Source organism: Paraburkholderia franconis (assembly GCF_009362735.1).
Classification (GTDB): domain Bacteria; phylum Pseudomonadota; class Gammaproteobacteria; order Burkholderiales; family Burkholderiaceae; genus Paraburkholderia; species Paraburkholderia franconis.
Window position 1 is genome coordinate 56,738 of record NZ_WHNP01000012.1, and the last position, 57,671, is coordinate 114,408.

50 protein-coding genes and 3 pseudogenes (2 of these 53 running past the window's edge) are annotated in these 57,671 nt (G+C 63.4%); 24 read left to right on the top strand and 29 right to left on the bottom strand.

Annotated elements, in window-relative coordinates; translation table 11 throughout:
• Positions 1–306 carry the 3' portion of a DAK2 domain-containing protein gene (locus GCT13_RS49235; RefSeq protein WP_265335291.1) on the top strand. Its footprint begins 168 nt before the window's first position, so the window shows 306 of its 474 coding nt (coding positions 169–474); its start codon lies off the left edge, out of view; it ends in the stop codon at positions 304–306.
• Between the two features lie 249 nt (positions 307–555).
• On the opposite strand, the gene kdgD is transcribed toward GCT13_RS49235, so the two are convergent.
• From kdgD to GCT13_RS15230, 6 genes are all read right to left on the bottom strand, one after another.
• A complete protein-coding gene (gene kdgD, locus GCT13_RS15205; protein ID WP_152759413.1) occupies positions 556–1,473 on the bottom strand; it encodes a 5-dehydro-4-deoxyglucarate dehydratase in 918 nt (305 codons plus the stop codon).
• Positions 1,474–1,603: 130 nt separating this feature from the next.
• A complete protein-coding gene (gene gudD / locus GCT13_RS15210) occupies positions 1,604–2,953 on the bottom strand; it encodes a glucarate dehydratase (RefSeq protein ID WP_152759415.1) in 1,350 nt (449 codons plus the stop codon).
• Between the two features lie 32 nt (positions 2,954–2,985).
• A complete protein-coding gene (locus GCT13_RS15215; RefSeq protein ID WP_152759417.1) occupies positions 2,986–4,119 on the bottom strand; it encodes a lactonase family protein in 1,134 nt (377 codons plus the stop codon).
• Positions 4,120–4,171: 52 nt separating this feature from the next.
• Positions 4,172–5,065 carry a 2-hydroxy-3-oxopropionate reductase gene (locus tag GCT13_RS15220; RefSeq protein ID WP_152759419.1) on the bottom strand — a complete coding sequence of 298 codons (894 nt, stop codon included), beginning with the start codon at positions 5,063–5,065 and terminating at the stop codon, positions 4,172–4,174.
• A gap of 38 nt (positions 5,066–5,103) precedes the next feature.
• Entirely contained in the window at positions 5,104–5,889 is a 786-nt protein-coding gene (gene garL, locus GCT13_RS15225) for a 2-dehydro-3-deoxyglucarate aldolase (protein ID WP_152759421.1), read from the bottom strand.
• Positions 5,890–6,364: 475 nt separating this feature from the next.
• Entirely contained in the window at positions 6,365–7,123 is a 759-nt protein-coding gene (locus tag GCT13_RS15230; RefSeq protein ID WP_152759423.1) for a FadR/GntR family transcriptional regulator, read from the bottom strand.
• A gap of 458 nt (positions 7,124–7,581) precedes the next feature.
• On the opposite strand from GCT13_RS15230, the gene GCT13_RS15235 reads away from it, so the two are divergent.
• Positions 7,582–8,712, top strand: coding sequence for a GGDEF domain-containing protein (locus GCT13_RS15235; RefSeq protein WP_227746852.1), 1,131 nt, complete (start codon positions 7,582–7,584; stop codon positions 8,710–8,712).
• Positions 8,713–8,762: 50 nt separating this feature from the next.
• Here the strand turns inward: GCT13_RS15235 and GCT13_RS15240 are convergent, their stop codons facing one another.
• Positions 8,763–9,512 carry a YqcI/YcgG family protein gene (locus tag GCT13_RS15240; protein WP_152759427.1) on the bottom strand — a complete coding sequence of 250 codons (750 nt, stop codon included), beginning with the start codon at positions 9,510–9,512 and terminating at the stop codon, positions 8,763–8,765.
• Positions 9,513–10,331: 819 nt separating this feature from the next.
• Between GCT13_RS15240 and GCT13_RS15245 the strand changes: the two genes are divergently transcribed.
• On the top strand, positions 10,332–11,546 hold the full coding sequence (locus GCT13_RS15245; protein WP_152759429.1) for a GGDEF domain-containing protein: 1,215 nt from the start codon (positions 10,332–10,334) through the stop codon (positions 11,544–11,546).
• A gap of 196 nt (positions 11,547–11,742) precedes the next feature.
• Here GCT13_RS15245 and GCT13_RS15250 read toward each other — a convergent pair whose 3' ends face one another.
• The 5 genes and pseudogenes from GCT13_RS15250 to GCT13_RS50865 all read right to left on the bottom strand — a co-directional run bounded on the left by GCT13_RS15250 (position 11,743) and on the right by GCT13_RS50865 (position 15,441).
• A complete protein-coding gene (locus GCT13_RS15250) occupies positions 11,743–13,536 on the bottom strand; it encodes a hypothetical protein (protein ID WP_152759430.1) in 1,794 nt (597 codons plus the stop codon).
• Positions 13,537–14,150: 614 nt separating this feature from the next.
• Positions 14,151–14,609: a YncE family protein gene (locus tag GCT13_RS15255; RefSeq protein WP_152759432.1), complete on the bottom strand. Its 459-nt coding sequence runs from the start codon at positions 14,607–14,609 to the stop codon at positions 14,151–14,153.
• A gap of 19 nt (positions 14,610–14,628) precedes the next feature.
• Positions 14,629–14,993, bottom strand: a pseudogene (locus GCT13_RS49240) (aquaporin family protein); the annotation flags it as partial.
• Positions 14,990–15,127: pseudogene (locus GCT13_RS49245) on the bottom strand (arsenate reductase ArsC); the annotation flags it as partial. The pseudogenes GCT13_RS49240 and GCT13_RS49245, both read right to left, overlap by 4 nt.
• Positions 15,079–15,441 carry a DUF2252 family protein gene (locus tag GCT13_RS50865; RefSeq protein ID WP_321574370.1) on the bottom strand — a complete coding sequence of 121 codons (363 nt, stop codon included), beginning with the start codon at positions 15,439–15,441 and terminating at the stop codon, positions 15,079–15,081. The pseudogene GCT13_RS49245 and the gene GCT13_RS50865, both read right to left, overlap by 49 nt.
• 242 nt (positions 15,442–15,683) lie before the next feature.
• Between GCT13_RS50865 and GCT13_RS15275 the strand changes: the two genes are divergently transcribed.
• The gene (locus GCT13_RS15275; RefSeq protein ID WP_152759436.1) at positions 15,684–17,231 is read left to right on the top strand and encodes a methyl-accepting chemotaxis protein; all 1,548 of its coding nucleotides are present in this window, start codon (positions 15,684–15,686) and stop codon (positions 17,229–17,231) included.
• A gap of 208 nt (positions 17,232–17,439) precedes the next feature.
• Entirely contained in the window at positions 17,440–18,969 is a 1,530-nt protein-coding gene (locus GCT13_RS15280; protein WP_152759438.1) for a CYTH and CHAD domain-containing protein, read from the top strand.
• Positions 18,970–19,056: 87 nt separating this feature from the next.
• On the opposite strand, the gene GCT13_RS15285 is transcribed toward GCT13_RS15280, so the two are convergent.
• Positions 19,057–19,350, bottom strand: coding sequence for a hypothetical protein (locus GCT13_RS15285; RefSeq protein WP_152759440.1), 294 nt, complete (start codon positions 19,348–19,350; stop codon positions 19,057–19,059).
• 70 nt (positions 19,351–19,420) lie between these two features.
• Positions 19,421–20,119, bottom strand: coding sequence for a hypothetical protein (locus GCT13_RS51615; RefSeq protein ID WP_456093716.1), 699 nt, complete (start codon positions 20,117–20,119; stop codon positions 19,421–19,423).
• 122 nt (positions 20,120–20,241) lie between these two features.
• On the opposite strand from GCT13_RS51615, the gene GCT13_RS49250 reads away from it, so the two are divergent.
• The 3 genes and pseudogenes from GCT13_RS49250 to GCT13_RS15300 all read left to right on the top strand — a co-directional run bounded on the left by GCT13_RS49250 (position 20,242) and on the right by GCT13_RS15300 (position 22,412).
• On the top strand, positions 20,242–20,400 hold the full coding sequence (locus GCT13_RS49250) for a CHASE3 domain-containing protein (RefSeq protein WP_265335293.1): 159 nt from the start codon (positions 20,242–20,244) through the stop codon (positions 20,398–20,400).
• Between the two features lie 225 nt (positions 20,401–20,625).
• Positions 20,626–21,239: pseudogene (locus GCT13_RS49255) on the top strand (GGDEF domain-containing protein).
• Positions 21,240–21,380: 141 nt separating this feature from the next.
• Positions 21,381–22,412, top strand: a complete 1,032-nt coding sequence (locus GCT13_RS15300) for an XdhC family protein (protein WP_321574371.1) — start codon at positions 21,381–21,383, stop codon at positions 22,410–22,412.
• Positions 22,413–22,439: 27 nt separating this feature from the next.
• Here GCT13_RS15300 and GCT13_RS15305 read toward each other — a convergent pair whose 3' ends face one another.
• The 12 genes from GCT13_RS15305 to GCT13_RS15360 all read right to left on the bottom strand — a co-directional run bounded on the left by GCT13_RS15305 (position 22,440) and on the right by GCT13_RS15360 (position 34,860).
• The gene (locus tag GCT13_RS15305; protein WP_152759444.1) at positions 22,440–23,372 is read right to left on the bottom strand and encodes a LysR family transcriptional regulator; all 933 of its coding nucleotides are present in this window, start codon (positions 23,370–23,372) and stop codon (positions 22,440–22,442) included.
• 174 nt (positions 23,373–23,546) lie between these two features.
• Positions 23,547–25,112 (bottom strand): UbiD family decarboxylase, encoded by a 1,566-nt coding sequence (locus GCT13_RS15310; protein WP_152759446.1) that lies wholly within the window; start codon positions 25,110–25,112, stop codon positions 23,547–23,549.
• Positions 25,113–25,155: 43 nt separating this feature from the next.
• Entirely contained in the window at positions 25,156–25,881 is a 726-nt protein-coding gene (locus tag GCT13_RS15315; RefSeq protein WP_152759448.1) for an enoyl-CoA hydratase/isomerase family protein, read from the bottom strand.
• On the bottom strand, positions 25,871–28,222 hold the full coding sequence (locus GCT13_RS15320) for a xanthine dehydrogenase family protein molybdopterin-binding subunit (protein WP_152759450.1): 2,352 nt from the start codon (positions 28,220–28,222) through the stop codon (positions 25,871–25,873). The genes GCT13_RS15315 and GCT13_RS15320 overlap by 11 nt, the downstream gene beginning before the upstream one ends.
• Complete coding sequence (locus GCT13_RS15325) at positions 28,219–28,740, bottom strand: (2Fe-2S)-binding protein (RefSeq protein ID WP_152759452.1); 522 nt, start codon at positions 28,738–28,740, stop codon at positions 28,219–28,221. The genes GCT13_RS15320 and GCT13_RS15325 overlap by 4 nt, the downstream gene beginning before the upstream one ends.
• A gap of 41 nt (positions 28,741–28,781) precedes the next feature.
• The gene (locus tag GCT13_RS15330; protein WP_152759454.1) at positions 28,782–29,243 is read right to left on the bottom strand and encodes an SRPBCC family protein; all 462 of its coding nucleotides are present in this window, start codon (positions 29,241–29,243) and stop codon (positions 28,782–28,784) included.
• Between the two features lie 27 nt (positions 29,244–29,270).
• Entirely contained in the window at positions 29,271–30,083 is an 813-nt protein-coding gene (locus GCT13_RS15335; RefSeq protein ID WP_152759456.1) for an FAD binding domain-containing protein, read from the bottom strand.
• Positions 30,084–30,158: 75 nt separating this feature from the next.
• On the bottom strand, positions 30,159–30,923 hold the full coding sequence (locus GCT13_RS15340) for an alpha/beta fold hydrolase (protein ID WP_152759458.1): 765 nt from the start codon (positions 30,921–30,923) through the stop codon (positions 30,159–30,161).
• A 3-nt stretch (positions 30,924–30,926) separates the two neighbouring features.
• Complete coding sequence (gene fahA / locus GCT13_RS15345) at positions 30,927–32,273, bottom strand: fumarylacetoacetase (protein WP_152759460.1); 1,347 nt, start codon at positions 32,271–32,273, stop codon at positions 30,927–30,929.
• Positions 32,270–32,806: a VOC family protein gene (locus GCT13_RS15350; protein ID WP_321574384.1), complete on the bottom strand. Its 537-nt coding sequence runs from the start codon at positions 32,804–32,806 to the stop codon at positions 32,270–32,272. The genes fahA and GCT13_RS15350 overlap by 4 nt, the downstream gene beginning before the upstream one ends.
• A 62-nt stretch (positions 32,807–32,868) precedes the next feature.
• Entirely contained in the window at positions 32,869–34,056 is a 1,188-nt protein-coding gene (locus tag GCT13_RS15355) for an FAD-dependent monooxygenase (RefSeq protein ID WP_152759464.1), read from the bottom strand.
• A 225-nt stretch (positions 34,057–34,281) separates the two neighbouring features.
• Complete coding sequence (locus GCT13_RS15360; RefSeq protein WP_152759466.1) at positions 34,282–34,860, bottom strand: UbiX family flavin prenyltransferase; 579 nt, start codon at positions 34,858–34,860, stop codon at positions 34,282–34,284.
• A 314-nt stretch (positions 34,861–35,174) separates the two neighbouring features.
• On the opposite strand from GCT13_RS15360, the gene GCT13_RS15365 reads away from it, so the two are divergent.
• From GCT13_RS15365 to GCT13_RS15425, 13 genes are all read left to right on the top strand, one after another.
• A complete protein-coding gene (locus GCT13_RS15365) occupies positions 35,175–36,266 on the top strand; it encodes a porin (protein ID WP_152759468.1) in 1,092 nt (363 codons plus the stop codon).
• Between the two features lie 252 nt (positions 36,267–36,518).
• Positions 36,519–37,913, top strand: coding sequence for an MFS transporter (locus tag GCT13_RS15370; RefSeq protein WP_152759470.1), 1,395 nt, complete (start codon positions 36,519–36,521; stop codon positions 37,911–37,913).
• Positions 37,914–38,017: 104 nt separating this feature from the next.
• Complete coding sequence (locus GCT13_RS15375; protein WP_152759472.1) at positions 38,018–39,355, top strand: MFS transporter; 1,338 nt, start codon at positions 38,018–38,020, stop codon at positions 39,353–39,355.
• Positions 39,356–39,672: 317 nt separating this feature from the next.
• Positions 39,673–40,377: a GntR family transcriptional regulator gene (locus GCT13_RS15380; protein WP_087738195.1), complete on the top strand. Its 705-nt coding sequence runs from the start codon at positions 39,673–39,675 to the stop codon at positions 40,375–40,377.
• A 35-nt stretch (positions 40,378–40,412) separates the two neighbouring features.
• On the top strand, positions 40,413–41,219 hold the full coding sequence (locus GCT13_RS15385) for an SDR family oxidoreductase (RefSeq protein ID WP_152759474.1): 807 nt from the start codon (positions 40,413–40,415) through the stop codon (positions 41,217–41,219).
• A 23-nt stretch (positions 41,220–41,242) separates the two neighbouring features.
• Complete coding sequence (locus GCT13_RS15390) at positions 41,243–42,175, top strand: BKACE family enzyme (RefSeq protein ID WP_152759476.1); 933 nt, start codon at positions 41,243–41,245, stop codon at positions 42,173–42,175.
• A gap of 15 nt (positions 42,176–42,190) precedes the next feature.
• On the top strand, positions 42,191–42,976 hold the full coding sequence (locus GCT13_RS15395; RefSeq protein WP_193727675.1) for an N-acyl homoserine lactonase family protein: 786 nt from the start codon (positions 42,191–42,193) through the stop codon (positions 42,974–42,976).
• A gap of 27 nt (positions 42,977–43,003) precedes the next feature.
• Positions 43,004–44,131, top strand: a complete 1,128-nt coding sequence (locus GCT13_RS15400) for a sugar ABC transporter substrate-binding protein (RefSeq protein WP_152759478.1) — start codon at positions 43,004–43,006, stop codon at positions 44,129–44,131.
• Positions 44,132–44,156: 25 nt separating this feature from the next.
• A complete protein-coding gene (locus GCT13_RS15405) occupies positions 44,157–45,695 on the top strand; it encodes a sugar ABC transporter ATP-binding protein (protein WP_227746853.1) in 1,539 nt (512 codons plus the stop codon).
• 37 nt (positions 45,696–45,732) lie between these two features.
• Positions 45,733–47,832 (top strand): ABC transporter permease subunit, encoded by a 2,100-nt coding sequence (locus GCT13_RS15410; protein ID WP_152759480.1) that lies wholly within the window; start codon positions 45,733–45,735, stop codon positions 47,830–47,832.
• 18 nt (positions 47,833–47,850) lie between these two features.
• Complete coding sequence (locus GCT13_RS15415; protein WP_152759482.1) at positions 47,851–48,801, top strand: 3-hydroxyacyl-CoA dehydrogenase; 951 nt, start codon at positions 47,851–47,853, stop codon at positions 48,799–48,801.
• Between the two features lie 70 nt (positions 48,802–48,871).
• Positions 48,872–49,774, top strand: a complete 903-nt coding sequence (locus tag GCT13_RS15420) for an SMP-30/gluconolactonase/LRE family protein (protein ID WP_152759484.1) — start codon at positions 48,872–48,874, stop codon at positions 49,772–49,774.
• 289 nt (positions 49,775–50,063) lie between these two features.
• A complete protein-coding gene (locus GCT13_RS15425) occupies positions 50,064–50,213 on the top strand; it encodes a hypothetical protein (protein ID WP_227746854.1) in 150 nt (49 codons plus the stop codon).
• Positions 50,214–50,335: 122 nt separating this feature from the next.
• Here the strand turns inward: GCT13_RS15425 and acpA are convergent, their stop codons facing one another.
• Both acpA and GCT13_RS15435 read right to left on the bottom strand, forming a co-directional pair.
• Positions 50,336–52,081, bottom strand: coding sequence for an acid phosphatase (gene acpA, locus GCT13_RS15430; protein WP_152759488.1), 1,746 nt, complete (start codon positions 52,079–52,081; stop codon positions 50,336–50,338).
• Between the two features lie 457 nt (positions 52,082–52,538).
• Positions 52,539–52,742 (bottom strand): DUF2970 domain-containing protein, encoded by a 204-nt coding sequence (locus GCT13_RS15435; protein ID WP_152759490.1) that lies wholly within the window; start codon positions 52,740–52,742, stop codon positions 52,539–52,541.
• A gap of 326 nt (positions 52,743–53,068) precedes the next feature.
• Here GCT13_RS15435 and hcp point away from each other — a divergent pair, with 326 nt between their 5' ends.
• Entirely contained in the window at positions 53,069–54,736 is a 1,668-nt protein-coding gene (hcp, locus tag GCT13_RS15440; protein WP_321574373.1) for a hydroxylamine reductase, read from the top strand.
• 53 nt (positions 54,737–54,789) lie between these two features.
• Positions 54,790–55,827, top strand: a complete 1,038-nt coding sequence (locus GCT13_RS15445; protein ID WP_152759494.1) for a 2Fe-2S iron-sulfur cluster binding domain-containing protein — start codon at positions 54,790–54,792, stop codon at positions 55,825–55,827.
• A gap of 45 nt (positions 55,828–55,872) precedes the next feature.
• Here the strand turns inward: GCT13_RS15445 and GCT13_RS15450 are convergent, their stop codons facing one another.
• Positions 55,873–56,598: a GntR family transcriptional regulator gene (locus GCT13_RS15450; protein ID WP_152759496.1), complete on the bottom strand. Its 726-nt coding sequence runs from the start codon at positions 56,596–56,598 to the stop codon at positions 55,873–55,875.
• A gap of 237 nt (positions 56,599–56,835) precedes the next feature.
• Here GCT13_RS15450 and GCT13_RS15455 point away from each other — a divergent pair, with 237 nt between their 5' ends.
• Positions 56,836–57,671: the 5' portion of a cation:dicarboxylate symporter family transporter gene (locus tag GCT13_RS15455; protein ID WP_152759498.1), read on the top strand. 508 nt of this gene lie beyond the right edge of the window; the window shows 836 of its 1,344 coding nt (coding positions 1–836); the start codon lies at positions 56,836–56,838; the stop codon falls past the right edge of the window.

Consider the following 57,671-nt stretch of genomic DNA (forward strand, 5'->3'; position numbering starts at 1 on the left):
GCGTTCGATCTCGCCGTCGGCGCGATCGCGGAACTGGGCGGCGCGCAGCCCGGCGAGCGCACGATGCTCGATGCGCTGCGGCCCGCGGCCGACGCGTTCTCCGCCGCCGTTCGCAACGGCCGGCCGCTCTCCGATGCGTGGGCCGCCACCGTCGATGCTGCGCAGAAAGGCGCGGACGCGACAGCGTCGATGATGCCGCGCGTCGGACGCGCGAGTTATCTCGGCGAGCGTGCCGTCGGCGAACCGGATGGCGGCGCGGTGGCGGTCGTTTGCTGGTTGCGGGCGCTGACGCCGTTCGTCTGCTGATCAATCGACGCGCGATAGCACCTGATCGTCGATCGACGATGAGAGTGCCGCGCGTTCACGCACGCTGCGCGGCGCGATTCGCAACGGGCCAGGCGGCGAAGCGCTGCCGCGCGCAGTCGTCCACTCACACGCGGCCGTGCAGATGGGCGTTCGCCATCTGTGGAACGACAACGACACGAGTCCTTACACGATCGTTGTGTTGCGCGTCAGCCTTCGCGGCGGCACGCAACGCATCGCATCATGTGGACGTCACTGAGCGCCGAGCTTCTTGATCAGCGCATCGAGTTGCGCCATTTCATCTTCGGTCAGATCGGTCAGCGGCGCGCGCACCGGGCCCGCGTCGCGGCCGACCAGCTTCGCGCCCGCCTTCACGATGCTCACCGCGTACCCCTGTCGACGATTGCGGATCGCGAGATACGGCAGGAAGAACTCGTCGAGCAGCTTGCCTGTCGTCGCGTGATCGTCGGCGGCAATCGCGCGGTAGAACGCCATCGCCGTCTTCGGAATGAAGTTGAACACGGCCGACGAATAGACGGGGACGCCCAGCGCCTTGTACGCGGCTGCGTAGACTTCCGCCGTCGGCAGGCCGCCGAGGTACGAGAAGCGGTCGCCCATGCGCCGGCGAATCGTCACCATGCTTTCGATGTCGCCCACGCCGTCCTTGAAGCCGATCAGGTTCGGGCACTTGTCCGCGAGACGTTCTAGCGTGTCCGCGTTGAGCTTCGAGTTCGCGCGGTTGTAGACGATCACGCCGATGTTCTTCACCGCGTTGCACACCTGCTCGACGTGCGCGGCGATGCCTTCCTGCGGCGCTTCCGTCAGATAGTGCGGCATCAGCAGCACGCCGCTCGCGCCGAGGCGCCCGGCTTCCTGCGCGTATTCGATCGCGACGCGCGTCGGGCCGCCCGCGCCCGCGAGAATCGGCACCTTGCCCTTGCAGGTCTCCGTCGCGGTGCGGATGACGTTCGTATAGTCGGACTTCGTCAGCGAGAAGAATTCGCCCGTGCCGCCCGCCGCGAAGAGGGCCGTCGCGCCATACGGCGCGAGCCATTCGAGACGCGCCGCGTAGGTATCGGCGCGGAAGTTGCCGTTGCTGTCGAAGTCGGTGACGGGGAACGACAGAAGGCCTTCGGAAACGATCGCTTTGAGTTCTTGAGGCGTGGTCATGGTTCGCTTTGAATGTCGGTGAATGTGCTGCGGTCATGCTGGCCGCGTTGTTTCGGCGTTCCGGTTTGATTCGCTGTCAGCGCGCGATCGGCGTGCAATCAGCACGCCATCAGCGCGCGGCAAGCCGACATCAGCGCACGAGGCAAGGGCGCTTGTTGTCGAACTTCCAGTTCGGAATCAGGTACTGCATCGCGACACCGTCGTCGCGCGCGCCCAGTCCATGCTGCTGATACAGCGTGTGCGCCTGTTCGAGCGCATCCATGTCGAGCTCGATGCCGAGGCCGGGCCTGGCTGGCACCTTCACCTTGCCGCCGACGATCTGCAGCGGATCGCGCGTCAGATACTGGCCGTCCTGCCAGATCCAGTGCGTGTCGATCGCGGTGATCTTGCCCGGCGCGGCGGCCGCGACGTGCGTGAACATCGCGAGCGAGATGTCGAAGTGATTGTTCGAGTGCGAGCCCCATGTGAGGCCCCAGTCGTTGCACAACTGCGCGACGCGCACCGAGCCTTGCATCGTCCAGAAATGCGGGTCGGCGAGTGGAATGTCGACCGATTGCAACTGGATTGCGTGGCCCATCTGGCGCCAGTCGGTTGCGATCATGTTGGTGGCCGTCGGCAGGCCCGTCGCGCGGCGGAACTCGGCCATCACTTCGCGGCCCGAATAACCGTTCTCCGCGCCGCATGGGTCTTCGGCGTAGGCGAGTACATCGTGCTTGTCGCGGCACAGGCGGATCGCTTCCGCGAGCGACCATGCGCCGTTCGGATCGAGCGTCACGCGTGCATCGGGGAAGCGTTCGGCGAGCGCAGTGACCGCTTCGATTTCGGCGTCGCCGGCGAGCACGCCGCCTTTCAGCTTGAAGTCGTTGAAGCCATAGCGCGCCTGCGCCGCTTCCGCGAGACGGACGACGGCTTCGGGCGTCATCGCTTCTTCGGTGCGCAGGCGTTCCCAGTCGTCGCGGCCTTCGGCGCCGCTCGCATACGGCAGGTCCGTTTTGTTGCGGTCGCCGATATAGAACAGATAGCCGAGCATTTCGACTTCGTCGCGTTGCTGGCCTTCGCCGAGCAGCGCTGCGACGGGCACGCCGAGATGCTGGCCGAGCAGATCGAGAAACGCGGCTTCGAGCGCCGTCACTGCGTGGATCGTCGTGCGCAGGTCGAAGGTCTGCAGGCCACGGCCGCCCGCGTCGCGATCCGCGAACTGCTTGCGTACCTTGTTCAACGCTGCGTACAGATTGCCGACAGACTGGCCGACGACGAACGGACGCGCATCGTCGATGGTCTTGCGGATATTCTCGCCGCCCGGCACTTCGCCGACGCCCGTATTGCCGGCGCTGTCGCGCAGGATCACGATGTTGCGCGTGAAGAACGGGCCATGCGCGCCGCTCAGGTTCATCAGCATGCTGTCGCGGCCGGCGACGGGCACCACGCGCAATTCGGTGACGGTCGGCGCGCCTTGTGTTTGGGATGCGATCGTAGACATGAAAGTCGGTCCTGAGGTTCGGTGCTGGGAGGTCAATGAGTGGGTTCAGCAGACGTCGCGCGTTTGGCTGGCTGCGTCTGTGGAATGATTTCGACCCAGTTCGCGCCGCGTCCGCCTTCGCAGCGCGACAGCAGGGCAAGCGCGCGTGAGTCGGCGTCGATCGCATATACGGCGACCTGCGTCGATTGCTCTCCGCACGCGACGAGGAAGCGTCCGCTTGGGTCGATCCTGAAGCCGCGCGGTTGCGTTTCGGTGTCGGTGTAGCCCGCATAGTCGAGCGATCCGTCGTCCGTCACGCGATAGCCGATCAACCGGCTCGTCGTGCGCTCGGCGACGAAAACGAAACGTCCGTTGGGCGTGATCTGGATGTCGGCGGCCCAGATGAGCGTCGATGGATCGACCTGAGCGCCCGCAGTGCCCGGAGCAAGCGGACGCGCGCGGCCGTCGCGCAGATGAGCGAGCGCCGTTGCACGCGGTGCAACCGAGCGTTCCGTGAGCGTGCCCGTTTCGCCATCGCGTGCGAACACGGCGACCGTCGCGCGAAACTCGCTCGATACGTAGAGCTTGCCGCCATCCGGCGAAAAGCGCAGATGACGCGGACCGAAGCCAGGCTCGACGCGCACCTTCTGCGCGAGTTCGAGCCGCGCATCGGCAGCGCGCTCGACGATCGCGTAACACGACACCGTATCCGAGCCGAGCGACGCGACGTACGCAAAGCGGCCATCCGCGGAGGCAACGATCGAATGCGCGTGCTCGATGCCTTCGATCGCGTGAACGGGATCGACGTGCGCGTCCGCATGAACATCGGCGGCGCGATACAGGCTCACCGAATGCTCGCCGTACGATGCGCCGAGCAGCCATGCGCCCGACGGCGTCAGCGACAGATAGGCGAGGCTGGATGCAATGGACGTCGTTCGCAGCCGCGTGAGACTGCCCGTGCCCGAATCGACGGAATACGTGACGATGGTCCGCTTCGCTGCGCGTGTCGCCGCGTGGAGCATGCTGTCGTCGGCGGACAGCGCCATCGGCATGACGGCCTCGCCAGCGGGATGACGCGCGACGCGCTCGATGTGGCCCGTCGGAGCGTCGACGCGGAACACGGCAAGATCGCCGTCCGCCGCGTTCGAGACGATTACGAAGAACGATGCGGGAGTCGGGTCGCTCATGATGTGCGTGCGTTCATCCGACGATCCGGCATGCGCAGTGGACGCGTCATCGTCATTTCTGCTGCTGTCCGATCTCGTGATCGGCGAGATACTCCAGCGCGCGGACCATGCCCGAGTGATCCCATGCGTTGCCGCCATGTGCCGAGCACGCATTGAAAAGTGCCTGACAGGTGGCCGTATTCGGCAGCGAGACGCCGAGCGCCTGCGCCGTCGAAAGCGCGAGGTTCAGGTCCTTTTGATGCAGCTCGATACGGAAGCCCGGATCGAACGCGCGCTTCGTCATCCGTTCGCCGTGCACTTCGAGAATGCGCGACGAAGCGAAGCCGCCCATCAGCGCCTTGCGCACCTTCTCGGCATCGACACCTGCTTTCGATGCCAGCAGCAGCGCTTCGCCGACAGCTTCGATCGTCGCCGCGACGATGACCTGATTGGCCACCTTGCAGATCTGGCCCGCGCCCGCTTCGCCGATCAGCGAGACGTTCTTGCCCATCATGTCGAAGAACGGCTTGACGGCATCGAACGCGGCTTGCGAACCGCCCACCATGATCGTCAGCGATGCGGCCTTCGCACCGACTTCGCCACCGGAAACGGGCGCGTCGAGATAATCGGCGCCCTTCTCGCGCACGCGCGCAGCGAAGTCGCGCGTCGCGATCGGCGAGATCGAGCTCATGTCGACGACGATCTTGCCTTGACGCAGCTTGCTTGCCACGCCGTTCTCGCCGAACAGCACGCGTTCGACGTCGGGCGTGTCGGGCACCATGATGAAGATCATATCCGCTTTTTCCGCGACTTCGGCGGGGCTGCTGCACGCGAGCACGCCCGCTTGCGTCAGCTCGTCCGGCACGCCGCTGCGCGTGAAGGCGGCAAGCTCGACACCGTTCTTGCGAAGATTGGCCGCCATGGGCTTGCCCATGATGCCGAGTCCGATGAAGCCTGCTTTTTTCATTCGCTACTCCAGATAATGTGAAGTGAGGGGCGTTCCGCTCAGTCCGGCATGAAATGCTTCCGGACGCCTAGCGCGGCGTTGCGCAAAAGCCCCATGTCGGCGCACACGGAAACCAGCGTGCTGCCCATCGCGAGATAGCGTTCGGCGTCCTGCTGCACGGGCGCGAGGATGCCCGAGGCTTTGCCCGCTGCTTTCGCCCGCTCGAACACATGCGCGATGGCCTGCTGGACGTCGGCGTGCGCCGGATTGCCGAGATGGCCGTATGCGGCAGCAAGGTCCGACGGTCCGATGAAAACGCCATCGACGCCTTCGACCGCCGCGATTTCGTCGATCGCCTCGACGGCCGCGCGGCTCTCGATCTGCACGACGACGCAGATGTTTTCGTTGGCGACGTGCAGATAGTCGGCCACGGTGCCATAGCGGTTGCCGCGCTGACTGACCGACACGCCGCGAATGCCGTGCGGCGGATAGCGGGTGGCGGCTACGGCGCGACGCGCATCGTCCGCGCTGTCGACGAACGGAATCAGGAAATTGAAGAAGCCCAGGTCGAGCATGCGCTTGATGATCACGCTGTCGTTGGCGGGCGGCCGAACCACGGGCGCCGAACGGCTGTCTTTCAATGCCATCAGTTGCGGGATCAACGTGAGTTCGTCGTTGGGCGCGTGCTCGGCGTCGAGCAGGAGCCAGTCGAAACCCACGGTGCCCAGCAGTTCGGTCGTGATCGGGCTGGCAAATGACGCCCAGCAGCCGATGAGCCGGTCGCCGCCTCTGACGGCGGTACGAAAGCTGTTCGGCAGCGGTTGATATGGGGACGGCTGGGTCATCTCATTCTCCTGTCGGCCAGAGTGGGCGCATTAGCTCTTGCTCTGGTCCCATGCAAGCTGGTTGCCCGGCTGGCGAACCCCGCACGGCGAATCTCGTCCTGCGGGAACATGGTATGTCATAGGACGTCTGAACACAAGATAAGTCGTCAGTTGACCTGGAGGAAGGCTGGTAAACCCTGAATTCGTTCGCAAGACATCCCCAAGAGGCCTGCAAGGCGGCCACGCGGAAGGGCACGCACGGCTGGGTTTGCGTTAAGTTATATGATGACTGATGCCAGTTGGGCGAATGGAGAAAAAACCGCGCACCACGAGGACTTTCCGGCAGAGCCGTTGCCGCAGCCATTGTCCGGCGACAATCCGTTCAGCCAACGGCGTCGCCGCGAAGCACGATCGCCGCCGCGCGATCATCGGATGCGCTGCGCAAAAAAAAGCGGCCACATGCAGGCCGCTCCCCTGATTGCGTGCTCTCGACGGCTCACGTCGTGCGAGTCGCCGCTTCTTCCGCCTGAGCGCTTGCACGGCGCAAGCGTTCACGGCTGCTCGACAGATGCATGCGCATCGCGGCGCGCGCCCCGTCGGGGTCTTTGCGCGCGATCGCATCGAGAATGTTTTCGTGTTCGAGATTGACCCGCGCCATATACGCGCTGAGATCGCTTTGCGCGAGCCCCGGCGAATCCACGCGATGCCGTGGAATCAGCGCCGTACCCAGTTGCGTGAGGATGTCGACGAAATAGCGATTGCCCGTCGCGCTCGCAATCGAAATGTGGAATCGCAAGTCGGCGGCCGTGCTGTCGCCGCCCGCGCGGCTCGCTTCTTCGACGGCATCGAGCGCCTCGCGTATCTTCGCGATATCGCGTTCGCTCGCGCGTTGGGCCGCGAGCCCCGCGCATTCCGTTTCGAGGCTGATGCGCAATTCCAGCACCGAGAGCACGTCGTTCAGCGTGGTCGCGGGGACCATCTCCAGGCCCAGCGGCTCGCGACGCGGCTCGAGTACAAAGCTGCCGATGCCGTGGCGCGTTTCGATCACGCTATTCGCCTGCAGTCGCGAAATGGCTTCGCGTACCACGGTGCGGCTCACGCCGAGCAACGACATCAGAGTGGTTTCCGTCGGCAGTTGATCGCCGGGCTTGAGCGCGTGCGATGCAACCTGCTCGTTCACATACGCGACGACCTGATCAGCAAGACTCCCGCGTACCCGCCTTGGGGTCGAACCTGGTGCTGCAGACGCGGCCATGAAACGCTCCTCGGGGATTCAGATTTGTCTTCATTATACGTTGTCCTACAACGCGAAAGCGGGGCGTAGTTACGAATTGACCGGCCGTTTAAAGGCGAATAGGTGCTGGTTTGTATCGCTATTCGTGGCTTCATCGCGCGTCTCGTCGGACATCGCATCGGAACGGCTGCGCGACTGGTGCGCGTTTCGTTGCAGCTGCAAGCATCCACAATCCGGCTCACGTGTCCAACGTGATGCCCGCCAAAAACGTCACTTCGTACGCAAGCGCTTGTGGCACAGTCCGCGCCGGGAAAACGTCCATGCGGTCCGCGTTCGCCGTGCGGTATATTGCGAGCCTGATCTGCCAGCGCACATGAGGCGGTCAAATCCGTCGCCGCCGACGAGCCGGGATGGTTCTCATGTCGCCAGACCGCTATCGGAACCGTATGCCAGCCTTTGATCTCCGCACCGTCATTCTCATGTCGTCAGTCATGCCTGGGCTGATGTCGCTCGTGATGTTTTCGCTGGGCCGTGGTTTTCCGACGAACATTCGAGGCGTCGGGCATTGGGCGTCGGGGGCGTTGATCGTGTCGGTGTCGGCGATCATGCTCGCGCTGCGCGGCGGCATCGCCGACTGGCTTTCGTTTCTCGTCGCCAATGTCGGCATGATCCTCGGCACGGGGCTGTGGATGATCGGCAGCCAGCTGTTTCTCGGGCGCCCTCCGTCGCGGCGCTTCATTGCCTTGCTGCTGATCGTCGGCGTGATCGCGATGAGCTGGACGACGTGGGTGCAGCCGTCCGCAGCGGGCCGCACGCTGTGGATGTCGTTGATCCTGACCTTGACCTACGGAACGCATTGCGTCGTGATGCTGCGTTTCGGCCGCGGCAGCAACACCGCGCTATTCGTCGGCTCGATGCTGCTGGTCCAGGCGACCGTGACGGCTGCGCGAGTCGTGACGATGTTCATGCCGTCATGGGCGAATGCCGGGCTCTTTTCGGCGGACGTTTTCCAGAAGATCTATCTGACGACGAGCGCGCTGATGTCACTGACAGTGACGGTCGGCCTGCTGTTCGCGGCAATGGACCGGCTTCGCAATCAGCTCGAACAGCACTCCTTCATGGACCCGCTGACGGGCTTGCTGAATCGCCGCGCCTTTCTGAGCGCGCATCAGCAGGAACGCGAAAAGACCATGCGCACAGGCGGACTCCTTTCGCTGATGCTGATCGATCTCGATCACTTCAAGCAGGTGAACGACACGTACGGGCACGCGACGGGCGATCGCATCCTGATCGACTTCGCCCGACGCGTCGCCGACATGCTGCCGGAGCACGGCCACTTTGCGCGCTGGGGCGGCGAGGAATTTGCCGTGCTGCTGCCGCGCGCGCAACCCGACGAGGCGAGCGAGCAGGCCGAAATCATCCGGCGACGAGTCGCGCAGAAAGAGGATGAGTCGCTGCCTGGCTATACGTGCAGCATCGGCGTCGTGTGCATGGCCGCTGCCGACGCGACGATCGAGCAACTCGCGCGCGATGCCGACGAAGCGCTGTACGGCGCGAAGCGCGGCGGCCGGAACTGCGTACGGATCAGCGATCACGTGATCCTGCTTTAGGCGCGTCGTCTCGGCGAACGCCATGAAAAGCCGAATTTGCGCGGCGAGCGTCAGCCGCTCGCGAACGGGCAGCGTCCTGTAACGGGCGCGTTGTCGTCGGGCAGGCAATACTGCTTCCATTCACGCGTGCCGGGATCGCCGTAAAAGCCGATGTCGGGATGCGCGGGCATCGCGTCGTACGCGAGCATTCGCGCGTGGATCTGCCGGCGCACTTCGGCGCTGATCGGCTTGCCGGTGGCGAGGTCGGTGAACAGCTCGCGCGGCTGGAATAGCAGCAACATTCCGCTGCCGATCACGCGGCTGCGCCGCTTGCGATAGGTCGGGCTCGTGCCGACAACGAACATCTTGCGGCCGCCGAACGAGAACTCCCACCACGGGTCATCGGGATCGGCGGGCCGCATCGGCACCTCGTCGGCATCGTGGAGGCGCCGCAGTATCGACCAGAAGCGCCGCAGAAAATCGGCGTGCGATGTGAGCTCTGGGTCCGGCGCGCAAAACATCGCGAGACTGTGCCGCACGAGCGACGCATCGCGTCCCAGCTCGACGAAACGGCGCATCGTCGTGCGCGCCACCTGCGGATGCTGGCCGTCGAACGCGTAGAACATCTCGCCGCGGCGCTCGGCTGCCTGGCCGAAGAAGCACGGATAATCCGGCTGATCGAGCGTCATGCGGTAGCTGTGATACGCGTCGCGCCACCATGCGGGTAGCGCGCTCGCATTCGACACCGTGATGTTCAGGATGCGTTCGGTCCACGGCGTGGACCTGGCTTTCAACGATGCGGCTTCGGGTGATATCGCCATGCTTGCTCCGGACGAAGTTCGGTGTGTCTGTCGGCAAGGTTGTGGGCGCACGTTAGGCGCGCTGGAAGTTTGGCAGTCGCTTGACGGGATGTGCTCAATGGGCCGGCCGGCTACGACCACGCGAGCAAAGACGGCGCCGGTCATTGATGCGCGAGCAACCAGTGCTCGACGAGCGCCTTCACGAAGCCCGTATTCGAAGTACGCGACGAGCGGGAACAGAACGATCCGGACGATGAACGTGTAGACGATATCGGTGTTCATCGGTTGCCGGACGGGCCAGTGCAGCAGCGGCCAGCGCCGTTCGAGCGGAGTGCACAGCAGATAGCCGAGGGCGACTTGCAGCACGCCGCATCCGGCGAACAGCAGCCATGCCGCACCGAAGGACTGCTGCGCTGCCGATCCGAACAGACGAGCGATGCGCGGCACCAACGCACCGGTATCGGGGCAGACAAGCAACGCAGAGGGCACAGGCAACTCCATTGCGTTCGACTGAGGACCCGGTGGCAATGCATGTGGGCGCAACGAGAATCGACGTTATTGGGCAGCGTGGACGGCGCCGCAAGAACGTCTCTTGCACCGGGACGTGACAAGGACTGTGCGTCCCTCTTGCGTGACAGGTCGGTGGCGTGTGGATGGCAGGATTGCCAGAAAGAGTGCGTGTCGAATCTTATCTACCCATGAAACGCCGGCGCAGCGATAAATCGCTACCTGAAAACGGGCGCTCGACTATCATCTTGCTGTCGAAAATTTCAGCGTAAAATCCGGCTTTCGCCGCGATGTGCCGGCCTAAAGCCATCGCATCAGGCCATCACGTCAGCGATGCATGTGGATCTTACTACTCTTTATTTCCTCGCGATCGGAACCCTTCTCGCCAGTTGCGGGATGACCCTCTGGGAGCATCGCACGCATCCCATGCGCAGCAGGGAATTGAAAATACTGGCAGCGGGATACGCCACGCTTGCCATCGGCTGTGCGGTGGCGCCGTTGCGCCACGATCTGCCCGGCGTGACGGGCTCTGCGCTAAGCAACCTGATCATTGTTATCGGCTATCTGCTGATCCTGCACGGCGTCGCATCGTTGAGCAACCGGCAATACCGTGCAGGTTCGATCGGCATGCTCGTTTTATTGGCGCTGGCGTGGGCGGTTGGCGGCACGCGGGGGCAAGAGGCCATGTGGAGCTACGTGAGTGCGTTTCCGATCGCGGTGGCTTGCGGCATGACGTCTCGCGAACTGCTGCGATGCGACGGAATGAAAGGGATGCAATCGCGGCACATCGCTGCGATCGTGTCGGGCGCCCATGCGCTCTTCTATGCCGCGAGAGCATTTGTGTTGCCCGGTCTGGTGGCGTTGTATGGGCAACGTATGCTGCTGGTTGTCGGCAAGATCACGATCTACGAGGGCGTGCTGTATTCGGTCGTTCTGCCGATGACCTTGCTGAGGCTCGTGCGCGACGAAGCCCACGGTCAGCTTCTAAAGCAATCGCAGACGGATTATCTGACCGGTCTTGGCAATCGCAGATGGTTTTTCGAACAGGGCGCGCGCGTCATCCGCGACGGCGAAGCATCCCGGCCAGTCTCACTGCTTGCGTTCGACCTCGATCAATTCAAGGCGATCAACGATCGATACGGCCACGACACGGGCGATGAGGTTCTGAAGTCGTTTGGGGACGTCGCCCGCAGCGTATTGGGACGGGATGCGATTCTCGCGCGTATCGGCGGAGAAGAATTTGCCGCATTGCTGCCTCGACGTGACAGCGTTCGTGGCAAAGAGGTGGGCGAGGCCATCGTCAGGCGCTTCGCCGACACCGTCTCTCACAGGAAGAACGGCGTTGAGATCAGGGCCACGGTCAGCATCGGACTGGCGCAGTCCACAAGCGAAACGCTCACGCTTGCCGATCTGCTGGCAGCCGCCGATCAGGCGTTGTACAGCGCGAAATCGCTTGGCGGGAATCGGGTTGAAGTGGCGCAGACGGCCGCACGCCTGGGCTCATCCGACGACGATGAAGTTGCGTCTCGCCGCAGGCGTGCTGTTTAGCGCTGTTTAAACGCGGAAATTGCGAAGCCGTTGTCGTCGCATGGCTTCGGTCATTTCTGCCTTTTGAACGGCAACCTTTTAACGCCAACTTTTAACGCCAACTTTTGAACGCCAGGGTCGGCTGCAATGCAAAACGGTCCGCCGGATGGCGGGCCGCTGAGACAGCGTCGTCGATGCTCGACCGGTCTGTGCCGGATCAGCTGTCGGCGTTTGCGGAAATGAAGCTCGAAAGCGCCGAGTATGGCTGGCTGATGGGAGTACCGTTGATCATAATGCCGTACGTGTTGTTGCCGCTGTCCAGCACGTAGTACATCACAGACTGGATATTGTGGCTCTTTCTCGACCGGTAGAAGCTCGCCAGCGTCGAAGAGATGTAGGACGCGCGGTAATCCTCTGTTTTCTCCGGACCCGTATTCCATTCGGAGATGATGAACGGCACACCGTAGCGGGCCTTGCAGTAGGTCGGCAGATCGAAGCCCGGACCTGCGCCGTCGACCCCGATGTTGAAGATGTCGCCGTACACTTCGTAGTTGTGCCACGTCGTGACGTCCCAGCGCACTTTCGGATAGCCGCCGCTGCCGTCCGGCTGCATGCCGTCCCACAGCGCATCGGCTGCGCCGACGTCCGCAACGCAGAAGTTGATGCCGCACTTCGCCGACGGTTGAACCGACTTCACGCCGTCGATCATCCCGCGCATCACGCCGCGCATGACGGGCCAGTTGGCGTTGTTGAAATCGGAGGCCTTCGTTCCGGCGTACGTGAAGTCCATGACAGTTGCGTCCTGTCGCGTCAGCTCGTTTCCGCATTCATAAAGCGTGACGCCATACGGCTGGAGCGTTTTTGCGATCGTCATGCCGACCGCGAATCCCCGGTTGTATGCGGCGCCTTCGCCGGGAAGCAGCATGCCGTTTGCGTCATACACGCCCTGGTTGACGAGAACGAACAGTGTGAGGCCGGCAGCCTGGAAGGCTTGCGCCAGCTTCGCGACGGCGTTCAGTTGCACCGGGTCGTCGGTACATCCCACGCGATATGACGTGCAGCCCATGCTCTTCATGATCGCGACGAGTTGCGCGGGCGTGTACGTGTAGTCGAAGTGTCCGTTGATGCCGTAGAAGCTTCCAGCCGTCGTCAGTGACGTAGCAAGGCGCGGGTCGTCACACGGCAACCATCTGTCGAGGTCAGCGAGCACATAGAACTGTCCTCCTGTGCCACGATGCCAGATCTTGCCGCCATACCACAGCAGAAGCGAAACGTTGTATGTGTTGCCGACAGTCGCGCGGTTGCGATAGATGACGCCGTTGACGACGGTCCAGATTGCGCCCGTCTTGTCGATGATGTACGAAGCCGAAGGAATGGTCGTGCCGTCCGCTGACGTGCCACCCAGGCGCGGATCGTTGCAGGCGTTCCACGTCGTGCCGTTCCATGCATAGAACTGGCCGCCCGTGCCCTGGTGGTACATGCTGCCGCCGAACCAGAGCAACAGCGACACGTTGTACGTGTTGCCGACTTTCGATCCGTTTCGATAGATCACGCCGTTGACGACGGTCCATACCGCGCCCGACGTGTCGGTGATCTGCGAAGCGGGCGGAATCGAGGTGCCGTCGCTGGAGGCGCCACTGCCGCCCAGGCGCGGATCGCTGCTCGCGAACCAGGTGGTCCCGTTCCACGCGTAGAACTGGCCGCCCGTGCCCTGGTGATAAACGGTGCCCCCGTACCACAGCACCAGCGTGACGTTGTAGTTGTTGCCGGCCTTTACGCCGCTCAGATACACGGAACCGCCGGACAGCGTCCACACAGCACCGTTGTTGTCGATGATGGACGATGCGGACGGAATCGTCGTGCCGTCCGCCGATGCAGCGCTTGCGCGCGCCGTCGATTTGGCGACGGGCGAGTTGCCGCTGATGCCTTCACTGCCACCGCCGCATGCGGTCAGGATGTAGCTTCCACCAAGGGAAGTTAGGAGTCCTAGAAATTGACGTCGTTTGACCATGGCTAACAAGATCCTCGCCGTGAAACTCACCGGCAGAAGTTGCGTAATTCGTCTGGGAGATGCGAGGAAAAGCGCAGATCGTCCGCTTCAGGGGTTGGAATCCTTGAAGCGCAAACGTTTGACCGACGCGGTGCGTTCCCGTGACAGGTTAAAAGAGTGCGGCAGGTGTCCCTATCCGCATTACCGCCTTGCCGGCAATAAGTACCTCACTGTCAGTAAAGCAGCAAATGTCACAGACTCGATTAGCACCAAAAACAGCGAATCGGTATTTAATGCCATTAGATAAGTCCGAACAGCGCAAAGTCTACCTGGTTCTAGCGATTGTGCGTAATATCATAAGAAAAAACAAAGCAATCGCATGGATTCGTCGCATTGGGGAATTGTTTTGCGCGATGAGCTTTCTGGCAAGAGGGTCTTTGCCGGATGATTTGGAATGCGACCCCGTAGATAAGAATCGGGAGATATAACCGGCAAAAACAGGCCGAATTATTACCGATTTCGACTTGAAGGGAGTAAGTATTTTTTTCAGCCCGTGAGTCAGCTTGGGCTGCATCGGTTAGATGCTTTTACCGAGGGCGCCACTACACGCAACACCGGATGTCCTTCGACGCTCCTCAACGAGAAGAGGCACGATGCGTCGATGGAACGACGCCCATCACATGTGCGCCAGGTCCGATGCTGCATTCTGCGATCTTCGACACAGTTGGCGAACTCGCGGCAAACATCGACACGATGTCTGCTTCGCCGGCGACGTACAGCATGTGCGAACCTGGATCGAACGCGAGCGCGTCGGGATCACTGCGGACGTCGAATGATTGGACGACCTGTTTTGTGAGCAGATTAAGCGTCAGCAGTCTGGCGTTGTCTTTACAGGCGATAAACGCGAGCTGCATTGATGAAGATATGACGCGACGCGGCGTCGTACTGCGTATCGCCGGTTTCGCCGCCGAGCGGAATCGTGCTGATGCGTCGACTGAAGCGGAGATGGCAGCTACTGCGACGAACGGCCTCTCGCTGTACGCATCGACAATGCCTGCGACTTGAGCGCTCGAAACAATCGACGATGCGTGCATGCCTCGACATGCCGCCGCGTTAGCGCATTCCGTTACGCGTGCCAGAGGACTCGATGACGTTGGGCGCCCAGTGCGTCGGCGCAATTCGAACGCAGTGTGAAGTGCAAGACCGATGGCCCCGCCGATCAGTTCAGCGATCACGAAGCCAGGCACGCTGGACGGTGCGATGCCCGCGAAGCTGTCCGTGAACATGCGGCCGAACGCGGCCGCCGGGTTTGCAAACGACGTCGATGCTGTGAACCAGTACGCAGCGCCGATGTATGCAGCAACCATGATCGACGCGCGTCTGGCCGGTGCGCGCAGGATAACGAGCAACAGGCCGGCCGTGGCCACGGCTTCGGCAATCCATTGCCCGGTTCCCGCGCGGATCTTGCCCGAAAACCGTTGCGCGCAAACTCGTCCCAGCTCTTGCTGCGATAGCCGCTCGTGTCGATGCCCGCTTGCGTGAGCACCTCGACGGCGAACGGATTCAGCCCGCCGCCTGGCGCGCTGCCCGCGCTGAATGCGCGCACGTGGTGGCGTAGCTCGATGCCGGCAGCGTCAGCGTGTCCTGGTAGAACATGTGGTCGGTGCCGCGATAGAACGCAAACGCGTCACCCGCCATCGTCGACATCTTGGTCGCAAGCTCCGCGCTGTCCGTGGCCGCGAGAGGATGGTTGTAGTTGTAGATCTGCGTCACGACCCAACTGGGGCGCGAAGTTTGCGCATGGGCGGGAAATGCGCTCAGCAGGCAGGCGGCAGCGGACAAGGCGATCCACGCTTTCTTCATTGTTCTCCCTCGGATAAAGAAAAAGGAGCGACAAAGCCGCCCCTCTTGTTGGTGCGGCGTCATTCAAGCAGCGCGGAATGCCAGCGACATGAAGTGGTTCACGGGAAAGTCCGAAGCGCAATGGACGATGACGTGCGGTAGTTGATCATATGCACCGCGTCGGTGCGCATGGTCATAAAAAGTTCATTCAAGTATCCGTACCCGGGGCCGTAAAGAAGACGCGTTCCTTCAAAAGGACTGTCTTCTCTCCGTGCGTCGCGGACGCACATGCATGCCGCCGCGACGCATTGCCATGTAGGTCTCCAATGCGCAAGTTAAGTATCAGAACCCGCCTTCTTCTTTTGACTGGCGCCGTTACCGTCATTGCCCTTTGCATCGGCGCAGCGGGGTTGATGGGTGTGTCGAGGTCGATCGACACGCTGCAGCAGATGTATGAGGGGCGCGCGCAAGCGTTGCAGACGATATCGACCATCAACGAGCTCGTCACCGAAACGGTCTTTGCAGTGAGCGACGCGATTCTCGACCCGTCGGCGCAGAAAACGCAAGCGGTTGCTGCAAGCGGCGTGGCTCGCATCGAGCAGGTCGACACGTTGATGAAGCAGTATCTCGCCAGCAGCGCATCGGCGGACTCGCGTGAACTCGCGACGAAATTCGCTTCGAACTGGGCGAATCTGCGCGACAAGGGTCTGCGGCCGGCTGTGCAGCAGTTGAGCGCCAACAGCCTGGCCGAGGCGCAGTGGGTGCAGACGCAAACCGTCGACCCGTTGTCGCGCACGTTGAAGCAAGAGGGCGCCGAACTGCGCAAGATCGAATTGACGGCCGCGCAATCCGAATACGAGCAGGCGACAAAGGCGGGACACGTCGTCGAGTTGCTCGTCATCGGCTTTATCGTCGTCGGTCTGGGTGTCGTGGCGGCGCTGTGCGCGTCGATGTCGAGAAGCCTGTTCCGCGAACTTGGCGGCGAGCCGCAAACGGCGGCGGAAATCGCCAATCGCGTTGCGTCGGGCGATCTCTCCGTCGATGTTCCCGTGAAGCCGGGCGACACGCACAGCGTATTGTTCGCGATGAAGACGATGCGCGAGCGTCTTGCGTCGATGATCGGCGAGATCCGCCACTCGACGGATACGATCGCCGAAGCGAGCGCATCCATCGCGAGCGGCACGGGCACGCTCGCGACCAGCGCAGAGGAACACGCGGCGAGCATCCAGCAGACTTCGGCGAGCATGCAGCAGCTTGCGTCGATGGTAAGAGCCAACGCGGAACATGCGACCGAGGCGCGCACGCTGGCAGGCATCGCGTCCGGCAAGGCCGGCGACGGGGACCGCGCCGCGAAGGACGCCGGCGCACGGATGCGCGCGCTCGCAGAACAGTCGGGCCGCGTGCGCGACATCACATCGGTGATCGAAGGCATTGCATTCCAGACGAACCTGCTTGCCCTCAACGCCGCCGTCGAAGCCGCGCGCGCAGGCAATCAGGGGCGTGGCTTCGCCGTCGTCGCGCAAGAGGTCCGCGCGCTTGCCGAGCGAAGCTCGAAAGCGGCAAAGGAAATCGGCGCGTTGATCAAGGAGATGACAGCCGAAGTGGACCAGAGCGGCGTCGCAGTGGAAGCAGCCGGGGCCACGATTGTCGACTTGCTCGCCGCCGTTCGCGGCGTGGCGGATCTGGTCGACTCGATCGCAGAAGCGTCACGCGAGCAGAGCAACGGCATCGAGCAGGTCAACGCGGCCGTTCTCGTGATGGATCGCGCGACACAGCAGAACACTGCTTTTGTGCAGGACGGCGCGCAGGCGTCGGGCGACTTGCGCGTGCAGGCGGAATCTTTGCGGTCGGCCGTGCGGGCCTTTCAGCTTTAACCTGAAATCTTCTCTTTGCTATGCGAACCCCGGCCGCTGCGTGCTGCCGGGTTTCTCCTGATCGAAGTACCATGCCGACGGCAGTCCCGAGTCGAAACGGCGTATCGCGCTGGCGAGCGAGCCGTATAGCCGAAGCGCACCCACGCATGGCCCGCAATCCGGCGGATTCGGTGTAGCCTGATAGTCCCGAGCGCAAATGGGAGCCGGTATGGAACAGGAGCTGAAGCTGCGGGTCCGCATCGAAGATCTCGATACATTGCGTCACGTGCCTTTGTTTGCGCAATCGAAAAGCGCGGCCGAGGCTCCCCAGTTGCTGACGAGTACCTATTTCGACACGCCCGAGCTTGCCTTTCACGGATGCGGGGCGTCGCTGCGCGTGCGTGCTGTCGGTGACGAGCGACTCCAGACGTTGAAGCTCGAAGGATCGGTTCAGGCGGGCCTGTTCGACAGGGATGAGTTCGAGATGCCCGTCGATGGCGATGTACCCGATCTGAAGCTGTTGCACGACTCGATACCGGAAGAAAGCGACTGCGGAAAGCTGATCCGTGACGAGTCCACTGCGGCTCAGTTAAAGCCCGTGTTCGTCACGCGAATCAATCGAGCGGTTTTTCCGCTGCGCTTGCCGTCAGGAGACGAAATCGAAGTTGCACTCGACGAAGGCACGGTCGAAGCAGATTCGGGCTCGGTGCCGGTCGTGGCGCTCGAACTGGAGCTGAAACAGGGGCAGCCGGAGAACCTGTACGGCGTCGCGCTGGAACTGCTCGACACCGTGCCGCTGCGCATCGACCGCTTCAGCAAGGCCGACCTCGGCTATGCGCTGCTCATCGCGGAGCACCACGCGGCCGTCAAGGCGCAACCCGTACATGTGCACAAAGACGATACGGTCGAAGACGCGTTCTGCAGCATCGTGCGCAATTGCCTCGCTCAGGTTCATGCGAACGAGCGCGGCGTCGTGTCGGGTCACGATCCTTCGAGTGTTCATCAGATGCGCGTGGGGCTGCGCCGTTTGCGCTCGGCGCTCGATCTGTTTGCGGCGGTCATTCCCGCTTATGCCGGTCTCGACGAAGAGCTGCGCTGGATCGCCTCGGAGCTGGGCGCCGCGCGCGACTGGGAGGTGCTCGCGGGATCGACGCTCGAACATGCGGGCACGAGCGGCAATCCCGAAGAGCTGCTGCCCGTGCGCGACGCCTGCTTGAAGATCGCCACCAATAACCGGCAGCGCGCGGCCGAGGCCGTCGAGTCGGTTCGCTACACGCGGCTCGTTCTGCAACTCGCGCTATGGTTGAGCCGAAAGGGATGGCGAGACGAAATGTCCGACGAGCAGCGCGAAGCGATCGGCCGGCCCGCGAGACTGTTCGCCGTGGATGTGCTGCGTCGCCGGCACAGGAAGCTGATCAAGCGTGGCAAGGGGCTCGCCGATATCGACGATCACCGTCGTCATCGCGCCCGCATTGCAGCGAAGAAAGTCCGATACGCGACCGAGTTCTTCGCGTCGCTTTGTCCGAGGCGCGTCGTGCAACACTACGTCGGCGCACTGGCTGAACTGCAGGACGATCTTGGCTGGCGCAACGATGCCGTCGTCGCCGATCAGCTTCTGAAGTCGCTGCCGCGAACATCGCCCGAGACGGCGGCGGGCGCGGCCTTTGCACGGGGCTTTCTCGCGTCTCGCGTCGCCGCCGATCATCGGATATTGAAGAAGCTCTGGAAGCGCTTCAGACGTCTTTCGCCGCCGCATTAACCCGCACACATCGTTATCACGTGTCCGGTGGTCCGGGACGCGAAACGCGGCGCACCTGACAAGATGCTTTCCACCGCACTTTCCACCTCACACGGCGGCTTCCGGCCGAAACACGGGATGCGGGATGTCGTGCGCAATGATCGGCTCGCGTGTGACCGCGCTTTCGCTCGGGCGATCTGTCGATGGAGAAGATGCTTCTGGCTCCAACGCGGCGAGCGGGTCCAGAATGCTCGATGCGTGATGCAGACAGACCCATTCCAGATGATCAGGCGTTTGCGGATCGAATTCGCGCATCCAGTTTGTTCCGCAGACCCGGCACTGGTAGTTCTGTACGAGCACGGGGCTGCGACCGAGCGGCCGCAGCTTTTTCGGCTTGTGCAATGCCCGCAATCCGTCATGTGGCACGGCTGCATCGCTGCAGTGCATTCGGTCGCAGGCTTCGCAGGACATTTCACTCGGGCTCCGCGAAAGAGAAGGCAACTATAGCAGCGTAAACGGCCATGCGTGCAACCAGTACGAACCGGTAAATATCGCATAAGCAGTGCATAAATAGCGGATCGAACGCGCCGTACTCCGCGACATGCAACCCGCGAATTGGAATCTTCGACGGCGGCCGGCTCAACGCGAACCTGAGCGGCGCGCGCGAGGGCAGCAACCTGTTGGTCGAGCAATACAACCAGGCCGTCCTCAACGCGGTGCGCGATGTCGCGCAGACGGGCAGTCGTCTACAGGCCCTCGACGCAGAGAGCGAATTGCAGAAGCAGCGAATCGAATCGCTGGCGTTCGCGAGAGACAGCGCCGAGCCCACTATCAGCGCGGGCTGACGAGCCGGCTTGCGGCGCTCGAAGCGCGTCAGCCGGTGATCGCGGAGCAGGTCGCGCTGCTCACGCTCGACGGCCAGACGATCAGTCAGGAGATCACCTTGACAAAGGCGCTCGGCGGCGGCTATCGCGCCGATCCGCCTGTCGAACTGAAGCCGCGCTGAGCGGCGCGGATCGCAATGACAGGTCTTGCCCGGATCGCCGGCATCGGCTCGCTCCTCTATCATTAGACCTTTGATTCCTGAATGCCTTGGGGGAGCGCGTTGCCGGCGCGTCTGTACAAAGCCGCGAGCGCTGACCGGTGGCGCTTCATTGTGCTTTACCTTCATGACTTTTGGTCTGCTGATCGCGGCCGGGCTGTTCCTGCACGAAGCCCGCGTCATCATCAGCGAGTCAGGCAAATCGTGTTCTTCACGATCTGGAAGATGCCGAGACGGGGCAACGCGGGTATCTGTTGACGGGTGATGAAAGCTATCTGCAACCGTATCGTCAGGGCGTTCGCGACCTCGACGACACGGTGCTCCGGCTGCATCGCGTCGTGACTGGCGGCGAGCCGTCGGAAGCGCTCGTCGATCGCGTCGAACACACGAAGACGGACAAGATCGGCTAGCTGGCGCGAACCATCGAGCTCGTCCGCACGGGGCACAGGAATGACGCGATGGCGCTGGTCCGTACCAACGAGGGCAAGCGCTACATGGACGTGCTTCGCGACGACATGGGGCAGCTGTTGGACCGATGGCAGCAGAAGCGCAAGGCGGCCGCGCGCGATGCGCACGAGCGCCTCGTGTTTGGAACGGCCGCGCTGGCGTTCGTTGCCGTTCTCGTCGGCTGCCTGATGATCTACACGCTGCACATCCAGCGCCGCGCGTTTGCGAAAGTGCACGCATGGTCTGCCGCGCTCGACCGCGAGGCCGCACACGATCCGCTGACAGGCCTGCCTAACCGGCGACGCCTGTTGTCCGCCATCGATGCGCTGAATGCGCAACTTCTTTTCGATCCTCAACGACGCATTGCGCTGCTGTTCCTCGACATCGACGGCTTCAAGAGCGTCAACGACACGCTTGGCCATAGCGCCGGCGATGCGTTGCTTCGACGCCTTGCCGATGCGCTGCGCGAAGCGACGAGACAAAGCGACGTGCTCGCGCGCGTGGGCGGTGCGAGTTCGTTCTGCTCGCGCCGGATTGCGGCGACGACGCGCAGCTGCGAGAACTCTCGGAGCGGCTGATTAGCTGCGTGCGCGCGGTCGGCGAGAAGGAGTTCGATGGCTGCTTCGAGATTGGCGTGAGCATCGGCATCGCGACATTCCCTGATCGCGTGCAGTCGGTCGAGAAACTGCTCGATGTCGCCGATGCCGCGATGTATGTCGCGAAGCGCGGCGGCCGTTCGACGTGGAGCTTCGGTGTTTTGTCGGAACAGCATCCGTCGAATGTCGTGAGGCTGAAAAGATAGACACCGGACCGAATGCCCGTCACCATCACACGATTCACTCTTCACCAATTTCGATCGCTTGATCGATATTCACCGATTCACGCTCCCGATTCCGCCAATTAGACTGTCTGCGGGATGAGTTGCAGGAATCAGGTATCGAAAGTGGACAGTGTCAATCTCGAAGTATTGAAGTCCAGCGCGCGCTGGCTCGCGCAGGGACATCGCGCGCTTCTCGTGACGGTGGTGAAGACGTGGGGTTCGTCGCCGCGTCCCGAAGGCGCGATGCTCGCGGTGCGCGACGATGGCGCGGTGGTCGGCTCCGTGTCGGGTGGCTGTATCGAAGACGATCTGATCGATCGCTTGCGTCAGCGCGGCATCGAGCAGACGAAACCCGAAGCGGTGAAATACGGCATCACAGCGGAAGAAGCGCATCGTTTTGACCTGCCGTGCGGCGGCACGATTCAGCTCGTGCTGGAGCCGCTGACGAAAGCGAGCGGCATTGCCGAACTGTACGAAGCCGTGGAAGCAGGCCGTCTCGTTGCACGCACGCTCGATATGGAAACGGGCGTCGCGCATATTGACTCAGCGCAGGCCACCGATGGCGTCGACTTCAACGACAAACGCCTGCTGACGATACACGGCCCGCGTTACCGGATGCTCGTGATCGGCGCGGGGCAGTTATCGCGCTATCTGTGCAATATCGCGGTCGGCCTTGATTATCAGGTGACGGTGTGCGATCCACGGGAAGAGTACACGGATGAATGGAACGTGCCGGGCACGAAAGTGGTCCGCACGATGCCCGACGATACCGTGCTCGACATGAAGCTCGACGAGCGCTGCGCGGTGATCGCGCTTACGCATGATCCGAAGCTCGACGATCTCGCGTTGATGGAGGCCTTGAAAACGCCCGCGTTTTACGTCGGTGCTTTGGGCTCGCGGCGCAATAACGCCGCGCGGCGCGAACGGCTGAAAGAGTTCGATCTCACCGAAACCGAACTCGCGCGGCTGCATGGACCTGTCGGGATTTACATCGGCAGCAGGACGCCGCCTGAAATCGCCGTGTCGATTCTTGCCGAAGTGACGGCCGTGAAGAACGGAGTGATCATGCCGCCGTCGTTGCAGGTTGGCGCTGCAAAGACAGCGCACGGCATGGTGTCGTCGTTCGTCGATTCCGAACTCGCGTGCTTCGCGTAGCCCAGGCACGCACAACGCGCACAACGATTACTTCGCATTGGCCGCCGTATCGAAGGGACTCAGCTGCGCGGCCGCGGCGAACATCTGCGTGAACTCATCGAGCGCGGCAAGCGTATCGCGGCCGCTGCGCGTGATCCTGTAAAACGAAAACTCCACCTCGGGACGAATCACGTCGATCCGCACCTGATAGTGGCGGCAGATGTGCTCGCAGAACGACGGCATGATCGCGACGCCGAGACCTTCATGCGCCATCGCAATCGCCGTCTGCAAATGCCCGACGACCGTGCGCCTTCCCGTCGTCACTTCTTCCTTCGACAGCGACGCTTCGATCAGGCGCTGCAACGGGTTGTCCTTCGGCAGCGTAATCATCGGCAGCCCTTCGAGCGCGCGCCATTGCACGCCGTCGCGCGGCACCTTGCCGATGCCGTGCGCGCCATCCATGGTCGACGACACGACGACGAGCCGCGTCGGAAAGATCGGCACGCGATCGATACCGGAAAGCTGCGAGAAGAACACGCCGAATGCCGCATCCAGATCGCCTTCTTCGACCATCTTCAGCAGCTCGCCCGGCGGACGGTCGACGAGTTCGATCTGCGCTTGCGGACTGGTCTCGGCGAAGCGCGCGAGCACTTGCGGCATCAGGCTCGCGGCGATCATCGGCGTGCAGCCCAGCAGCAGCGAGGCTTTCTTTTGCCGGCCCAGCTCGTTCAGCTCGATGACGGATTTCTCGAGCGTCTCGACGATCTTCATCGCCGTCGGATAGAACAGGCGGCCCGCTTCCGTCAGCGCGACGGTGCGTGTCGTGCGCTCGAACAGCCGGCAATTGAGCTGCGTCTCCAGCTCGCGAATGATCGCGCTCAGCGCCGCCTGACTCAGATGCATGCTCTGCGCCGTCTTCGTAAAGCTCGATGCGTTCGCGACGCCAAGGAAGACTTTGAGTTGTTTGAGGGACAGGTTCATCGACGGCGATCCTCGAAGGCAGGGCAGGACAGGACTGCCCGGATTCTATCGCCGTGCAGGCGTATCCGCGACCGGGACAAGCCCGATCGCGGATACCACGCCGCGATGACGCGGCGGCCGGGCATGCCGCGCAAACGTTGCGACAGCGCGCCATGTAGGCGCGGACAGCGCCCGCTACGCGAACGCGTAGCGGCCTTCGCTGTCGCGGACGATCGCGCGCGCGGCGCCCGTATCTTCGAGCCAGCGCACGATTTCGCGGCCGTCGCGCGTGCCCGTCGCCGACATCAGTTCGGTGAACCGCTTCGGTCCGTGCTCCAATGCGGCTTCGAGCGAGTCGAAGCGCGCGCCCGTGAACGCGGGCGGCGTCGGCACGCGATGTTCGAGATCGCGCTCTTCGCCCGGACGCAGCAGCGGCAGCGTCAGATCGAAGCCGACCTTTGCCGTCACGGTTGCGCCGCCCAGCGACGGATCGAGCGGCATCGCGCGCATGCCGGTATGCATCACGAGATCGCGGTCGGCCTGGAAGCGCGTGGCGAGCGCCCAGTCCATCTGCTCGTCGGAGAAGATGTCGATATCGGGGTCGACGACGAACACGTGCTTGACGTTCGCGAGCGACGCGAACACGGCCGCGATCGCATTGCGCGCCTCGCCCGGCACGCGCTGTTGCATCGCGACGCGCACATTGAACATGCCGCCCGTCGCGGGGCTCGCATAGACGCCCCTGATTTCGCGCACGGCGGTTTCGAGCGCGCGCCAGACGGTCACTTCCGTGCGCAGCGCGGCCAGTTGCGCGGTATCGGTGCGCGCCATCGTGCGGCCGCCGATCGTGCACGTCTGGAACACTGCATCCTTGCGATGCGTGATGGCCGTCAGATGAAACACCGGGTTCGTCTTGATGCCGCCGTAGTAGCCGAGGAATTCGCCGTAAGGCCCTTCAGGTTCTGCGTGGCCGCGTTCGTCCAGATAGCCTTCGAGGATGAATTCGGCATCGGCGGGCACGAGCAGATCGTTGGTCACGCATTTGACGACGCCCATCGGCGTGCCGCGCAGCGCCGCGACGAGTTCGAGCTCGTCGGCGGGAATGCGCATCGTCGCGCCGACGTGATCGATGGGGTGCGTGCCGACGGCGAACGCGATCGGCAGCCGCTCGCCGCGCTTCGCATGCGCAATCGCGATCGCGCGCAGATCGGACGGCGCGACGAGGTCGATGCCCGCCGTGCGCCGGCCACGCAACATCAGACGGCGAACGCCGACATTGGTCCAGCCGGTGTCGGGATCCACGGCGAAGTCGATCGACGCGGAAATATACGGCGCGCCGTCCAGATCGTGTTGCAGATGCACGGGCAGCGCAGTGAAATCGCAGTCGTCGCCTGTCAGCACGACCTGTTGCACGGGCGCTTCTTCGCGGCGCACTTCGACGAGCTTGCCTTTCGTGCGCAGACGCTCGCGCACGACTTCGAGCAGTTGCCCCGGCGTCGTGTCGAACGCTTTGGCGAGGCGCGAACGGCTCGCCGCGACGCTGCCCGCGAGCGATACCGTGCCGCCCGACGGCTGCTGAAACCACACCGCGCGCGGATTGCCTTCCATGATGCCGGCGACGTCGGCGAGATCGACGGGCTCATCGCGCCGTTCGAGTTCCGTTTCGTCGAGCGACGCGAGGAAGCGGCGCAGCCGGAAGCGTTCGAGGTCGGGCAGTTCCGCGCCTTGCGCGGTCGAAGGGATGGCGGTCTTGGGTCTCAATGTAGTGGTCCTTATGCGGAAGTCGGCACGCAGTGCGCAGTCGTTAGAAACGCGCCGACAGCGCGGTCGCGGCAAGATGCGCGGCAAAACCGCTCGCGCCACTTGCGGGCATCTCGGGCGCGAGATGCAGGAACTGCTTGACGGCGCGCAGCGTGACCGCGCTGCAGCCGAGCAGCGTTTCGGTGAGCGCATCGGCTTCTTCGTCGAGCGACGCGGCGGGCACGACGCGGCTCACGAGCCCCGCGACGAGCGCTTCCTGCGCGGACAGCCGCGCGCGGCTCAGCACCATGTGCGCAACCGTCTTCACAGGCACACGCCCGATCAGCGCGGACATCACGAGCGTCGGCGGAATATCGCGTTCCATTTCGGGAATCTGGAAGATCGCGTCGTCGGCGGCGAGCGCGACATCGCACACGCCCGCGAGCGCGCAGCCCACACCGATCGCTTCGCCGCGCACCACGGAAAGCACGGGCACGCGCACGGCTTTCAGTGCGTCGTAGAGCGCGAGCGGCGGCGCGGCAACCACGCGCCGCAGCGTTTCGGCCGACGGCTTCGCGCCTGCGGGCGGCATCGGCGACTGGCGTCCCTTGCAGAAGTTCTTCCCGCTGCTGACGATGCGCACGAGCTTCGTGTCGTCGTCGATCGTGCTGACGGCGGCGATGATCGCATCGCTCATCGGCTGGTCGATCAGGTTGCCGTTCTCGGGCCGGTCGAGCATGACTTCGAGCAGCGCGCCCTTGCGGCGGATAGCGACGGATTCAGTTGTCATGTGCGCCTCCTTGCGCGCGATGAATGTATTCCCAGACGACCTTCGGCGTGGCAGGCATCGCGAGTTCATCGTTGCCGTAGGCCTTGAGCGCGTCGGCCAGCGCGTTGAAGATCGTGGCCGTCGCGGGCGTGATGCCGCTCTCGCCGCCGCCTTTCACACGCAGCGGATTGCCGTGCGTCGGGTCTTCCGTCAGCTCGACGTTGAGCGGCGGGATCACGCCTGCACGCGGCATGCCGTAGTCCATATACGAGCCCGTCAGCACCTGCCCCGTGTCGCGGTCCATATAGAAGCCTTCGGACAGCGCCTGGCCGATGCCCTGCGCGAGACCGCCATGCACCTGGCCTTCGACGATCAGCGGATTGATCGGCTGTCCGACATCGTCGACGGATGTGTAGTTCACAAGCTGCACGACGCCCGTATCGGGGTCCACTTCGAGCTCGCAAATCGCGGCGCCCGTCGGATGCGCGGGCACGCGCGTGTTGACTTCGGCGTGCGCGTAGAGCTTCTTCGTCGACGGATCGCCGGGCAAGCCGTCCTTCGACACATAATGCGCGACTTCCGCGAGGCTAATCCGCTGGCCGGAGGAAGGCGTGGTGAACCATGCGTCCGCGAACCCGACCTGCGCCGGCTCCACGCCGAAGAGACCGGCCGCCACCTGCTTGCCGATCGCGATGATCTGCTGCGCGGTATCGACGAGCAGCATGCCGCCCAGACGCATCGTGCGATCCGAGTGGCTGCCGCCGCCGACGCTCACGAACGCGGTATCGCCTGTGCGCAGCTTCACGGCTTCCATCGGTACGCCGAGGTGATGCGCGATGACCTGCGCGAACGTGGTCTCGTGGCCCTGGCCCGTCGACTGCGTACCCGACACGATATCGACGCTGCCATCCGCGCGCACCGTCAGTTCGATCCGCTCGCGCGGCGCGCCGACGGGCGACTCGATATAGTTTGCGAGCCCGATGCCGCGCAGCCGTCCATTCGCGAGCGATTGCGCGCGGCGCTCTTCAAAGCTGTCCCATTGCGCGAGCGTCAGCGCGCGCGCCATATTGCGCGCGAAGTCGCCGCTGTCGTACGTGAGACCCATCGGGCTGCGGTACGGCAGCTTGTCGTGCGGCACGAGATTGCGGCGGCGGATTTCCGCGCGGTCGATGCCCAGTTCGCCTGCCGCGAGATCGAGCATCCGTTCGATCACGTGTGTCGCTTCGGGCCTGCCTGCGCCGCGATAAGGTGCCGTCGGCACCGTGTTCGTCATGACCGCGTTCACGTGCACGGCGGCCACGGGCACATCGTAGACGGACGTCATGATGCGCGTGCCGTTCGACATCGGCACATACGAGACCGTGTGCGCGCCCACATTGCCGATCCACTCGTTGTCGATCGCGAGAATGCGGCCGTCTTTCGAAAAGCCGATTGCGGAACGGATGATCGCGTCGCGCCCCTGGTAATCGGAGAGGAACGCTTCGCTGCGATCGCTCGTCCACTTCACGGGACGCCCGACGCGTCGCGCGGCCCATACGACGGCCAGTTGCTCGACGTAGATGAACGAACGCGGCCCGAAGCCGCCGCCCGTATCGGGACACACGACGCGCATCCTCGCAGGCGGCACCTTCAGCGCGGCGGCGAGGCACAGTTGCTGGCGCACCGCGCCCTGGCTGCCGGAGATCAGCGTATAGACATCGCTGGCCGCGTCATGCATGCCGATCGCGCTGCGCGGTTCCATCTGGCAGTTGACGAGCCGGCTGTGATGAAACTCGCGGCGCACGACGTGGTCGGCTTGCGCGAGTATCTGGCGCGCCGCTTCGCGATCGCCGATCTGCGTCTGGAAACACAGGTTGCCGTGCGCGCCGTCCCACAGTTGCGGCGCATCCGCTTGCATCGCATCGGCGGCATTGACGACGGCGTCGAGCACGTCGTAATCGACTTCGATCAGCTCCGCTGCATTGCGCGCCTGCAATGGCGTCTCGGCGATCACCATCGCAATCGCTTCGCCGACGTAGCGCACGCGGTCGATGGGCAGCGGCACGTGAAGCTGGTTGAAGATCGAACCCGTCAGCGACGTGAGGAAAGCCTTCTTCGTCGCGTCGACGGCATCGACGGGATTCGGCACGTGGTCGACGCCCTGAAAGCCGTCGTCGAGATAGTCCTGGCCGATCAGCACGGCGATCACGCCGGGCGCTTCCTTCGCCGCGCCGATGTCGATCGAGCGCAGCGCGGCGTGCGCATGAGGCGAGCGCAGAAAGGCCGCGTGCAACCGGCCGTCGACGTGAATGTCGTCGGTGTACTGACCGTTGCCGGTGACGAAGCGCTGGTCTTCGACGCGAGGTATCGGTTTGCCGATCATGACGCGTGTTCCTCCGTCTTCGTGAACGGCGCATGGGGGTACATCTCGCGCGCGGCGTGACGAACGGCTTCGATGATGTTCACATAGCCCGTGCAGCGGCAGATGTTGCCTTCCAGCGCGTGACTGATGCTCGCCGTATCGAGCGCGGGCTCCTCGCGTAGACAGAACGCGCTCGCCATGATCATCCCCGGCGTGCAGAAGCCGCACTGCAAGCCGTGGCATTGGACGAACGCGTTCTGCACGGGATGCAGCTTGCCGCTGCATGGCGCGCTGCACTGTTCGCTGAGGCCTTCGATCGTGACCACCTGTCCGCCGCTCGTCTGGGCGGCGAGCACGGTGCAGGACTTGACGGCGTTGCCGTCGAGATGGACCGTGCATGCGCCGCACTGGCTCGTATCGCAACCGACGTGCGTGCCCGTGAGCCGCAAGTGCTCGCGCAGGAATTCGACGAGCAGTGTGTTGTCGGGCACGTCGCGCGTGACGTCCGTGCCGTTCACCTGCAATTGGACTTCAACCATGATTCACCTGTATGTCCCGTTCGTGCGTTCGTGCGGCACGCTCATTTGGCGGCGGCTTCGCTGGCGGCGCTCAGCGTGGCGTTGAAGCGCTTGAAGAACTCGGCGGCGAGCTTGTTCGCCACCGACGTCACGAGCCGCGAGCCGATCTGCGCGAGCTTGCCGCCGACCTGCGCTTCGGCGACGTAGGTGAGCAGCGTGCCGTCTTCGGCATCGGCGAGCGTGACGGTGGCCGTCATCTTGCCGAAGCCCGCAATGCCGCCTTCGCCCTGGCCGACGAGCCGGTAGCCATTCGGCGCGTTCCGGTCGGACAGTTCGAGCGTGCCTTTGAAGCGCGCCTTCACGGGGCCGACGGACGCCACCACGACGGCCTTGTACTGGTCTTCGCTTTCAGCCGTAAAGGCTTCGCAGCCGGGAATGCATTCCTGCAGCACTGCCGCGTCGTTGAGTCCTTGCCATACCTGTTCGCGCGATGCCGCGATGGTTTGCGATCCGGTGAATTCCATCCTGTTCTCCTGATTGAGCGGGCGTCCTTACGACGCGAGCAGCGCCTGCAGTGCGCGGCGGGTATAGGTTTCGATCAGATGCGCGCGGTACGATGCCGACGCGTTGTCGTCGTCGGGCAGCGTTGCGCGGTCGATGAAGAGCGACGCGAGCGCCGCGTCCGACAGATCCTGCTGCAACGCGGCCTCGGCATCGAACCAGTGGAACACCGATGCGCCCGCGCCTGTCACCGCAACGCGAATCGCGTCGTCGTACTGCGCGATGAACACGCCCGCGACCGCATAACCCGATGCGGGATGCCGGTACTTCGCGTAGGCGGCGCGGCGCGGAATGGCGAATTCGATTGCGGTGACGAGCTCGGTCGGTTCAAGCGCGGTCTCGAATGTGTCGATGAAAAAGTCGTCGGCGGGAATGCGGCGTTGCGATGACGTGATGACATGCGCGTTCAGCGCGAGCACGGCGCAAGGGTAGTCCGCTGCGGGATCGTTGTTCGCGACCGAGCCGCCCATCGTGCCGCGATTGCGCACCTGCGGATCGGCGATCAGGCTCGCCAGATGCGCGAGCGCGGGGATCGCTTCGCGCACGAGCGGGGATGCGGCAACTTCCGCATGCTTCATCAGCGCGCCTATATGCAGCGTTTGCAGCGTGTCGCCGCGCACGTCGATGCCGCGCAGTTCATCGAGCCGCGTCAGATCGATCAGATGCGACGGCGCCGCGAGGCGCTGCTTGAGCGTCGGAATCAGGGTCATGCCGCCCGAAAGCGGTCGCGCTTCGTCATGCTCGCGCAGCCAGCCGACCGCTTCGGCAAGCGACGCTGCGCGCAGATAGGTAGTCTCGTACATGTTGTCTCCTGCAGCATGCGCGTCGTCGTCGCGCGCATGCCTGACATCCGTATTGACGGCTTCGCCGTGTGCGTCTTACGGCTCCGAGAGCCAGTTTTCCAGTGCAGTGGCGAGCGCCACGGGCACCTCGATCATCGCGTAGTGTCCCGCGTTGCGCAGCGTTTCCAGCGTGGCATTCGGATACCACGTGAGCCACGTGCGCGTCATCAGGTCGGCCGTGATGGTCGGATCGTGTTCGCCGACGAACAGCCTCACGGGCATCGCATTCCCTTTGACCTGCGCGGCGAAGTCGCCCGTGGCCCATTGCGGCAGATACGCGGCAAACGCTTCGCGCCGCGACTCGCGCAGCGAAGTTTGCGCGAGCTGCGTGCTCCATCGCGCCGCGAGCCGGCTGCCCGTCGAAAAGTGAATGATGCCTGCGCGCTTCGCGACATCGTCGATTGCAGCGAAGAACATCGCGATGCGCGTTTCGTCCATTCGCGAGCCGCATGCGGGCACTGCGGAAATGCCCGCCATCTTCACGACGCGCTCTGGCGCGGCGACGAGCACGCGCTGCATCGCCATGCCGCCCATCGAATGACCGACGAGGCTAAAGCGCGGCCAGTCGAGATGATCGGCGAGCGTCAGCACATCGCTCGCCACTTCGTCGAACGTGAACTCGCCGTCGATATCGCGCGACAGTCCGTAGCCGCGATAGTCGAAGAACGCATAGCTGAAGCGTTCGGGATCGAGCGCGGACGTGAGCGCGTCCCAGTCGGCCGAGCTGCCGAACCAGCCGTTCAGCGCGATCACCTTATGCGGCCCGTTGCCGAACTGCCGGAAGCCGTTGAACGTCGTCATGATTCAATGCTCCTCACGCGATGCGTCGAACGGATACGGCAGCGCGGGCGCGATGCGTCCGCGGCATTCGCCGAAGCCGATCGACACTGCGCCCGGTGCGCTGGCGCGCGCACTGAGCGCGATCTCGTCGCCGTCTTGCAGTTCGATGCGCGTCTCGCCGTTCGCAAGCAGCAGCGGCTTCTTGCCCGCTTCGCTGAGCTCCGTCAGACACGCACGCGATTCGTCGCTCGCGCCTGAAATCGTACCGCTGCCGAGCAGATCGCCTGTGCGCAGATTGCAGCCGTTGCTCGTGTGATGCGCGACCATCTGCGCGAACGTCCAGTACAGGTTGTCGAGATGCGTGTGCGTGATCTGCGCGGGCGGCAGGCGGTCGCTGCGCATCGCGGCCGTCGACAGATGCGCGAACAGCTCCAGATGCAGGCCGCCGTTGCGCTGATCGTGTGCGCCGTGTAGATGCGGCAAGATCGCGGGATCGCCGGCCGCGCGCTGTGGCGCGGCTTTGCGGAACGGCGCGAGCGCTTCTTCGGTGACGATCCACTGCGAGACGCTCGAGTGGAAGCTCTTACCGAGGAACGGCCCCAGCACCTGTTCGAACCATTGAATGCTTTTCGCCGACCAGTCGTTGAGCAGGCAGTAGCCGAAGACGTGCTCGCGCGCGCTGTCAATCGAAATGGCGCGCGTCAGTTCATTGCCATGACCGATGACGGCCGCGAGTTCGAGTTCGAAGTCGAGCATCGGCGCAGGACCGAAGCGCACGTTGCCGTCGGCGTCGCGATACTGTCCGTATGGACGACGCACGTCGCCGCCGCTTACGCGCAGCGACGATGCGCGGCCATGATAGGCGATGGGCAGCGACTTGAAAGCGGCCGGCAGCGGATCGGCGAGACCCTTGTAGCGGCCGTGACGCTCGGTGTGATGCAGCGACGTCAAAAAGTCCGTGTAGTCGCCGATCGTCCAGGGTAGCGTCAACTCGACGTCCGTCATCAGCGGCAGCACCGCATCGATCGACGATGCGAGCCGCGAGCGCGCGGGCGCATCGTGTTTCAGCAGATCGGACAGCGCGGCGCGCAGCGCGCTCACGTGACGAGCGTCGAGCGCCATCAGCGTATTCAGCGTGCTGTCGCAAGCCGATGCGCACGCGAGTGCCGCGTCGCCGCCGAGCAATGCGAGGTCGTGCAGCGCGCGCAGATCGACGATGCGATCGCCGATCGCCACACCCGTGCGGGTTTCGCCTTCGCGCACGAAGGCGCCGAACGGCAGGTTCTGTATGGGGAAATCCGTGTCGCCGGTATTCGCCGACTCGATCCAGCTTCGCCGCGCCGGATTGTGCGTGACATTCAGTGCACTCATGCGGGGCGTGTCTCCGATACTGCCTTGCTTTTCTCTGCGGTCCACGCATCGAGCGCGGGCCGAGCACGCATTTTATAGCCTTCGAGTTCTTCGACGGGCGCAACGGGCACCGTCAGTTCGACGCGCAATCCGTTAGGATCGAAGAAATAGATCGAGCGCACGAAGTGATGATCGGTCACGCCGAGCACGTCGATGCCGTTGTCGATCAGCCGCGCTTTCATCGATTCGAGCTGCTCGAGCGTGTCGAGCCGCAGCGCGATGTGATTGACCCACGGCGGCGTATTCGGCGAAGGCAATGCGGCTTTATCGTCGCCGAGATCGAAGAAAGCGATGTTCGATCCGTCGGCCATTTCGAAGAATACGTGTACGTAGGGGCAGTATTCGCCCGTGCTCGGCACGCGGTCGAGACGGATCACATGGACGAGCGGCAGGCCGAGAATGTCTTCGTAGAAGTGGCGCGTTTCTTCGGCATCGCGGCAGCGCCACGCGAAGTGATGCAGGCCGAGCACGGGAGCCGGGCGGGTAGAGTCGATGGACACGGAGTCTCCTTCTAATGCTGGTTCTTGCGGCAGTCGTGGAATGCGGCGCGCGCCGTTCAGACTTCAACCGTATCGACGTTGTACTCGAAGAGCCAGTTGTAGCGCTCCTTCACGCGCTCCTCGCTCCATTCGCGATCGACGTAGGCGGCCGCGCCTTCCGCATGCGCAAGCTGCGGATTGTGAAAGCGCGTCGCGTTCGCAGCCGAGCCGCGCACCACGCGCGCGGTGCGATCGAGCCGCAGCGCTTCGTAGCGTTGCAGTGCATGAGGGATATCGTCTGCGTATCGTTCGAGACAGCGCGCGAGCAGATAGCCGTCTTCGATCGCCATGCCCGCGCCTTGCGCGAGGAACGGCAGCGTCGGATGGCAGGCGTCGCCGAGCAGTGTCGCGTGGCCCTGGCTCCAGCGCGCCATCGGTTCGCGCACCATCAGCGCCCACTTGTACGGAATGTCGATGGCGGAGATCAGCGTGCGCACGTCTTCGTGCCAGCCTTCGAAATCGGCGAGGCATTCTTCGAGCGTGCCGCGTTCCGACCACGATTCGACTTGCCAGCCGGACTTCTCGATTGCGCCGACAAAGTTGATCAGTCGCGCGCCGCGCAGCGGATAGTGAATCACGTGCGCGCCGGGACCGACCCAGTTCGCGCCATACGGCGAGCGCAGATGCTCGGGCAGCTTCGCTGCGTCGATCACGCCGCGCCATGCCATCACGCCGGAAAATACGGGCTCGTCGGGACCGAAGAGCGCACGGCGCACGCGCGAATGCACGCCGTCCGCGCCGATCAGCAGATCGCCTTCGCAGGTTTCGCCGCTCACCGCCTGCACGACGACCTTGCCGTTCTGCTGCGAGAAGCTTTCGACCTTGTGATTGAGCCGAATCGCGTCGGGCTTCATCGCGCGCACGACATCGGCGAGCGCCTGGTGAAGGTCCGCGCGATGCAGCGTGAAGTACGGATAGCCGTAGGCCTCGCGCGATTGCTCGCCGAGGTCGAACAGACGCCAGCTCTGGCCGCTGTTCCAGAGCCGCACGCACTTGCCGAGCGGCTCGCATGCGAGACCTTCGAGCGCATCGCCGACGCCGAGCTGGTACAGCACGCGCGTCGCGTTCGAACTCAGCTGCACGCCCGCGCCGATTTCCTTCAGCGCCTGCGCCTGCTCGAAAACCGTGACATCGAAACCTTTCTTCAATAACGCGGCGGCGGCCGTCAATCCGCCGATACCGGCGCCTGCAATAACTATCTTCATTCGACGATTCGACCTCTTTCGTGATGAACGCTTTTATCGATATTGGCTATCAATCAATCGATAATTCTTGTCAGTGATAAACCCGGTGAAATCGGGATTCACTTTAAATCAGCGGATCACGCGAAAGAAGCAAATTAATCCGAATGAGTTATCAATGAAATTTGATAATTCGCAGACGCCTGGGATAAACCCTTTATCGGCAGAACGATAAAGACGATTGCTCGCTTACATGCCCCAGCGCTGCACCGTCGCGGCATCGAGTCCGTACAGATCGAGCACGCGGCCGAGCGTGTGATCGACCATGTCGGTCAGCGATTCGGGATTCGCGTAGAAGGCGGGCACGGGCGGATAGACGATCGCGCCCGCTTCCGTCACGGCCGTCATGCTGCGCAGGTGGCCGAGATGCAAAGGCGTTTCACGCACCATCAGCACGAGGCGGCGGCGCTCTTTCAACGTGACGTCGGCGGCGCGCGACAGCAGGCCACCCGTCACGCCCGTCGCGATCTCCGACAAGGTCTTGATCGAGCAGGGCGCGACGATCATGCCCATCACGGGGAACGAGCCGCTCGAAATGGACGCGCCGATGTCGGTGTTCGAGTGGCAGACGCTCGCCATCGCGCGCACGTCGGCGATGTTGTAGTCCGACTCGTGCGCAAGCGTGACCTGCGCGGAGCGGCTCATCACGAGGTGTGTCTCGATCTCCAGCTTGCGCAGCAATTGCAGCAGCCGCACGCCGTAGATGACGCCGGATGCGCCGCTGATGCCCACTATCATGCGCCGCGGCGGCATGCCTCTCATATCCATAAGACTCTCCCGAATGCCAATCCCTGTTCGCGTGACGCGGCGGATGTTAGCACCCGGTTTCTGCTAAAAGAAGCTTGAAGCGCGATTAAATACGCGGCCCTGGTGTTTTTCCCGATCCTTTAAAGGCTTTGTTCGTTTTGTTCGATTGGTTGATAAATAATTCGCGATTCAAAGCCGTAATCCGGTTCGCTAAACTCTCGCCAACATATGACAGGCCATGGGCATCCGCACGGCGGGTTCGCACAGGCCCAATACATATGGGGATCAGCCGGCATGCAGCCGGCTGGCGATAAAAAAGACATTGGAGACACTGGTTGAAAACGACGAGTCTGCTGTTAGGCGGCTGTGCGTTCGCGTTGTGTTGTCCCGCGTTCGCGCAGTCATCGGTGACGCTGTACGGGAGCGTCGACGTGGGTGTCGATTTCGTGACGAACTCTCGTGGCGCACACCTGTATCAGGAATCGGCGGGCAAGCGCACGCCGGACCGCTTCGGCTTTCTGATCAAGGAGGATATCGGCGGCGGCAATACGGTCTTCGCGCGGCTCGAATCGGGCTTCCTGACCAACACGGGCGCGCAGATCAATCCGACGAGCTTCTTCAATCGCGATGCGTACGTGGGCATCACGAACGACCGGTTCGGCTCGCTGAGCCTCGGCCATATTCCCGACTACGTGTACGAGTACGTGGGCGGGCTGAACAACTCGGTGCCCGGCATCTCGTCGTTCTATACGGTCGGCAATCTGGACGGACTGGCCAACACGCGCGCGCTCGACAACTCGGTGAAGTACGAAACGATCGATTACCGCGGCTTCCAGGCGGGCGTGATGAACAGCTTCGGCAACCAGACGAACTTCAGCGAGGGGCGTCAGTACAGTATCGGCGCGCATTATCAGAACGGCATCGTGAAACTGGGCGCGGCGTACTCGATGTCGCACAACCGCACGGCGGACCTCTTCGGCATCTTCGGCGTGACGTCGGTGCTCGGACAGACGCTGAAGCAGGGCACGCTCTTCAACGCGGAGCGGTATAGCACGATTGCCGTAGGCGGTTCTGTTGCTGTCGGCGATTTCATCCCGCACGCAACTTTTACCGATGTGAAGCTCGAAGATCCGCAGGGCTCGGTGACGGAGCGTAACTACCAGGTCGGCGTGAACATCGATCTGAGCGGCGGCAAGCGCTTCTATGTGCTCGGTATCTCGTACAACCGTTCGATGTTCGAAGGACTGACCTACAACCAGTACAACCTGTTTCTGACGCACTACCTGTCCAAGCGCACGCAGATCTACGCGGGCGTCGGCTTGCAGCGCGCGTCGGGCACGGGCGCGAAGGCGGAGCAGTTCGGCTATCAGCCGTCGAGTTCGAGTGCGCAGACGGTCGGGCGCATCGGTATCAATCAGATGTTTTGACGCGGCACGCTCGGGGGCGATATGGCGTGAGCACGGCGATGTAGATGTGGATGAAGGAACGGCATCGAGTGGAAAAGGCAACGGGGCACGGCTTTTTTCACCTTTTTCGATCTGATCATCGAGAATTTTTGATTCTGTCGTCTGCTGGCGGGCCTGTATATTGAGGCTCCCGGCGGCGGCGCCAAAGGGAAGCAGCAGGGCGGCGACGCGACGCAAATGCGCCGCTGCCCGATCAGGCACATTGGGACGCACATGCAAGCAGACCGCACTTTCAACATATCGACACTGATAGAAGAGCAAAAAACAGGGCGTTTCGCGATCGGCCTGCTGTTCTGGTGTTTCCTGATCATGCTGATGGACGGCTACGACCAGACGGCCGTCTCGTTTGCCGCGCCCGCCATCATCAAGGAATGGCACGTCGCGCGCGGCGGCTTCGGTCCCGTATTCGGCGCAGGGTTATTCGGCACGCTGATCGGCTCGTTCATCTTCGGCTATCTCGGCGACCGCTTCGGCCGCAAGCGGGCCATCGTGTCGGGCAGTCTGTTTTTCGGCCTGCTGACGCTGGCATCCGTGTGGGCCTCGTCTCTTCAGGAACTGATGCTGCTGCGTTTCATCGCCGGTCTCGGGATGGGCGGCGTGGTGCCCAACTCGGTTGCGCTGGTCGCCGAATACGCACCGAAGCGTTTGCGCGCGACGTGGGTCACGTTGATGTTCTCGGGCTTTTCGATCGGCGCGGGCTCCGGTGGTCTCGTGTCTTCCGCGCTGATTCATCGCTACGGCTGGCCGGTAATGTTCGTCGTCGGCGGCGTCGGCTCGCTTGCCGTCGCGCTGCTGCTGATCATGACGCTGCCCGAATCGGCGAAGCTGCTGGTCGTGCGTCAGCGCAGCGTCGAGACGGTACGCAAGCTGGTTGCGCGCCTGCGTCCCGACATCGCGCTGCCTGCTGACGCGCAGTTCGTGCCCGGCGAAGTGCAGGAGAAGAAGCGCTTCGTGCTCAAGCTGATTTTCTCCGACGGCCTGCGCGCGATCACGCCGCTGCTGTGGATTGTCTTCATCGTCAATTCGATGGCGCTGTACTTTTTGCAGAACTGGCTGCCGATCCTGATGGAAGGCGTCGGCATCAATCCGCAGAGCGCGGGCATCATCACGACGATGTTCTCGGTGGGCGGCGTGCTCGGCGGACTGATCCTGTGCCGCTTCGTCGATCGTCATGGCGTGCTGGCCATCATCTCGCTGCCCGCAATCGGTTGCCCCGTCGTCGCGTTCCTCGGACACGGCATGTCCGAAGCGTGGCTGATGTTCGCCGTGTTCGCGACCGGCTTCTGCGTGGTCGGCGCGCAGTATGGGCTGTATGCGGTCGCGGGCATGATCTATCCGACTGCGTTCCGCTCGGCAGGTGTGGGCAGCGCGATTTCGGTCGGCAAGATCGGTTCGGTGTCGGGACCCGTGATCGGCGGCATTCTGCTGGCGATGCATCTGCCGTTCGCGCAGATGTTCTACGCGGCGTCGGCGCTGTTCCTCGTCGCGACGATTTTCTCGACGGTGCTCGCCGTGCTGTACAAGGCGCGCTTCGGCGAGCAGCACGAGCAGCACGACAAGGAAGATGCCCCCATCAAGGAGATGCGTTCGGCGCTGGGCGATTCGTGATCGCTGGCCACGCATCGTTTGCTGGGTTTCAAAAAACGTACTCGTTAAAAAAATAATCAACGGGCAGGTGAAGCGCGCCGGTGTCCGTTGGAAAAGGAGACTGGATGCAGACCACCCGCACCATCGACGTTACCGCGCTGATCGAACGGCAAAAGCTGCGCGGATTTTCTTTGTCCCTGATCGCGTGGTGCTTCCTGATCGTGCTGATCGACGGCTACGATCAGGTCGCCGCGGCGTATGCGGCGCCTGCGTTGATCCGCGCGTGGCATGTGAGCGCAACGGGCTTCGGCCATGTGTTCGGCGTCGGCCTGTTCGGCGTGCTCGTGGGCTCGTTGCTGCTCGGCTTTATGGGCGATCGCATTGGAAGGCGGCTCACGATAATTTTTGGCTCGCTATGGTTCGGCATCCTGACGTTTGCGTGCAGCTACGCGACGTCTCTGGATCAACTGACCGTGCTTCGTTTTTTCGCGGGAATCGGCATGGGCGGAGTCGTGCCGAATACCGTGGCTCTCGTGTCCGAGTACGCGCCAAAGGCACATCGCGCGACGTGGATCACGCTGATGTTCTCGGGTTTTTCGATCGGTGCCGGCGGTGGCGGCGCGATTGCATCGTGGCTGCTGCCGCATTTCGGCTGGCCGGTGCTTTTCGAAGTGGGCGGTCTCGTGGCTGTCGTCGTGGCCGTCGCTTCGTTTTCGCTGTTGCCGGAGTCCGTTCGCTTTCTGATCGTCAACGGCCGCGCTGCGCGAGAGATCGCCCGCATCGTGCGCCGGCTGGACCCACATGCGCATGAAAGCGACGAAGCGGTGCGCTATGTCATCGACGACGAGAAGCGGATTCGCGCGACGCCCGTCGCATTGTTCAGCGACGGTCTCGTTCGTGTGACGCCTTTGCTGTGGTTGCTGTTCGTGCTGAACTCGCTCGCGCTGCATTTTCTTCAGAACTGGCTGCCGATCCTGTTCAGCATGAGCGCATTGCCGTCGGCGCAGGCAGCGAAAGCCGCGATGATGTTCCCGGTAGGCGGCACGGTCGGCGCGCTTGCGTTGAGCCGTTGCGTGGACCGCTATGGCATCGCGGTGATCTTGCTGCTTGCGCTGCTGGGCCTTCCTGTCTGCGTTTCGCTCGGCATGACGATGCCCGCGGCCTGGCTGTATGGCACCGCATTCATGAGCGGCGTCTGCGTGATCGGCAGCCAGTTCGCGCTTTACGCAGTGGCGGGCATGGTCTATCCGACGATGCTGCGCTCGGCCGGCGTCGGGTCCGCAATCGGAATCGGCAAGCTTGGATCGGTCGTCGGGTCGGTGCTCGGCGGCGTGCTGCTCGCGATGCATCTGCCGATCGCGCAACTCTTCATGAACGTGTCGATCGTTTTCGTGTTCATCGCGCTGCTGTCGGTCTGGCTGGGCTGGAATCGTCGGCGCGAGGCGCGTGAGTCGTTGGCCTGACGGGTGTTCCGTCCGCTTCCGCGCGGGCTGGTGGTTCAACGTCGCCGGCCCGCGCGCGCTTATAGATTGCCTTCTTCGAACAGCTACGTTCGCACGTTTCCCTCGACGCCAGCTTCATCGTAAAGCGCGATCATCCAGGCGCGATCATCCAGGCGCGAACCGATGACGCGAAAAGCGAACTGGCCGCACATCCCTCCGCAATCGTTTGAGTATTAACCCTGGTCAAGCATGGCTTGACTCATCAATCCTCGCGACGCACACTGTCCTCAACGCAACTGTGATCACAGGTCACAGATCGCAATACAGGAGGCATCTGAATGGCGACACGCTCACCCCGTGGCGAGCTGCCCGAGCTCGAACTCGTTGCTCGCGAGACGATGGCAGGCCGCGTCTATGCGCAGTTGCGCGAGGCGATCATGATCGGCCGGTTCGCGCCCGGACAGCTGCTGAGCCTGCGCAGCGTTGCGGAAGCGGTCGGTTCGTCGACGATGCCCGTGCGCGCCGCGCTCACGCGCTTGCAAGCCGAAGGCGCGTTGATCGACGGGCCGGCCCGCGCGCTGATGGTCCCGCCGATGACGCTCGAGTTGCTCGACGAACTGCGCGACGTGCGCATCGCGCTCGAAGGTTGTGTCGCGAAGCGCGCGGCGTCGCGGATGACGCAGGCGCATCTGTCCGAGTTGCAAGCCATCTACGACGCGATGGACGCTAACGTCGAAGCAGGCGATGTCGCCGCCTACCTGCGCAGCAACTTCCAGTTTCACATCGCCATTTACACGCACGGCGCGAGCGATCTCACGCTCGCGACGATCCAGAACCTCTGGTTGCGCATCGGGCCGTTTCTCAATCTCGTCGCCCCTGACATTCCGCACATGCGCCGCTCGATGGACGCGCACCGCAAGATCGTCGAAGCGCTGTGGCGCGGCGACGGCGAAGGCGCGCGCGCGGGCATCGCGCAGGACATCGGCGAGGCCGCGGCGGACCTCGCCGAGCGATTGCAGGGCAGGGAAGCGGCCAGCGCCTGACACGCTTTCACCGCATCACAACAACGGAGACAAGCATGACGGTTACACAGATGTTGCAACCGCGCGCGGGCTTGCGCGTGCTCGTCACAGGCGGCGCATCGGGTATCGGGCTCGTGATCGCCCGCGCGTTCGCCGATGCCGGCGCGCGCGTGCATGTATGCGACGCGAGCCGCGACACCATCGATGTGCTCGCAACGGCCGAAGCGAATCGCGGTGCAGGCGCGATCACAGCGACGCTCGCCGACGTGTCCGATCGCGACGCCGTCGAGCGCGTGTTCGCCGATGTAGAGGCGCAACTCGGCGGACTCGACGTGCTGGTGAACAACGCAGGCATCGCGGGGCCGACGGGCGGCGTCGATCAGATCGATCCCGACGAATGGGACAACACGATCGACGTAAACCTGAATGCGCAGTTCTACTTCGCGCGCCGCGCGGTGCCGTTGCTGCGCAATGCGCCGGATGGCGGCGCGATCATCGCGTTGTCGTCGGTGGCGGGGCGCCTTGGCTACGCGTATCGCACGCCGTATTCGGCGACCAAATGGGCCATTGTCGGCCTGACGAAAAGTCTCGCGATCGAACTCGGACCCGCAGGCATACGCGTCAATACGATCCAGCCCGGCATCGTCAAGGGGCCGCGCATCGAGCGCGTGATCGCCGCGCGCGCGCAGCAACTCGGCCTCTCATACGACGAGATGGAGAAGCAGTACCTCGAAAAGATCTCATTGCGGCGCATGACGACGCCCGAAGAAGTGGCGGCCACTGCGCTCTTTCTGTGCTCACCTGGCGGCAGCGGCATCTCGGGACAGGCGATCTCCGTGTGCGGCAACGTCGAAGTGCTCTGAAGCCATCCAGCGAAGAGGAAAACATGGCAAGCAAACGCAAGGTCATCATCACCTGCGCGCCCACAGGCGCGATTCACACGCCGTCGATGTCGCCGTATCTGCCCGTGACGCCGCAACAGATCGGCGACGCCGCGCTTGCAGCCGCGAAAGAAGGCGCGGCGATCCTGCATCTGCATGCGCGCGATCCGAACGACGGACGGCCGACGCAGGACCCGGCCGTGTTTCAGCAGTTCCTGCCGCGCATCAAGGCCGAAACCGATGCGGTGATCAACATCACGAGCGGCGGCAGTCCGCACATGACGGTCGCCGAGCGGCTCAAGCCCGCGCATCACTTCAAGCCCGAAGTCGCATCGCTGAATATGGGCTCGATGAACTTCGGCCTCTATCCGATGCTCGAGCGCTTCAAGGAATTCAAGCACGACTGGGAACGCCAGCATCTTGAGAACAGCCGCGACCTGATCTTCAAGAACACGTTCGCCGACATCGAATACATCCTCACGTCGTGCGGCGCGAACGGCACGCGTTTCGAGTACGAGTGCTACGACATCTCGCATCTGTACAACCTTGCGCATTTCGTCGATCGCGGTCTCGCGAAGCCGCCGTTCTTCGTGCAGAGCGTGTTCGGTCTGCTGGGCGGCATCGGCGCGCATCCGGAAGACCTGATGCACATGCGCCGCACAGCCGACCGCCTGTTCGGCGGCGACTACGTGTGGTCGATTCTCGGCGCGGGCCGCAACCAGATTCCGCTCGGCTCGATGGGCGTCGCGCAGGGTTCGAACGTGCGCGTCGGTCTCGAAGACTCACTGTGGATCGAGCCGGGCAAGCTCGCGGAATCGAGCGCGGACCAGGTGCGAAAGATCAGGCAGGTGATCGCAGGGCTCTCGCTCGACATCGCGACGCCCGCCGAAGCGCGCGCGATGCTGGGTCTCAAAGGCGCGAACGAAACCAACTTCTGACGCGCGGAGGCCATCATGAGCAGCGCATCTGCGCCACGTCTGAAGGTCGTGGCAATGCCGACGGGCCGGCTGACGGTCGACCGCTCGTCGCAAGTCCACGGGCGCTATTTCGGGCAGTCGATCCGCGTGCCCGTGTGGTCGACGGCGATCGTCGGCGCGCAAAAGAAGATCGTCGTCGATACGGGCATTCACGATCCGGCGTGGGTCTCGAACTTCGTGTGCCCGTGCGAACAGGCGCCCGAAGAGCGGCTCGAACGCGCGCTGAAGGAGTACGTCGGCTGGAGCGCGGACGACGTCGACATCGTGATCAACACGCATCTGCACTACGACCACTCGGGCGGCAACACGCTCTTTCGCAACGCGAAGTTTGTGATCCAGGCTGCCGAATGGGAATACGCAGGCCATCCGCTGCCGACGCAGGCGACTTACTACCAGGAGTTCCTGATCGGCCGCGAGCCGCTTGCCTGGTTTCGCTGGCAGTTCGTCCACGGCATCACGGATATCGTGCCCGGCGTGCGCGTCGTGCCGACGCCGGGACATACGCCCGGTCATCAGTCGGTTGCCGTCGATACGGAAGACGGCGTCGTGCTGATCGCGGGCGATTGCGCGAACTGCATGGAGAACATCGTCGATCTGGTGCCCGTCGGCATCGTCCATGAAACGCAGGCGGAATTCGCGTCGCTCAGGCGCATTCGCCAGATCGCCGACTTCGTCATCCCCGGACACGATCCCAACGTCGTGCCCGGTTCGGCAGGCATCGTCTTGCCGCGTGAATCACGCTTGCCGCACGTCCAACCCTGAAAAACAAAGACGGTACTGGAGGAAGACATGAAAGCAGTGACCCACATCATCCGCCGCGCGGGGCAGGCGGCGCTCGCCGCCGTGCTGGCCGGCGGACTCGCTTTTTCCGGCAATGCCGTTGCCGCCGGCAAGTACAAGATCTTCCTGTCGATGAGCTACGTCGGCAACGACTGGCAGACGGAAGCCGCGAACATGGTCAAGGCGATGGCGGAAACGCCGGCGCTGAAGGACAAGGTCGATCTCGAAGTACAGGTAGCGGGCACCGACGCGCAGAAGCAGATCCAGCAGATCAACTCGATGGTGCAGGCGGGCGCGAAGGCGATCGTCATCTATCCGATTTCGCCGACGGCACTCAACCGCGCGATCCGCAACGCGTGCTCGAAGGGCGTGGTCGTCGCGGCGTATGACGGCGAAGTCACCGAGCCGTGCGCACACAACGTGACGATCGACCAGAAGCAGGCGGGCACCGTCACGGCCGAATGGCTCGCGAAGACCATCAACGGCAAGGGCAACATCGTGCTGATCAACGGCGTGCCGGGCACGTCGGTCGACCGCGCGCGCACCGAGGCCGCGAAAGCCGTGTTCGCGAAGTACCCGGGCATTCACATCGTCGCGGAAGGCACGGGCATGTGGAGCCAGGCGACGGCGCGCACCGAGCTGTCGAAGATTCTCGCGACCAACAGCTGGGACAAGATCGACGGCCTGTGGATGCAGGTGGGCTGCTTCACGGCTGCGTCGATGCAGCTCGAAGCGGGTATCGCCGACGACAAGATCAAGCCGTGCGCGGGCGAATCGTCGAACGGACACCGCGTGCAGATGCTGCCGCCCGGCACAGTGAAAGGCGAAGGCACGTATCACTCGATCGGCTATCGCTCGATTTCGTACGGCGCGCCGCCTTACTCCGGCGCGATGGCGCTGAAGCTCGCCGTGGCGAAGCTCGACGGCAAGGACTTTCCGCAACGCGTGACGCTCAAGCTGCCGCTCGTCGAGAGCGCGCAGTCGAAGCTGTGCAAGACGGGTTCGATCGACGAGCTGAAGGCGGGCTGCACCGCGTTCCCGCAAGACAAGGTGCCGCCGGGCTGGTTCGCGGACATCTATTCGGACGAGACGCGCGAGGTCGGTTTCAACGCGGCGCTGAGCGGCAAGCAGGACTGACGCTCGCCGCAACGGAGGTGTTCCGATGGCAAGCATGAGCATGCAGGCGAGTGCGGCGGAAGGCGGTCTCGCGATCGATCTTGCCGGCATCGTCAAGCGCTTCGGCGCAACTGTCGCGCTCGACGGCGCATCGTTTCGCGTGAGGCGCGGCGAGGTTCACGCGCTGCTCGGCGAGAACGGCGCGGGCAAGTCGACTACCGTCAAGCTGCTGTCCGGCCTGATGCGGCCGGACGCGGGCAGCATGCGCGTGATGGGGCAAGACGTGTCGATGCACGGTCCGAAGGACGCGCATCGTGCCGGCGTGCAGACCGCGTTCCAGGAGATGACGCTGGTGCGCGATCTGACTGTCGCGCAGAACCTGTTGATGGCCTACGAGCCGACAGGCTCGTTCGGCCGCATCAAACGGCACGACGCGTTGCGCAAGGCGGCCGAGTGGCTGGAGCGGCTCGAGCTCGGCGACATCCGCCCCGGTGCGTACATCCGCGATCTGTCGCTGCCCGTGCGGCAGAAGATTGAGATCGCGAAGGCGATCGCGCGCGAGCCGCAAGTGCTGCTGCTCGACGAGCCGACCTCGGCGCTGTCGGGCCGCGACGTCGCGTGGCTCGCGAGGCGTATCGACGAACTGAAGGCACGCGGCGTGACCTTCGTGTTCATCTCGCACCGAATGCAGGAAGTGCGCGAGTTCTGCGACAGCCTTACCGTGTATCGCAACGGCAAGGACGTCGGGGCGTTCGACGCCGCCGATATCTCCGACGACGAAGTGATCCGGCTCGTGATCGGCCGCTCGATGGATGCGAAGTATCCGCCGAAGGTGACGGCTCCCGCGAAGATCGCGACGCCCGCGATCGAGGCGCGCGGCATTCGCGTCGACGGCATGGTGAACGACTTCGACCTGACGCTGCGCGCGGGCGAGGTGCACGGCATCGCGGCGCTGCAAGGCATGGGGCAGCGTGAACTGTTCGAGGCGCTGTTCGGCGCGACGTATATCGACGCGGGCGAGATCCGCATCGACGGCAAGCCCGTCACGCTGACCTCGACGGCCGATTCGCTGAAGGCGGGCGTATCGACGGCACTGCTGCCCGAGGACCGGAAGACGGAAGGGCTGTTCCTGCGTCTGCCGGGCGGCGAGAACATCTCGCTGCCGATGATCCGGCGTTATACGCGCTTCGGACTGATCGACCGCAAGCGCGAGCAGGCCGCGATCCGCCGCTCGCTCGAACAGATGGAAGTCAATCCGCGCGCGTTGTACAAGCCCTGTCTATCGTTCTCGGGCGGCAACCAGCAGAAGATCGCGATGGCGAAATGGCTCCTCACGCAAAGCCGCGTGTGGCTGATGTTCGATCCGACGCGCGGCATCGACGTCGGCACCAAGCATCAGATCTTCGTGCTGATGCGTGCGTTCGCGGCGGCGGGCGGCTCGGTGCTGTTCTATTCGACGGACGTGCCCGAGCTCGTCAACGTGTGCGACCGCGTGACGGTGGTCTATCGCGGCCGGCACGCAGGCGAACTCGAAGGCGACGCGCTCACCGAAGAGAACGTGATGCGCAGGATGCTGTCGAGCTGAGACCGGCCTGAACCATCGTTCTACGAGAGGTATTTTCATGAACAATGCAATTGCGTCTCACGAAAGCGAGATCGCGCGGCCGGGCGCGCACGTCGGCTTCGGTGCGCGCATCGATCACCATCGCGGCCTGATCATCGCGGTCGGCGCGCTCGCGGCGATGATGATCGCGTGGGTGGCGCTGTCGGCGACACCTGTGGGCCTCTACGACATCGGCTCCGTGATTTCGAGCAGCACGACGCTCGCGCTCGCCGCGATCGGCCAGACGATCGTCGTGCTGAGCGGCGGCTTCGACCTGTCGGCATCGGCGGTCGTGTCGCTCGCGAACGTGCTTGCCGTGCGCTTCGTGCAGGGCACGCCGCTCGAGCAGTGGGCGGGCGTCGCGTTGATCCTCGCGATCGGCGTCGGCATCGGCCTCGTGAATGGCGCGCTGATCGCGTGGTTCCGGCTGCAATCGATCGTCGTCACGCTGGCGACGATGTTCATGGTGCAAGGCATGACGCTGCTGATCCAGAACAAGCCGGGCGGCAGCATCGGCGACCAGTTCGCGAGCGCGCTCACGGCCGACCTGATCCCCGACAAGCTGCCGATGTCGGCGGGCGTGCTGATCGCGGCACTCGCCGTTTGGGCTTTCTTGCGGCGCACGCGGCTCGGCGTGGGCATCTACGCGCTCGGCAGCGAGCCGGACAGCGCATACGCGAACGGCCTGCCCGTCACGCGCTATCGCATTGCGACGTACGCGATCGCGGGCATGTTCTACGCGGCGGCGGGCCTCTATGTGTCGGCGCAGACGGGCTCCGCCGATCCTCTCGTCGGCAGGCCGCTGCTGCTGTCGATGTTCACGGCCGTCGTGCTCGGCGGCACGCGGCTCGGCGGCGGACGCGGCGGTTGTGTTGGCACCGTGTTCGCCGCGATGACGCTGATGATCACCGTCAACATTCTGCTCGTGCTCAACGTGTCGGCGTTCTTCACGACGATCGCCGAGGCTGTGATCCTGATCCTCGCCGTGCTCGGCTCGTCGATCGGCAAGCAGTCCGCGGCGCACGAAAGCGCGCGTTACCTGATGCAGTGTGTGAAGGCGCTGCGAACCCATAGCCGCGCGCAAGACGGCGGGCGCGCGCGGCGCGTCGATTTCGCCGTCGCGGATTTTCGCGCGGTCGAGAACACCGAGCTCACGGGCCGCTTTTTCGCCGACTGGATCGAACGCAATCGCGAATGGGCGCGCTACGTCGTGCCCGCGTATCTGCTGTTCGTCGCGGTGATCGTGTTGACGGGCTTCGTCTACGGTCCCGGCGTGTTGGCGAGCGCGAACTTCTATAGCAGCCTGCTCACGCTGACGCTGTTTCTCGCGATCCTCGGCCTGGGCCAGGGCGCGGTGATCCTGACGGGCGGCCTCGATCTGTCGATGCCGTGGCTCATCACGCTGTCGGGCGTGCTGCTCACGGGCCTCACGCACGGCGTCAACGACGCGGCATGGTGGGCCGTGCCCGTCGTGCTGGGCGCGGGGCTTGTCGTCGGCGTTTTCAACGGCGCGGGCGTGGTCGTGCTCGGGCTGCCGCCGATCGTTGTCACGCTTGCGGCGAACGGACTGCTGCAAGGGCTGACGCTGATCTATTGCAATGGCTCGCCGCAGGGCTGGGCGCCTTCCGCGCTCAGCGCGTTCACGAACGGACGCGTGGGCTGGCTGTCGCTCGCGGCGTGGTGCGTGCCCGTGTTTCTCGCGTTTGCACTGCTGCTGTTGCATCGCACGGCGTTTGGCCGGCGCGTGTACGCCGTCGGCAATTCGCCCGTCGCGGCGAAGCTGTCGGGCGTGCGCGTGGGGCCGACGCTGATCGCCGTCTACTGTCTGTCGGGCGTGTGCTCGGCGCTCGTCGGCCTGCTGCTCGCGGGCTTCAGCAGCCAGGCGTTTCTCGGCATGGGCGACCCGTATCTGCTGCCGTCGATTGCCGTGGTCGTCGTGGGCGGCGCGCTGATCACGGGCGGACGCGGCCACTATCTCGGCGTGTTCGGCGGCGCGCTGCTGTTGACCGCGCTCGGCACGCTGCTCGCGGGCACGACGGTACCGCCCGCGGTGCGCGACATCATCAACGGACTCGTCGTGCTGGCCGCTGTCATCACGCTGCGCGACAAGAAAGCCTGATCAATAGGAGAAAGCACAATGGCGCAGCGACAGGTTGCAGTGATCGGTTCGGGCCGTATCGGCCGCGCATGGGCGATCGTCTTTGCACGCGCGGGTTTTCGTGTGAATCTGCACGACGCGGTGCCAGCGATGCTCGAAGGGGCAGTGCCCGCGATTCGCGAGAGCGTGCGCGATCTGGCGTCGTTCGGGCTCGTCGATGAGCCGGTGGATCGCATCGTCGAGCGAGTAGCCATTTGCGCGCAGCTCGCCGACGCGGTGCGCGATGCCGATCTCGTGCAGGAGAACATCGCGGAAGTGGTCGACGAAAAGCGCGCGTTGTTCGCGAAGCTGGACCACATGACGCGTCCCGATGCGTTGCTCGCGAGTTCGACGTCGGGCCTGCCTGCATCGACGTTCACCGAAGGGCTTGCGAGCCGCGCGCGGTGTCTCGTCGCGCATCCCGTGAATCCGCCTTCGCTCGTGCCGCTCGTCGAGCTGTGCGGCGCGCCTTGGACCGCGCCCGACACGCTCGCGCGCGCCCGCGCGATCTACGAGGAAGCGGGCCAGAAGCCCGTCGTCGTGAACCGCGAGATACCGGGCTTTCTGCTGAACCGTCTGCAAGGCGCGTTGCTCGACGAAGCCTTGAGCCTCTTCGAACAGGGTTACGCCGATGCGGCGGATCTCGACACGGTGATGCGCGACGGGCTCGGCCTGCGTTGGTCGTTCATGGGTCCGTTCGAGACGATCGATCTGAATGCGCCTGGTGGCGTGACCGATTACGCGCAGCGCTACGGCGGCACGTATCGCTCGATCGCGGCCACGCGCGTGCCGTTCGAATGGTCCTCCGACGTTGTCGCGGCGCTCGACGTGCAGCGTCGCAAGGTGCTGCCGCGCGACCAGATCGAGGCGCGCAGCGCATGGCGCGACCGGCGGCTGATGGCGCTGCTCGCGCATCGGCGCGCGCTCGCGGCGAAATCGGGCGACGAATGACACTGTGCTACGTGCGATGCGCGGCGGACGGCATCGCGGATACATCACGCAAACGAATCGGGAGACGACGATGGTCGAGACAAGCTTGCTGGTCGATGCGAACAATCATCTCGGCGAAGGGCCGCTGTGGGACGTGCGCGAAGAGCGCCTTTACTGGATCGACAGCACGGCGGCGGAAATCTACAGTTGCCGCGCGGACGGCTCCGACGTGAAGCGCTATTTCGTGCCGCGCCATATCGGATCGATGGCGCTGCGCGAGCAGGGCGGTGCCGTCGTCGCGCTCGCGAACGGGCTTCACTTCTATGACTTCGATGCACAGATCGTCGAGCCCATCGGCGACCCCGAAAGCGATGATCCCGAGACGCGCTTCAACGACGGCAAGGTCGATCGCAAAGGGCGGTTTATCGCGGGCACGATGGCCTACGATTTCGACCGCTTCGACGCGGACCGGGGCCAACGCCCGACGCGCAGCGGCGGACTATACCGGCTCGACACGAACCGCGCGATCAAGCGGCTGGACAGTGGCATCAGCTGTTCGAACGGGCCATGCTGGAGCCCCGACAACCGTACGCTCTATTTCACCGACACGTACGAGAAGCTGATGTACGCATACGACTACGACATCGAAACGGGGAGCGTGTCGGATCGCCGGGTGTTCGCATCGGCGCGCAACATGGCGGGCACGTTCGACGGCGCGACCGTCGACGAGGAAGGCTATATCTGGTCGGCGCTCGTGTTCGGCGGGCGCATTCTGCGTTTCGCACCGGACGGCAGACTCGACCGCACGGTGCCGTTTCCCGTGCGCAACCTGACGAGCGTGATGTTCGGCGGGCCGAAGCTCGACGTTCTCTATGTGACGACGATGGGCCGTCCGATGTGGGGCATTCCGCAGAAGGAACGCGACAAGGGCGGCCTCTTCGCGGTCCGTGGACTTGGCGTACGCGGCTTGCCGGAACCGCGTTTTGCGGGGTAACGGCCGGCGAAAAATCTACTTCTATGAGGCGTGGCGGCGTTGTCAGTGGGGAGGCTCGCCATGCGCTCGCGGATTCAACACACGATCATCGCCGTGACCACGCGGCAACACCTGTTGTAACGCTTTTTTGACGGGCGTAGGCTTGTAGTACGTTCGACATGAGCACGTCGACGCACATAACAAATACAGCCAATCGGGAACGTTTCAACGGGGAAGGGCGATGAAGAAATCTCATACATTGCCGACGCATAGCGCTGGGCCAATCTGGGGCCTGATTTTCGGGGCCGTCATGGCGACGATCGCGGCCGCTCTGTGGATGTATGCGCAGACGCATGCCAATTCGAGCCGTCTGGACGAATCGCTGGCCGTGGGTGCTGCGCTGGTCGGCGTGTTTGTCGCTGTGTGCGCTGCCCGGGAAATCCGTCATTACAAGCATTGAAGAACACCGGGCGATGATCTCGCGCCACGCGTTTTTGCAACGCGTGGCCGCTCGTGATGTTGCCTGGTGTTTGCCTGGTGTTCGCCGGAGGCCACAGACGACACCCGGCGCAAAGGCTCTCGTTATGCGGACAGATCCAGCGCGTTGGTCAAATCGCCCATGACGGGCTGACCGCGCGACTGCATTGCGGCGTCGCGCGTGCGAAAGCCGTCGAGTGGCTCGAGGTCGAACACGCGCGTGATCAGGCGCAGGATCGACGCCGTGTCATATACGGTGTGATCGACATAGCCCTTCTTCGCGAACGGCGAAACCACCAGTGCCGGCACGCGCGTGCCTGGACCCCAGCGGTCGCCCTTCGGTGGAGCGACGTGATCCCACCATCCGCCGTTCTCGTCGACGGTCACGATCACCACCATGTTCTCCCATTGCGGGCTTGCGCGCAGCGCTTTCACCGCATGCACGACATGGCGATCGCCCGATGCGACATCCGCGTAACCCGCGTGCATGTTCAGGTTGCCCTGCGGCTTGTAGAACGTGACGGCGGGTAGCCGGCCCGCGCGCGCATCGGCGAGGAAGCGATTGGTGCTCTCGTCGTCGCCGAGGCCGGCGTCGCGCAGATGCTTCGCGCGCGCAGCGGTGCCCGGTCCGAGATTCGCGAAATAATTGAACGGCTGGTGGTGATACTGGAAGTTCGGAATCACCGGCGTGCCGTCGTTCGTGTTCTTGCCGTGCATCTCCAGCGTCTGCTGGAAGGCGCCTGCGTACCACGCCCAGTCGATGCCGCGCTTGTCGAGCTTGTCGCCGATGTGCTCATGCGTCTGCGGCGGCAGGGCCATCGCGTTGCTGTCCTGCGTCAGATCGACGACGCCATTCACGCCGACCTTGTATGGCGTGGGTGCGAAGGGCGGCATCATCGTGTTGACGGCATAGCTGATCGCGCGTCCGTCCGCGAGCGTTTCCGGCGGCGTCAGTGCGCTCGGGCCGAACTTGGGGACGCCGTCCATCGCGCTGTTCGGCGACGTCGCAAGCGGTTTCAGATTCGGGTCGTCGGGGCGTCCGCTGAGCGTCTCCGCAATCTGCGCCTTCGCGATGCTTTGCTGCGGATTCGGATACACGGGAGGTGTCGCCGCGACCAGATACTGATGGTTCAGGAACGAGCCGCCAAACGCGCCCTGGAAGAGGTTGTCGCACAGCACGTATTCGCTGGCGAGATCCCATAGCCGCAGGTCGTAGCTGGTGTTTGCATAGTGACCCATCGTGAAGCCGCCCGAGTCCGCCCACGCGGCAAACATATCGTTCTTGCCGCCGTTGATCTGCATCTGGTTCTGATAGAACACATGCCAAAGATCATGCGTGACGAGCGACAGCGGCAGGTTCTCGCCGCGCGGGCCCTTGAGCGCAAACGGCGCGTTCGGCAGATCGGTCTGATATTGCTCGCCGGCCTTGTATGGGACGCCGTCGGCGATCTGATCCTTCAGCAGCCAGCCGCCCGGCACTTTCGGCAGGCGAGGCAGCACGGTCTTGCCGTCGCGGTCGCGCTGCACGCAGTCTTCCGGCTTCACTGCGGAAAGCGGCCGCTCGACGCCCGGGAAATTGCCGAACAGGTTGTTGAAGCTGCGGTTCTCCGCGAAGATCACGACGACCGTCTTGACCTTCGAGCGCAACGCGTGGTCGAACTGCGGTCCCGCCGCGACGCCCGTAACCGAGGCTTCGCGCGATGGCGGCAATGCGCAGCTGGCCAGTCCGCCGCCCATCGCCACAGCGGCGACTCCGCCGAGGAAGTGGCGTCGGCTGGGGCGCTCGGGTGTCCGCGCGGGATCGGCGTCTTCATTCACGGGCGGAGAAGAGGGCGGTTCGGTGCGTTTCATCTGGATGTCCAAGGATGAGGGAAGCGATCGAAGAAGCTTGCGCGAAGCATAGCGTATGGCGGCTATGCGCGGGCGGTCGCAACAGGCGGCACGTTCGGGGCCATATCTTTGCGTAGCTGTCGTGACATTTGCGTGACAGAGAAAATTGCGCGGCCGCAGTTCGCTGTCACGCGGCTGATTTGGCGTTGGTCAGTGTTCTTGTTGCCTGGGAGCCGGTCTGTGCTTTATGCCCCGGCTGTTGAGATGCGCGCAAAGTCGCTTGGCAAGAGACGAGACGACGGCTCGATACGAGGTCGTCGTTCGGGTGATGGGGCGTTAGATCCAACGTGCTCTTCGAGAAGGAAGGCTGGTTGTCCAGTCGCCTCTCGAAGGCAATCTGCATCGCGCAGATTCGTGCGTCGTGAATTCAGCGGAACGTGACGCGCTATTTTCGTTTCGATCGTGTCTGTCGCAAGGATCAGAAGCCTTGAAGCGTGCGTGTCGCGTGTGCGACGAGGTGTACGACGGTGAAGATCGTGCCGCCGATACACGCCGCGAGCACCACGGCAACAAACGGAAGCAAGACGATGTTCACGTTAGCAAAATCAGCTTCGTGTGAAGCGCTTTTGCGCACGCCGAAAAAGCTCCACAAAACGATACGAATGAGCTTGAGGATTTCCATGGCTCCCTCCATCAGGTCAGGGTCAACTAAGAGTACGGCTCATGATCTGCCTTCGACAGAAGCGAAGGAAGGAGCAGTTGACGTTAATCCGATAGAAGCAGAGCACATCACCCATTCATCGCTGCACAGGCCTCGTTCAACCGGGTGCGACAAATGTTCGCAATAAGCCCTTTAAACGCGCAATGAAGCGCTCTCGCCTGCATTCGCTGATCCAGATCATGATCAACAAGCCTTCATATCTCGATAATAAAAACATACTTATATGATGCATCTTAATGCGGTGCGAGAGCACGCCTTATCAACGCCTGAACGAGAACGGAGAAACTGTGTTTTGCTACCAATGTGAACAAACGGACCGCACGGGTGTCCAGCCCGGTTGTGCATCTTCAAAGGGCAATTGCGGCAAGGACGCGACGACGGCTGACCTGCAGGATCTGCTGGTGCATGCAGTCAAGGGCCTCGCGCAATACAACACGCTTGCGCGCACGACGGGGCATGCGGATCGCGAAGCGGATCGGTTCGTTCTCTACGCGATGTTCACGACGCTGACCAACGTCAACTTCAACGCGAGCCGCTTCGTCGCGATGCTGAAGGAAGCGGCCCAGCTTCGCGACCGGGTCCGGTCAGCCTATGAAGACGCAGCGAAGGCGACAGGGGAAGTCGTCCAGCAGCCGGCCGGCCCGGCCGCATGGCAACCGGCTGGCGATCTCGCCGGCCTGCTCGCGCAGGCGCAGACGGTCGGCATCAATGCGGGCATCGAGACTGTTGGCGCGGATGTCATCGGCCTTCGCGCATTGGTGATCTATGGTCTCAAGGGCGTGTGCGCCTACGCGCATCACGCGCAGATGCTGGGCAAGGAGAGCGAAGAAGTCTACGCGGGCGTCGAAGCGGCGCTCGTCTTCCTCGCCACCGAGCCGAGCGACGTCGAGGCGTTGCTCGCGCAAGCGCTCAAGCTCGGCAGCCTGAATCTCAAGGTGATGGAGCTGCTCGACGACGCCAACACGAGCCGCTTCGGCGCGCAACAGCCCACCGCCGTGCGTGTCACTCCTGTGGCGGGCAAGGCCATTCTCGTGTCGGGACATGACTTCGGCGATCTGCAGGCGCTCCTCGAGCAGACGGAAGGCACGGGCATCCAGATCTACACGCATGGCGAAATGCTGCCGGCCCACGCGTATCCGGAGCTCAAGGCATACCCGCACCTCGCCGGCAACTTTGGCGGCGCGTGGCAGGATCAGCAGTCGGACTTCGCGAATTTCCCCGGTCCGATTCTGATGACGTCCAATTGCCTCATCGAACCGCGGCCGCAGTATCGCCAGCGCATTTTCACGACCGGACCGGTGGGCTGGGCGGGCCTGCGGCATCTGGAGCATCACGATTTTTCAGTGCTGGTCCAGGCAGCGAAGGCACTACCCGGCTTCCAGGAAACCGTTCCTGAAAAGACCATCACCATCGGCTTCGGACGTCATGCTGTCCTCGGTGTCGCCGACAAGGTGATCGACGCGGTGAAAGCGGGCGCGATCCAGCATTTCTTCCTGATCGGCGGCTGCGACGGCGCCGCGCCAGGCCGCAACTACTACACGCAGTTTGCTGAGCAGGCGCCGAACGACACGGTCGTGATGACGCTGGGTTGCAACAAGTATCGTTTCAACCAGCACGAGTTTGGCGACATCGGCGGCATTCCGCGTCTGCTCGATCTCGGGCAGTGCAACGACGCGTATTCGGCGATCCGCATCGCAATGGCGCTTGCCGATGCGTTCGAGTGCGGTGTCAACGATCTGCCGCTGTCGCTGATCGTGTCGTGGTTCGAGCAGAAGGCGGCCGCCGTGCTGCTGACGCTGCTCGCCTTGGGCATCAGGAACATCCGCCTCGGACCGACGCTGCCGGCGTTCTTGACGCCGAACATCCTCACGATCCTGGTCGAGCAGTTCGGCATTCAGCCGATCGGCGACGCCAGTTCGGATCTCGCCGCCGCGCTTGCCCGCAAGGCCGCCTGAGTTCCATCCGCCAGGCGTCGTCAGGCGCCTGGCTTTTCTTTGCGCAGAATTTCATGACATTCCAAATCCAGCTCACGACACGCGATGAGCAGCAGCTGAGTTTCGACTGCGCGCCGGATCAGGATCTGCTCACGGCCGCGGCGGAAGCCAATATCATGCTGCCCTCGCAATGCAGGAAGGGCAGTTGCGGTGCGTGCCACGCGTCCGTCACGCACGGCGATTATCAGATGGGTGAACACAACGCCGATGCGCTTTCGGCGGGTCAATCGACTGCGATCCTGATGTGCAGGACCACGCCGTGCAGCGACCTGCGTATCAGCGTTCCCTACGATCAAACGAAAGTGCTGCGTCACGCGGTGCCGCGTCGTTCGACGACGATCGTGGGCCTCGAAACGATCGCGCAGAACACAGTGCGCCTGGAACTTGCGATCTCTCCCGACGCCGAGGGTGGCAGTGCCGCCGAGTTCGAACCCGGGCAGTTCATGGAAGTCGAAATTCCGGGCACCGACGAGCGGCGCCCCTATTCGCTTGCGAACACTAGCAACTGGGAAGGACGGCTCGAATTTCTGATCAGATTGCAGCCGAACGGCCGCTTCTCGACTTATCTGCGCGAGCACGCGGAGGTGGGTCAGCAACTCATGGTCCGCGGTCCGATGGGCGGCTTCGGCATTCGCGAGGATAGCTTTCGCGCGCGCTGGTTCGTGGCCGGCGGCACGGGCGTGGCGCCGATGTTGTCGATGCTGCGCCGCATGGCCGACTTCCAGGAAATGCAGGACGCGCGGCTCTTTTTCGGTGTGAATCAGGAAAACGAACTGTTCCTGCAAGACGAGCTGGAAGAGCTGAAGGTACAACTGCCGCAACTCGAAGTCGATCTGTGCGTCTGGAAGCCTGAATCGGACTGGGATGGCTTCAACGGCACACCGGCCGATGCGTTGTCCGCTGCGCTGGTGAACACGGCCTCTCAGCCGGATATCTACGTCTGCGGACCAGCCGCGCTGATTCGTGCCGCCGAACAGATTGCAATCGATTCGGGCTTGCCGTCCGATCAATTCGAAAGCGAACGGTTTGTTTCAAGTGCCGGCGCGGTGTGATTGGACTTGCTGCAATCTGCCTGCTGGTCGCCGCCCGTACCACGCTCACCCCTGCCTCGTGAGCTCCAGCGCGTACGAATATCGGTCTGCGGGAAACACGCTCACGGTGGCCTCGAACACGAGGCCGCGCGCATCGAAGTACCGCCTGACGATCTCCAGCGCGTGAGAGTCGGGCTCCACACCGAGCGGTTCGGCGATATTCGCGGGCACGCCGATCGCCCTGATCTCCTGGCGCACGTTCTGCACCGACCGGCCGAAGCGCCGCTCGACCATGTCGCATATCAGGCCGGTGCTGTTGCGCAACTCGCGCTTGATGCCGGTACCGAGCGCCGCTTCCAGATAGACGTCGGTCCAGCATAGCGGCGCGTCCGGCTTGGACGGATCGACGCGCAGCATTTCGACGCGCAACAAACGGGTTCCTGCCTCGACGCCGAGCTTGAGCGCAAGCGAAGGACTGGCCGACAGTTCCGTGATCGAGCGGACATGGCGCTCGGTAATCGCGGCGAACTGGACGAGGTCGTCGACGCTCGACATGTTCTGCGTAAACGCCACCTTCGGCTTCGTCGCCTCGACGCGGATGCCGGCGCGCTTGCGCCGCGAAATCAATCCGAGTTCCTGGACGCGCTCCAGCGCCGAGCGAACCGTCGCGCGACTGACGCCGTACTGTTCCGACAAGTCGATCTCGCTCGGAAGCGATGCGCCGACTTCAAACTTTCCTTGTCCGATTGCCTCGATCAGTTGCTCGGCCAGTTCCGCGTATCGGGGTTTCATGCGTGTGCTCTCTTGCCTCAGGCAATCTCGTTTTCGGGCTACGGCGCGATTGTATCGCGCGCGTCGCGCGTCGATGCCCACAAACAGAATAAGGCGAGATGCAACGGTCGACACCCGTCGTTAGCCCGGGGTTGACGTCGGGAACGAGTTCGCATAAAGTCCGTACATATTAATAAGTTCGGACTTTATGGCGTGCCGCGCCAAGCCGACAAGTTCGCGGTCAAAGTGGAGACAGGAATGACCCAGCAGAGCGAGATTGCAGGAAGCCCAACGGTGGAACGTCACGCTTGCGCGAAGCGCAAGCCGCCGATTTATCTGAGGCTCGGATTTCAGATCGTGGCCGGAATCGTTCTGGGGCTTGCACTCGGGTTCATCGCACCGAAGCTTGCCGTCGACATGAAGATCCTCGGCGATATCTTCCTGCGGCTGATCAAGATGGTGGTCGCGCCGCTGGTGTTCCTGAACGTGGTGCTCGGCATCGCGGCGGCCGGCGATCTGAAGAACGTGGGGCGCATCGGCCTGCGGGCGCTGGTCTATTTCGAAGTGGTGTCGACGATCGCGCTCGCGATCACGATGGTCATCGCCAACTTCTCGGGCGTCGGCACGGGGATGCATCTCGCGCAGAACGCCCAGGAGGCGGCCGCGGCGCACGCGCAGTATGGCAAAGGCGCATCGACCACGCTCGAGCACTTCCTGTTGACCATCTTCCCCGACAACTTCATCGGTGCTTTTGCAAACGGCTCGCTGCTTCAGGTGCTGGTCATTTCGATCGGCCTCGGTGCTGCGTTGCTGATGCTCGGCGATCAACAGCGGGCGAGCGTCGAGGGCGCGCTGAACCGGATGTCGGACCTGTTCTTCAAGTTCGTCGACGTCATCATGAAGTTCGCGCCGCTCGGCGCATTCGGATCGATTGCATTTGCGATCGGCAGCAGCGGGATGAACGCGGTGATCTCGCTCGGGTATCTGCTGCTGGTGCTGTATCTGTCGCTGGCGTTCTTCGTAGTCGTCGTTCTTGGCATCGTGCTTCGGCTGTACGGTTTCAATATCTTCAGATTCCTGCGCTATTTCAAGGA

Bases quoted from the DNA above. Each gene is read 5' to 3' on its own strand.
- kdgD (WP_152759413.1), bottom strand. From the start codon at position 1,473: ATGACCACGCCTCAAGAACTCAAAGCGATCGTTTCCGAAGGCCTTCTG.
- gudD (WP_152759415.1), bottom strand. From the start codon at position 2,953: ATGTCTACGATCGCATCCCAAACACAAGGCGCGCCGACCGTCACCGAA.
- GCT13_RS15215 (WP_152759417.1), bottom strand. From the start codon at position 4,119: ATGAGCGACCCGACTCCCGCATCGTTCTTCGTAATCGTCTCGAACGCG.
- GCT13_RS15220 (WP_152759419.1), bottom strand. From the start codon at position 5,065: ATGAAAAAAGCAGGCTTCATCGGACTCGGCATCATGGGCAAGCCCATG.
- garL (WP_152759421.1), bottom strand. From the start codon at position 5,889: ATGACCCAGCCGTCCCCATATCAACCGCTGCCGAACAGCTTTCGTACC.
- GCT13_RS15230 (WP_152759423.1), bottom strand. From the start codon at position 7,123: ATGGCCGCGTCTGCAGCACCAGGTTCGACCCCAAGGCGGGTACGCGGG.
- GCT13_RS15235 (WP_227746852.1), top strand. From the start codon at position 7,582: ATGTCGTCAGTCATGCCTGGGCTGATGTCGCTCGTGATGTTTTCGCTG.
- GCT13_RS15240 (WP_152759427.1), bottom strand. From the start codon at position 9,512: ATGGCGATATCACCCGAAGCCGCATCGTTGAAAGCCAGGTCCACGCCG.
- GCT13_RS15245 (WP_152759429.1), top strand. From the start codon at position 10,332: ATGCATGTGGATCTTACTACTCTTTATTTCCTCGCGATCGGAACCCTT.
- GCT13_RS15250 (WP_152759430.1), bottom strand. From the start codon at position 13,536: ATGGTCAAACGACGTCAATTTCTAGGACTCCTAACTTCCCTTGGTGGA.
- GCT13_RS15255 (WP_152759432.1), bottom strand. From the start codon at position 14,609: ATGCACGCATCGTCGATTGTTTCGAGCGCTCAAGTCGCAGGCATTGTC.
- GCT13_RS50865 (WP_321574370.1), bottom strand. From the start codon at position 15,441: ATGACGCCGCACCAACAAGAGGGGCGGCTTTGTCGCTCCTTTTTCTTT.
- GCT13_RS15275 (WP_152759436.1), top strand. From the start codon at position 15,684: ATGCGCAAGTTAAGTATCAGAACCCGCCTTCTTCTTTTGACTGGCGCC.
- GCT13_RS15280 (WP_152759438.1), top strand. From the start codon at position 17,440: ATGGAACAGGAGCTGAAGCTGCGGGTCCGCATCGAAGATCTCGATACA.
- GCT13_RS51615 (WP_456093716.1), bottom strand. From the start codon at position 20,119: ATGAAGGTAAAGCACAATGAAGCGCCACCGGTCAGCGCTCGCGGCTTT.
- GCT13_RS15305 (WP_152759444.1), bottom strand. From the start codon at position 23,372: ATGAACCTGTCCCTCAAACAACTCAAAGTCTTCCTTGGCGTCGCGAAC.
- GCT13_RS15315 (WP_152759448.1), bottom strand. From the start codon at position 25,881: ATGACAACTGAATCCGTCGCTATCCGCCGCAAGGGCGCGCTGCTCGAA.
- GCT13_RS15320 (WP_152759450.1), bottom strand. From the start codon at position 28,222: ATGATCGGCAAACCGATACCTCGCGTCGAAGACCAGCGCTTCGTCACC.
- GCT13_RS15325 (WP_152759452.1), bottom strand. From the start codon at position 28,740: ATGGTTGAAGTCCAATTGCAGGTGAACGGCACGGACGTCACGCGCGAC.
- GCT13_RS15330 (WP_152759454.1), bottom strand. From the start codon at position 29,243: ATGGAATTCACCGGATCGCAAACCATCGCGGCATCGCGCGAACAGGTA.
- GCT13_RS15335 (WP_152759456.1), bottom strand. From the start codon at position 30,083: ATGTACGAGACTACCTATCTGCGCGCAGCGTCGCTTGCCGAAGCGGTC.
- GCT13_RS15340 (WP_152759458.1), bottom strand. From the start codon at position 30,923: ATGACGACGTTCAACGGCTTCCGGCAGTTCGGCAACGGGCCGCATAAG.
- fahA (WP_152759460.1), bottom strand. From the start codon at position 32,273: ATGAGTGCACTGAATGTCACGCACAATCCGGCGCGGCGAAGCTGGATC.
- GCT13_RS15355 (WP_152759464.1), bottom strand. From the start codon at position 34,056: ATGAAGATAGTTATTGCAGGCGCCGGTATCGGCGGATTGACGGCCGCC.
- GCT13_RS15360 (WP_152759466.1), bottom strand. From the start codon at position 34,860: ATGGATATGAGAGGCATGCCGCCGCGGCGCATGATAGTGGGCATCAGC.
- GCT13_RS15370 (WP_152759470.1), top strand. From the start codon at position 36,519: ATGCAAGCAGACCGCACTTTCAACATATCGACACTGATAGAAGAGCAA.
- GCT13_RS15375 (WP_152759472.1), top strand. From the start codon at position 38,018: ATGCAGACCACCCGCACCATCGACGTTACCGCGCTGATCGAACGGCAA.
- GCT13_RS15380 (WP_087738195.1), top strand. From the start codon at position 39,673: ATGGCGACACGCTCACCCCGTGGCGAGCTGCCCGAGCTCGAACTCGTT.
- GCT13_RS15385 (WP_152759474.1), top strand. From the start codon at position 40,413: ATGACGGTTACACAGATGTTGCAACCGCGCGCGGGCTTGCGCGTGCTC.
- GCT13_RS15390 (WP_152759476.1), top strand. From the start codon at position 41,243: ATGGCAAGCAAACGCAAGGTCATCATCACCTGCGCGCCCACAGGCGCG.
- GCT13_RS15395 (WP_193727675.1), top strand. From the start codon at position 42,191: ATGAGCAGCGCATCTGCGCCACGTCTGAAGGTCGTGGCAATGCCGACG.
- GCT13_RS15400 (WP_152759478.1), top strand. From the start codon at position 43,004: ATGAAAGCAGTGACCCACATCATCCGCCGCGCGGGGCAGGCGGCGCTC.
- GCT13_RS15405 (WP_227746853.1), top strand. From the start codon at position 44,157: ATGGCAAGCATGAGCATGCAGGCGAGTGCGGCGGAAGGCGGTCTCGCG.
- GCT13_RS15410 (WP_152759480.1), top strand. From the start codon at position 45,733: ATGAACAATGCAATTGCGTCTCACGAAAGCGAGATCGCGCGGCCGGGC.
- GCT13_RS15415 (WP_152759482.1), top strand. From the start codon at position 47,851: ATGGCGCAGCGACAGGTTGCAGTGATCGGTTCGGGCCGTATCGGCCGC.
- GCT13_RS15420 (WP_152759484.1), top strand. From the start codon at position 48,872: ATGGTCGAGACAAGCTTGCTGGTCGATGCGAACAATCATCTCGGCGAA.
- GCT13_RS15425 (WP_227746854.1), top strand. From the start codon at position 50,064: ATGGCGACGATCGCGGCCGCTCTGTGGATGTATGCGCAGACGCATGCC.
- acpA (WP_152759488.1), bottom strand. From the start codon at position 52,081: ATGAAACGCACCGAACCGCCCTCTTCTCCGCCCGTGAATGAAGACGCC.
- GCT13_RS15435 (WP_152759490.1), bottom strand. From the start codon at position 52,742: ATGGAAATCCTCAAGCTCATTCGTATCGTTTTGTGGAGCTTTTTCGGC.
- GCT13_RS15445 (WP_152759494.1), top strand. From the start codon at position 54,790: ATGACATTCCAAATCCAGCTCACGACACGCGATGAGCAGCAGCTGAGT.
- GCT13_RS15450 (WP_152759496.1), bottom strand. From the start codon at position 56,598: ATGAAACCCCGATACGCGGAACTGGCCGAGCAACTGATCGAGGCAATC.